Genomic DNA, 46097 nt, shown 5'->3' with positions numbered 1-46097 from the left:
GGCCCCTCCCCGGTGGAGGGGCCGCCCGCCTCGCAATATGCGTTGAAAGACTAGTCTGCAGGGTTCTCTGCGAGGAACTCGTCGAGGCCGATGCGGTAGCCGTCATCTTCGGCGCGTGCCTTGCGAAGAGCCTCAATGTCGAGGAGCTCTTCGTACTCTTCCAGCAGCTTCAAATCTTCGTAGGAGATGAGCGCGGCAACAGTCTTACCATTGCGGCTGATGAGGGGACGTTCGCCGGAGAACACGGCTTCGTTGACCTTGGTGCCGAGGTTGTCGCGGAGTTCTTTAAGAGTCGTGACATTGGAACGAGTCCGGTGAGTGGTGACAGTCATGACTGGTTCCTTTCTGGGGTTTGTCCGTTAGCTCCGAGGATAGTTCTTGTGCAGGTTCTATTCAAGGAGCTACAGAGTGAAGAAGGGTACAGGGCACGAGTAGGGAATTACCGCATTCTGTACACCATTGATAACGGTGCGGTTGTTGTTGAGGTCTTCCGAGTCGGTCATCGGCGAGAAGTCTATCGCGGCCTGTAGAGTGAACGCGGCGTGATGGACGGTAGCATCTACCCCTCCGCAGGCAAGCGCTAAACCTCGGTGGTTTTTAGGCAAGAATGAGGCGGGCGGCACCTCCCCAGTGGAGGTGTCGCCCGCCTCGTGCGTCCCGTGACCCGCCGCCCCTCGCGGCGACCGCACTGTTCGTTGAAGGAGAAGCAAGGAACCCCTACCCTGCGCCACCAACCCATAAGTGATACGGTCAAAGAATAAGTAATGGATTCACGTGCTGAAATGCACGCCCGACCCTGCCCACACGCATCGCCCGGACGCCCGCATCCAGCACGCCACAACTCTATAACGAACACGGGTGAACAATGACTGAGAACGTACACAACGACTGGGACCTCCGAAGCGAAGAGGTCCAGAAGAACCAGGTAGCTGCCTACGACGCAATGCGCCGCCGTTGCCCCGTCGCCCACGACGAATTCATGGGCTACTCTGTCTTCAAAAACGCCGACGTACAGCACGTACTCGACCACCCCGAAATCTACTCCAACGTCGTCTCCACCCGCCACATCGCCGTCCCCAACGGCATGGACGCACCCGAACACACCACCTTCCGCGCGGTCAACGACAAGTACTTCACCCCCGAACGCCTCGAAAAGTTCGCACCCGTCATCCGCGACGCCGTGAAGACCCTCATCGCAGAACTACCCCGCGGCGAAGAAGTAGACGTCATGCAGGGCTTCGGTCAGGCATACGCAATGCGTGTGCAGAACGCCTTCATGGGCTGGCCCGCATGCCTCGAACAGCCCCTCACCGAATGGATCGAAAAGAACCGCGTCGCCACCCTGCGCCGCGACCGCGAAGAAATCGCTAAGGTCGCCCTCGAATTCGACGGCTACATCCGCCAGCTGCTCGACGAACGCCGCGAGGATGCCGCAGCCGGCAACCCCAAGGACGTCACCGCCGAGCTGCTCACCGACACCGTGCAGCTGCCCGGCGAAGAACCCCGCACCATGACCGACGAAGAAATCGTCAGCCTCATCCGCAACTGGACCGTGGGCGAGCTGTCCACCGTCTCCGCAACTGTGGGCGTATTCGTCAACTTCCTGGCACGCAACCGCGCCGAACAGGACCGCCTGCGCGCATCCCTCGCCGACGGCAACGCACTCGACGACCGCAGCGAAATCGCCCTCGCCGTCGAAGAAATCATGCGACTTGAAGACACCCTCGTCACCAACCGCCGCATCACCACTCAGGACACCGAACTCGGCGGCCGCACCTTGCCCGCCGGCTCCCGCGTGACCATCAACTGGGCAAGCGCCAACCGCGACGAGGACGCCTTCGAAGACGCCCTCACCTACAACCCGCACCGCGACCAGTCCCGCAACCTCGTGTACGGCGACGGCATCCACGTCTGCCCCGGCGCGCCCCTGGCACGCCTGGAACTGCGCATCCTGCTCGAGGAGTTGCTGCGCGGCACCGAATCCATTGAGATCGCGGACGAGAGCGAGAAGCCCGCAACCGTGAACGCCGTGTACCCGGTCTCCGGCTACTCGGTCGTGCGCGCCATCTTCAACTAGGCACGCTCCAGCTCTAAAAAGTGCGAGGCGCCGAACCCCGAGAATGGGGGTCGGCGCCTCGCGCTGTTAAGAGTAAATATAAGAGTGAATAGTAGGGTAGTGGCGGCCGGTATCAGCCGCTCACTATAGATAAAGCGGAATATTCCCAGACGGCTATATAGCCTAGTGGAATACTCAATAAAGCTGAATCTAGCGGCCGGAACTCGTTGCCGAAGGCTTCACCGAAGAACCCGCAGAACCGCTCGCAGACGCACGAGTCGAAGCACTCGCAGAAGCAGAAGCCTCCGCCGCAGCTGATGCCGACTCCTCCGGGGACAGAGCCGTACCATCCGCATGAACACCAGCCATCGCCGGAGTCACACCATTAACGAAGCTCAACTTCGCCTGCTTGAACTGGTACTCGGGAGAGCAGGTCAGCTTATACTTCGAATTCGCCAGCTCGCGAATCGACTTCACATAATTCTGAGTCTCCTCATACGGGGGAACACCGCCGTACTTCTCCACAGAACCCGGACCCGCGTTATAACCGGCGAGAACCACATCCTGTAGCTCATCCTCATTGGAGGCGTACTTCGCCAAACGAGTACGCAACTCAGCCAAGTAGCGTGCCTGTGCCGCAATCGCATCGTGCGGGTTCAGAACATTACCGCCATTGCCGAAGCTGTAGTGGCCGCCGCTCCACGCATCATCAGTGAACTGTGCAATACCCTTAGCGCCCTGGTGGGACACAACGCCCACACGCCAGTGGCTCTCTGTCTCAATCTGCGCCGCCAGCACGCCGGGACGGAAACCCGACACCTTAGAGCCCTCCTCAAAATCGGAGCGGAGAGCCGCCGGAGCATACGATAGCTCCGTCATGCCGCAGTAATCGTCGTAGGTGGCTGCCAAGCCGGCAACACCGCCACCCAGAAGGACCGCAGAGGCAATAATCTGCCAATGCGCAAGAACCCCGGCGAGAAAGCGAAGCGGGAAAGCTTTACGCTGCCGAGGAGAAATTTGTTGATCCGCCGGAACGGAAATGTGGTTGGAGGCGCTCGTAGCGTTACGCTCGGAAGGGGCGCCCGAAGTGCTATCTGCCATTCCTATAGACTAGCGCACCATCGCCGTTTATGGTGAAAAAACTCCCCTCCGTTGAGGTGAAAACCATAGTCAGAGAGTTCTTGGCGCGTCTTTACCGGAGTCAACATCAAGTGCAGGTACAGACTCCGTGCACGTGAAGGATGACCCCACCCGGTACACCTTTGACAGGGAGCACCAGGCGGGGTCAATCCATGATGGGGAGCTTCAGGAGTCCCTAACGGTTCGTCACCACGATCTTGCCGGCGGCACCGCGCTCCATCTCCGAGAAGGAGTGATTCACGAACGTGTACGTGCCAGACTCTAGGAACTGCATCTCCACGAAGCCGCCCTGAGCGGGCGCCAAATCGAGTGCCTGGCTGTGGCCGTCACGGCTACCGAACGCATCTGCGCCGCGGCGCATCAGGTAGCCGCCCTCCTTGTAGACCGTGTCGAACTGCGAACCGACCACGTGGAAGCTCGTGCCGTGGTTCGGGCCCGCAGCCATTACCCAAACACGGATACGCTCGCCCTTCTTCACCTGCAGCGGCTTCGCCTTGTACTGGGTTGCGTGGCCGTTGAACATGGTCAGCGTGGGGGTGCCCGCCGCAATCAGCTCCGGCGAGTTCTCCGCCAGCTTGTTACCGTCGGAGGCGGTCTTGCCGGTGTCGTGCAGGTACGCCTCGCCCTGAACCATCACGTACTCGTGATCGACCGGGTCAAGGTCCGCCGGGTCAATGATGACCGCGCCGTACATGCCCTGGGTCATGTGCAGGCTCAGCGGGGCGGTGCCGCAGTGGTACAGCCAGATACCGGCACCCTTCGCCTCAAAACGGTAGACGAGACGCTCACCGGGGGCGATGGTCTTCATCGTGTTATCGGGGGACACCATGCCCGCGTGGAAGTCCAGCGAGTGGCCCATCGTGCCGTTATTGATGAGTGTAATTTCAAAAATATCGCCGACCTTGCCGCGCAGAATCGGTGCCATGTTCTGCCCGTTGAACGTCCACATGTGAACGGTCACGCCGGGCGCCACCTCGCGGTCGACTTCCTCAACTTCCAGGGTGACCTTGCGGACGGTCTTGCCGTTCACCTGCGTGGCGGTGTTCGGTGCCGGGATGTTCGGGTCGCGGTACTTGTAGCCGCTGCCGGGCGCTGCGGACATGTCAATCCTGCTGTTTGCAACGGTCATGAGGGTCGGGGTGCTACCCGACGCGGCGTGGTTGTGGGTGCCCGTAGAACCGTGGTTGTGGCCGCCCTGCGCCACCTGGTTTGCGGAGGCGCCGGTCGCCTTCACCTTGAACACCATGCCCAGGGAGCGGTGACCCGCCACGGAGCAGTAGCCTTCCTGGTCGGCGGTAATGACGCCGGCGTCAACGGTTTTCGTTTCGCCGGGGTTGATGGTGCCGGTGGTTGCGCCGTTGTCGAAGGTCAGGTCGTGGGTCATGCCCTCGTCGTCGTTGGTAACCTCGACGACCAGGCGGTTACCTGCGGGGACCTCTACCTCGGCGGGGGTGAAGCGGTAGTTGCTGGTCGCCTTCACCTGCACGGTGGTGGTCTGACCGGTCGCAGCCACGGAACCCGCCGAGGAGAACGACGGCAGGTTCAGCGCGGACGGGTTCACGGCGAAGCCCAGCAGGAACGCCATGGCAACCGCCAACGCCGCCTGGAAGCTCTGCTTGGCGTGCGGGACGGGCTCCGGGGTGAGCGCCTCCTGGTTGAAGACGGTCTGCTCGCCGCGGGCGCGTGCTGCCATCATTTCCTTGCGGGTATTCACGGACGCCTTCACGCCGCGCACCATGAGCGGAATGAACGCCATGAGCGCCAACGCACCCACGATAGCGACGGCAATCTTAATGGACTGGCCCACCATGGAGCTGGGCATCATGAAGATCAGCAGCGCCAGGTTCACGGCGGTTACGCGTGCCGCCGCGAAACGGCTGAACTCCTTGTTGGAGGCGCGAACCACCGCAGGGCCACCGCCCATACGCTGGGGGAGCAGGTAGCTCATCGCGCCGAGCAGCAGCTGCAGCAGGAAGCCAACCACGAAGATGGGGGTCACGGCGCGCATATCCAGCTGCGCGAAGGGGGTGGTCGCCACCATGTACGCGGTGGCCGCCACACCAACAATCAGCCAGAGGAAACCCATACCCACGCTCATGGGCGGGTACTCGTTCGGGCGCTTGGTGCGCAGGGTACGCACCATCACCCAGGCGACAATCAGCAGGGCAACCAGGTAGACGACCAGGCCGGCTGCGGCGAGCGGACGCATCCCTAAAATCGCGCCGACAACGGTCAACGCTAAGCCACCGCACATCAGGTACAGGGCGCGCAGACTGTGGGTGAGCGCCTTATCCACCATCTTGGTGCGCAGCATGGTCGGCCAGAACGTCACCAGCGTACCCACCGCGGTAATACCGACGAAGCCGAGCACGTTCACTGCCTCGTGCGCGAGCAGGAACTGCGAATGCAGGGTGCCGGACAGGTTCGGGTAGGCAATCATGCCGCCAAACGCCGCACCGAGGGGCAGCAGCAGCGCCGCAACAATGTAGAAGCGAATGGTCACACCGAACCGCGACGGCAGAGCCTGACGCACCTGCTTCAGCAGGTAGATACCGTGCCAGGCGACCATCGAACCGACAATGAGGGCGCCCACCACCGTGGCGGCGTAGAGGCCGGGCACGCTCAGCTGACCGACCATGCCGATCATGAGCACGAGAATACCGGCGTTCAGAATGAAGATGCGGCGCACCTGGGTGCCGCGGTGCTCGTCCGGGATTTTGATCTTCATGAGCGCTTCGGTGAAGTGCTGCGACCAAATCAGAATCGAGTTCGTAATCAGGCCGAGGGTGACAATGTGCACCATCAGCCAGCCGCTATTCGGGATGAACTTATGCAGCAGAAGCACGGCGATAAGGGTAAACATCCAGTGCGAGACCGGCTTGGAGGCGCGGCGGTGCCACGTGCCGCGACCGGATGCGCGGCGTGCAATCTCTTCGGGGGTGAGGTTCGCGCCGGGCGCCTCAGTGGGACGCGCGCCAATGCTCAGGCCGGAGGAGCCGCCTCCGGAGACGTTTGCGCCTGCGGGCTTGCCGCTCGTGTTCTCACCTTCGGGTGGGGTGCCGAGATGTTCACTCACGTGATCACTGCTTTCACTGCTGGTTGTTCGTGGACGTCGGTGTGCGGGTCGGCACCCGGTACCCCTGCGTTGGGGCGGGTGCCAATAAGCCCATTATATTGCCCGGATAGTACCAATTTTGAAGACATGACGTGCATATGAAGGCAGCTCATATCGTGATAGTTGTGCTTGTGTGCTCGAGCGGTTCTTCCCCTGCGAATCTTCTCCTGTGAATCTTCTCTCCAATGCACCCTTCACAGGTGCGCGCGATAAACTATTAGGATTCCAAAATCAGATGCCCGCCCACCCTACGCGCGCATCCGCCGGCACCAAGGTAAGGACAAGCACCTCGTGACAAGGACTGACTCCACCACCCCCATCTGGGGAAAAATCGCTATTGTGGCACTCATCCTCATTGTTGGCGGTGGATACGTCATCAAAATGCTCACCAACCCCTTCTCCGGTATGGACTTTTCCATCTACCGTCTGGGCGCAATGACCATTTTCGATAACGAGGGCTTTACCCAGGACCTATACTCCCCGACCCTGAACGATCACGGCGTCATCAAGCCGCCGTTCACGTACCCGCCGTTCGCGGCGATGCTGTTCTTGCCCTTCGCGTTTATGCCCCTGGAAGTCGGCATGGTCATTATGGTGGTCGGTTCGGCTGTGGTGGCGTGGTGGATTTCCACGATTATTTACAACTACGTGAATGCGCGCGGCCGCGAACTGCCCCTGCAGCAGTACTTTGGTCGTGCCGGCACGATTGCGGTGCTGACCATTCTGGTGGTGGCGGCGGGCCCGTGGCAGCGCACCCTGGACCTGATTCAGATTAACCCGTTCATTACGGCGCTGATTCTTGCCGATTTTGTGCGCCCGGCAACCCGCGTGCCGCGCGGCGTGCTGATTGGTATTGCGGGCGGCGTGAAGCTGACCCCGCTCGTGTTTGGTCTGATTCTGCTGGTCCGCCGCGACTGGAAGGGCATTGCGACCCTGGGTGCGACGTTCTTCGGCACCATTGCGCTGGGTTTCATTCTGATGCCTAAGGATGCGCCGGAGTTCTGGTTCTCTGCGCTGACGAACCCCTCGCGTGTGGGTGGCCTGAACTTTGTGGATAACGTCTCGATTCAGGGTTGGCTGCTGCACTTCGGTCTTTCTGAGAGCGCCGTGAAGCCGGTCTACTACGCCCTGGCGCTGGTCACGATCGTGCTGACCGCCGCACTGCTGTACCAGCTGGAACGCCGCGGTGCCGCGCTGGCGCAGGTGGCGGTGACCGCCTCCTTGATGGTGGCGCTGTCGCCGATTAGCTGGTCGCACCACAACGTGCTGCTGCCCCTGCTGGCTGCCGTGTTCATCATGGATGCGTTCCCGACCTATTTTGCGGTTCAGCCTGCGTGGCTGCGGGTGACGGCGACGGTGTTCGCGGTGGTTGCGGTGTTGGGCCTGTATATTTCGCCGATTAGGATTGCGTCCTGGTTCCACGGTAGCGCGGATGGTTTGGAGCAGCTGGCTCCGGGCGCGTTGGCGGTTTCGGCTATTCCCGCGTTCTGCCTGTGGGTGACGATGACGCTCTGGTCTGTTGCTGCCCTGAGCGCGCCGGTGCGTGGCGCAAAGGTTGAGCCCGTGCAGTACGGTTCCGTGCGTAGCGACGCGCCTCTGGGCTGGTGGGGCGCCCGTGCACTGGTGACCCAGAGTGCCCTGGTGACCGAGAGCGCCGAGTCTGTGCGTGCCGCTACCTCCCGTGAGGCAACCGCGTGAGCCGCGAGAAGAATCGTGAGAAGAACGCCGAGGCGGCTGCGCCTATAATCCCGTGGGCTTCGGCTGGCTCTACGGCTGAACCTGCACCGGTTGCGGAACCGGCTGTTGAAAGCGCTGTAGAAAGCGCGGAGCCTGCCGCAGAGCCCACAAAACCTGCGCGTCGCGGCTTCTTTGACCGCATCCCCGGTCTGCGTAGCGGCGCTCTCTGGGCGCACCTGCTGTTCATCCTGGTTGCCCTCTACGCCTTCGACTACGTGACGCACGCGGCGGCTGACGATATTTACGTGTACCGCCTGGGCGCTGTCTCCCTCGCGGACGGCCCGGACGGCTACCAGCTGTACACCTTCCACACGCGCGGCCTGCCGTTCACCTACCCGCCGTTTGCGGCGCTGCTCTTCTACCCGCTCGCGTTCCTCACCGAGCCGCAGAGCATGCTGCTGATTACCGCCATTATTTGTGCGCTCAGCTACTGGTGCGCGTACCTACTGTACTCCTACGCCCGTAGCCGCTCGTGGCGTCTGCCGTTGCAGAAGCACCTGGGTCACTGGGGCATGGTGTCGCTGATTGCGGCGCTGATTTGGATGTGCGGCCCGTGGCGTTTGACCACGCATTTTGGGCAGATTAACGCCATCATTCTGATGCTGATTCTCGCCGATTTTATGCGCCCGGCAACCCGCGTTCCGCGCGGTGTGCTGCTGGGTATTGCGGCGGGTATTAAGCTGACCCCGCTCGCGTTCGGTCTGCTGCTGCTCATGCGTAAGGACTGGAAGGGCATCGCGACCCTGGGTGCTAGCTTCGCCGCGACCGTGGGTATCGGCTTCCTGGTGATCCGTGAGGAGTCGCTGACGTTCTGGTTCCATGCGGTGCATGACACTTCGCGTGTGGGCTGGTTCAGCTACTTCGATAACGTGTCGATTATGGGTACGCTGACCCACGCGGGCCTGCAGCATCACCTGACGGCTACCGCCCTGTCGGTGGTGCAGGTGGCGTTGACTCTGCTGATTGTGCTGGTCACGGCGGTTCTGTTGGTTCCGCTGATTCGTGCCCGCGCACTCATGGCGCAGCTGGCGCTGACCGCGTTCATGATGCTACAGATTTCGCCGATTAGCTGGTCGCACCACAACACCTGGTACCCGCTGATGCTCGCCGCCGTGGTTATGGAGATCTTCCCGCTCATGTACCAGCGGGTCAGCTCCTTTGTTTTCACACTGGCTGTTGTTTTGGCGACCGCGGCGCTGGTGGGCATGTACATTTCGCCGTTCTGGATTGTGCTGGCGTTCTCCCCGCACTTCAGCTCGGATCAGATTCTGATGGTGCCCGAAGGCTCCCTGGGCCTGATGGCGGGCACCATGCCGTACCAGCTGATGTACCTGTTTATTCTGGTGACGTTCTTTGTGTACCTGGCGAATCGTCAGCTGGTGGAAAATGCGGCACGCGCCGCGGGCGCCGAGCTGGCGGAGGCGAGGTACTCCCGCTAAAGCGGCGGGCGCCTCCAGCAGGTGCACAGCTTTCACCGGGCATAAAAGTATCCCCCGCACCCATCACGGATGCGGGGGATATTTTTATACCCAGCCTGCTGACCTAGTCAGTCACGCTGTTAGTTAGTGCCGATGCTCCAAGTAATGTTGGAGTCGGTACGAACCTGCATGTAGCTCTTGTTGCTCTGAACCCACTGCATGCTGCTCTTCACGGTCGGGATGGTCGAGGAGAAGAACGGGTCGTTCTTGGTTGCGTTCAGAACGGTGAAGCCGCGGGTGGTCGGGCCGCTGGTCTGGAACTCCATGGTTGCCTCGGTGCCTTCGTAGGTGAAAGCGTAGAAGTTCATGGTGCTCTGGAACTTCTCACCCTTCTTGTAGTGGGGTGCGGAGTCTGCATCGTAGACGCGGATGGTCCATTCGCCCTTACCGGTCAGCTCCAGCTTGCGGGTGGGGGTGGAGTGGCCGCTCGCGTCAATCCACGCGGTGCCCTTGAGCTCCTTGTTGTCGCGGGTGGAGTCGATAACGCTCACACCCGAGGTGATGCCGCCCTTATCGTCACGGCTGGTGATGAAGGCGTTGACCACACCGTCTGCGGGCTTGAACTCGTAGTAGAGCAGGCCTGCGGACACATCGCCCTTGATCTTCTCAATGTCGATGGTGTCCTTGTTGTCGGCGACGGTCTTCTTGTATTCCTTGAACTCACCCTCGGGCATCTTCGCTTCAGCAGCAGCGATGGGCGCTGCGGAAGAAGCGGAAGCTGCCGCCGCGCTCTCAGATGCGGGAGCGGAAGAAGCCTCAGACGATGCTGCCGCGGAGGACGCCTCAGCGGAAGTAGCCGCCGCGCTCGATGCCGCCGCAGAATTGGAGGCGGGGTTCGAGCCGCCACGCGGAATCAGCATGACAATTGCCAGGATGATGACAATCAGCAGAGCCAGCGCACCACCGATAACACCCCAAATCTTGGTGCCGGAGAGCAGACCCTTCTTCTCGGAGCCGTCCTCGCCGTTGCCCTGGTTGCCGGGCTCGGTCATGTAGGGGTTGCTGAGCGCCACGGTTGCCTGGTCCTGATCGGAAACCTGACCCTGGTAGGGCTGCTGAGCGTTGTACGGCTGACCCTGGTAGGGGTTGCCCTGGAACTGGCCGCCCTGAGCGTTCTGACCCTGGAAACCCTGGTCCTGGTAGTTGCCACTCTGGAAGTTCTGGCCCTGGAAGCCCTCAGCCTGGTTCGGCTGGAAGCCGTTCGGTGCCTGACCCGCCGGGATGAACTGTGCGTTCTGGTCACCCTGCACGTTCTGGCCGGGCTGTTCCGAGAGGTTCACGGTACGCTCGGACAGGTTGACGGTGCGCTCGGTTTCGGGGGTGTGGAACTCAACGAGCGGGGAGCTCTCAATAGTGTGGGGCGCCTCAGCAGCGGGTGCCTCAGCCGCGGGAGCCTCAGCAACCGGCTCAACTGCCGGTTCCGCGGCAGCGGGTGCCTCGGGGGCAACCTCGGCGACCGGCTCAACAACAACGGGCTCTGCAACAGGTTCGGAAACGACCGGCTCAGAAGCGGCGGGCTCGGAAACAGCAGGCTCGGACAGTGCCGGCTCAGCAACCGGAGCCTCAACAACGTGCGCCTCAACGGGCTGCTCGGAAGCAACCTGCTCAGCTACGGGAGCCTCAGCAACCGGAGACTCAACAGCGGGCTCTTCAACTGCGGAAGACTGGGATGCGAGAACCTGCTCGGGCAGAGCGGTGCCGGTCAGCGGAACCTGAGTCAGGTGACGCATCGGCTTGGGCTCGGAGGACTCCTCAGCGGACTCAGCCTGGGACGCCTCAACGTGGGGCGCCTCTACCTGCTGTGCCTCAACGTGGGATGCCTCAGCCTGGGGTGCTGCCGCCTCCGGAACCTCGACGACCTGCTCACCTTCGAGCTCAGCGGCGAGCTGCTCCAGGTCAACGTCCTCAACGGTCAGCGGTGCCGCAACCTCGGCGGGCTGCTCAGCCTCAACAGCGGACTCAGCCGCGGGTGCCTCAACAACGTGCGCCTCAGCAGACTGCTCGGAAGCAACCTGCTCAGCGACTACGGGCTCAGCGGGAGCCGCCTCAGCAGCGGACTGCTCGGGAACCAGCGGCTCAATAGTAGCCTCTTCAACCTGAATGGGTTCGGGCTCGGGCTCGGGCTCTTCGACCCACAGCTGCCAACCTTCAGGAACGGGACCCCACGCGGGGTCGGGGCGCCACGTAGGAGTGGGGGCCCATCCAGCAGGAGGAGCGGGCCAGTTGGGCGGCGGATTGAAGACGAGTGCCATAAGAAAGCAGCCTTTCTGGTGCTGAAAAAACACCCCGGAAGAGCGGTCATCAGCGACTATGTATATGAGCGTATTATCGCTACAAATTATGGCATAGGTTCAGAAAATGAACCCCGTGAATGGTAGGTTTTTAGCCTTATTCACGGCTTTTTCAATGGTTTTGGAACATTCCGTATCAATCGGCACTTGAAGGTTTCCGTATGCCCGGTCACCATCGACCCCGCGGAGGCTAGGATTAAAGAATGAACACTACACCGCCTCCCGCACCCCCGCAGGTAGCCGCCGGAACCCCCGCTGCTCCTGCGCCTGTTGCAGGTCTTGCCTACCACCGTCTCTCCCACGCCGACCCGAAATCCCGCTGGTTCTCACCCCTGCTGGAAGGTCTGCTCGGTGTCGCCGTATTTATTGGCCTCAACCTGATCATTTCAGTTGCCCTGGCTGCGACGATTATGGGTTCGGGACTTTCCCTCCAGGATGTAGCTACGAACCGCGCCGTCATTATGGAACACCCGGCGCTGTTCGCGCTGACCTTCCTCTCCCTTATCGCGATTGTGCCTTCGCTCTTTTTGGCGCGCCTGGTCGTGGGCCCGAAGCCCTGGGGTCTGATCCATTCGGTGGCGGGCCGTCTGCGCCGCTCACTGCTGCTTCCGTACCTGGGTTTGAGCTTCGCGGTTTACGGCATCTACTACGCCGTGATGCTGGCGTTGAGCGGTGAGAGCCTGCCCGAATACCGCTATTTTCAACCTCCACAGGTTGAATTTTGGGTTTATGTGGCGATGATGCTGCTCCTGGTACCCGTGCAGTGCTACGCCGAAGAGCTCGCCTACCGCGGCTTCATGATGCAGATGCTGGGCCGCTGGCTCCGCACCCCCTGGCTACCGATTGTGCTGCCCGCCGTGCTGTTCATGCTCTCCCACGCCTACGACCCCTGGGGTCAGAGCACGATTCTCGCGATGGGTATTTACGCCGGTTTCCTCTGCTGGTACACCGGCGGCCTGGAAGCCTCCATCAGCCTGCACGTGGCAAATAACGTGATCCTGATGCTGCTGTCCATGGTGGCTGGTCTGGATCCGTTCGCCTCCGAGGGCGTGACCCCCGTGGATGCGCTGCAGGGTATTGCGCTGGAAGGCGTGTACGTGGTGCTCGCCTGCCTGATCTTCAACGCACGCGCTCGCCGCGGCGAGGTTTCACGTGAAACACAACCGCTCAAGGTTGATAAATAGGCTATTTGGCGGGTTGCTCTAGCTCAGCTACCCCAACCCGCCCACCCCGCTCCATTCGAGCCTCACCAGGGCTATTGCTCCACGCCGCGTGGATTATCGGCCCCGGTCACCCCGTCAACACCCAAGAAAAGGTAGGGTTAAACCATGACTGTTGATGCTGTAAAAAATATTGAAGACCTCGCCGCATTCGTGGCGGAGTCGCCGGTCTCTTACCTCGCCGCGCGCACGGTAGCGCGCCGCCTGCAAGCAGCGGGCTTCACCGAGCTTGTAGAGACCGAAGCATGGGACCCGCAGATCGCAACCGGCCGCCACTTCGTCGTCCGTGACGGCGCGATTATCGCCTGGGCTGGCGGCGCGAAGGCGCAGAAGGCAAGCGGTTACCGCGTGCTGGGTGCGCACACTGACTCGCCCTCTCTGAAGGTCAAGCCTTCCTCCTCCATCACCACGAAGGGCTGGCACCAGATTGCTGTTGAGAACTACGGCGGCGCACTGCTGAACTCCTTCCTCGATCGCGAGCTGTGCGTGGCGGGCCGCCTCACCGTCCTTGAGGGCGGGGAGCTGAAGGACCGCCTGGTGCGCACCGGCCCGATTGCGCGCATCCCGCAGCTGGCGCCGCACCTGGACCACAAGCGGAACGAACTGGTGCTGGACAAGCAGTTCAACATGTACCCCGTGTGGGGCGTGGACCCGGCGGAGAATGACGTGCTCGGCTACATGGCGAAGCACGTGATTGACGGCGAGCCGGTCGACCCAGAAAGCATTGTGGGTTACGACCTGCTGTTCGCTGATTCGCAGCCGCCGCGCCGCTTCGGTGCGGATCAGGAGCTGTTCGCTTCTGGCCGCCTGGATAACCTGTCTTCGGTGCATGCGGGTTTGACCGCCCTGGAGCGTTACGTTGCCGATAATGCGGATGAGCACGCTACCGAGACTGTGATGCTTGCGGCGTTTGACCATGAGGAGCTTGGTTCGGAGTCGCGTAGTGGTGCGGCTGGCCCGTTCCTGGAGGATATTTTGGTGCGTCTGTCCGCTGCGCGCGGTGAGAGCACGGAGGAGTACCGCCGTTCGGTGGCGGCGTCGTTCTGCCTGTCGGCTGATGCCGGTCACCTGGTGCACCCGAACTATCAGGGTCACCACGATCCGACCGTTCAGCCGCTGCCCGGTGGTGGTCCGTTGCTGAAGATTAACGCGAACCAGCGTTATGCGACGGATTCGGTGGGTGCTGGTGTGTTTGCTGCGGCGTGTGCGAAGGCTGGTGTGCCGTATCAGGAGTTTGTGTCGAATAACAATATGCCGTGTGGTTCGACGATTGGCCCGATTACGGCGACTCGCCTGGGCATGCGCACCGTGGATGTGGGTATTGGTTTGCTGTCGATGCATTCGATGCGCGAGATGTGCCATGTGGACGATATGGCGTACATGACCCGCGCGGTGGAGGGCTTCTTCCGCCTCTAAATTGAACCCCGCTGAGGTATGAACAGTGGGGGTGTGGGCGCCGGGAACGTATGGTTCCCGGCGCCCTTATTTTTTAAAAATTTTTCGGGGGGGGGGGGGTTTACCTCTTGAATAGGGTCTATGTGTACTGTAAAGTAACCCACAATACGTAATATACGTGTTGCACATTACTTGTTTTTGAGAAGTTTTCACCAATGATGGTGCGCCATCAGCTCGTAACCGGCGTAGCGAGCGAACCCCAATTTGAAAGGCGGTTCCCATGTTCTTCGATATTTCTCTGATTCCGCTGGCGGTTTTGATCCTTGTGGGTCAGCTGAAGAAAGCACCGCGAACGTCGCCAAACGACCCGGGCTATCGGGAGCAGAAGGAGCAGGCGCGAAAGCACCTGCGCATCCTGGATGTGCTCGGCGTGGGTTTTGCTCTTGCCCTGATGATTATTCAGTGGGGTAACGCCTCGTTCTCGCTTGCTTTTCATGCATGCGTTATTTGGGTGGTTCCTCGGCAGCTGTATGAGCTCTGGCAGAAGTTCAATGTGTCGCGTGGGGTACTCTTCGCGTGTGCTATTGCGCTAATCATTATTGAGTTTGGACTGGCGTTCCTGCCTTAGTCCGAGCGTGTAACAGTTGTGGCGGTGACCGAACAACGGTCACCGCCACAACTATTTTTAAGATGAGACAGACTCAGATTAGACGGGGTTCGATTAGACAGGGTTGTCGGGGCTGGGCAGGGTTACCACCTCAGACCAGCGCGTATCTTTAGCGGCCGCACGGTTCGCGTCGCTCTTCTGCTTCACATCGGCTGGTGCCTGCTGCGCCCACGCCTCAAAAGCAACAATGTAGTTCTCAGGGTAGTTTGCCGCGAGTAGCTCCTGGCGGGTCGGGAAGTACTCCTTACCCTCTCGAATATCGACGTAGTTGCTTGCCTTGTAGGGGTCTGCGCTCTGGATGTCAGTGCGCGGGCCGGAGGCTACCTTTCCGCTTGCCACGTTATTGTCATCGATAGCGCGCACCCACGCCGCGGCGTAGGCGTGATCGGCCTTGTTCTTCTCGTACAGTGCCAGGCACTCGGCTCCTGCTGATTCAGCTTCGGCGCGGGTGGGGAAGTTCGCCTGGTTGCGTACAACATGCCGTGCGGAGACATAGGAGGGGAGTGCCGTACCGCGGTCGGCGCTGAGGGCTTCCTGCTGCTTGAGGGTTTCAGCTTTCGCGGCTTCGTCAGGTTCAAGGCAGGGGGTGGAGGTCTTCTTCGCCGCGGAAGAGGAAGCGGACCCGGTGGCGCTTGAAGCTGACGGGGAGGAAGTCACAGTCGTGTTCGAGGGTGCGGGAGTGTTTGATGCCGTGCTGGTGGAGCTACCGCAGGAGGCAAGAAATAGGGGAAGAATCGCCAGTGCGGCACTGCGTCGTAGACCGCTGGAACGGAACGAAAGAAAAACAGGGGTGTGGGTCATGAGACCACCTCACAAGAGGGATGGAACGATATATTGCGTCTAAACATACCCGAATATTTGATAGATGGTCAATGGAAAATATCATCTTAGTTTAAAACCAACACTCTAGACGCAAGATGTGCAACCCAGTAGTCTTAAAGTTCTGACCTGCTTAAATATGTGGTAGATGGGGTAAGAGTGCGGAGGCTTTGCGGGTCGCCTACCTATCCCAGTATTGGCTTTGAGGCTTAATGGATACGAAAAACAACATTGAGGCTATGCGTTCGGTGTTCCGCTACTAGCTTTTTATGCTACTGAAAGGAAATGGCATCATGAATTCTACTTATAAGATGTTCGCCGTAAATGAGAAAATAATTTTGTATATCTTATTTCTCATTGTATTGCAATTTTTCTATATTTTCCCAACTGCCCTGTATGCAGATTTCTATAGATTTGTATCGCCATGTGATAGGTGGCAAAGTGCATATTTCGACTATATACCCTTCTTTGTGGTGGGAGTTGTATCAGCTAGCTTATGGCAGACTTTTAGTATGTGGCTGGGTGTAAAGCTTCGTATAGGAATTTTTTGGATCGCATCGCTATATTTAGTTTTTAAAATGTATGGGACTTATGAAATTTTAAAAGGCAATATCTTAAGTTCATGTAAAGTCCCTACAGAATATATGCATGGAATATTGTGGCCATATGATCTACAGGCATTCATTCTCTGGGGTCCCGATATTATCTCATGCGTTATTTTTATAGCAGTTTTTATTGCATGTTCTAAGCGTAGCTACTGGATACCAACCCTCGCAGCTATAGCCGCATTTGTTGTGCAGTGCGTCATCTTGGTACTGCTCTGGGAATACGTTAGGGGACTTATCTATTTCCTCCTGCAGTAGCGTTGGGCTGTTGAGGTTGCAGGCTTTGACGGAGCTGGAGGTTGCACCATCGGCACCCTAACCGTGCTCCTCCGGGCATGTTGGCTTCTGCTGATTATCGGGCAAATAGCAATACCTGACGCTGGTGTTTTAGTGACATGTTTACTTCAAGAGCCCGGTGGCTTCCGTATTTACGCAAGTCAAGGCGCTGAATAAACTTGTTTGTCGATTTTCCTCCGAGGTGTTGGATTTTAAAAAATAAACATATTTTTCTCTTGACCATGTATCAAAACCGCCCGTATAGTGAGGGTCAAATCGATATGTTCCAGCCCACAATGAGGTGACATTATGGCCCTGAAATCCAGGACCCCCAACCCCCGCTATAACGCACTGCGATACGGTGCCGCTCTCTCAATCCTGCCCCTGTTCCTTGCCGCCTGCGGTGGTGCAAACACCGCGGCAAGCAGCACCTCCTCACCCTCCACGGCGAGCACCTCAGCAACGGCAAGCACCACGCCCACCGTCAGCTGCTCCTCATACTCCGCCGAAGCTACCGCCTCAGCAGAAGCCGCCAAGCCCGTCCCGCGCACCGATGAACAGTACCCCGCGTACATCCAGTACCGGAACATCCTCGCAGACGGCGCCCACATCATTGAGCCCAGTGAAATCGACAGCAAGTGCCACGCCGCACTCAAAGCAGGGCGGAGCACCTTCCCCGAATACGTTCAAAACATCGATGCCTATAACGCCCACCCCAGCGTCGGACTCTCCGACCCCTTCGCCGGTAGCGAGTACCGAGACATCAAGAACCGCAACGAATTCATTCCCCACCGCGCAGACCTGGAAGAAGCCGCCTACCCCGAGATGATTATTCGTCTCTACGAAAAGTGGTACGAGGCAGCCCCCGCAGACATCAAGACGCTCAGCGACGGCAACCGTGCACGATTCCTCGCCACAAGCGCCTACCAGCAGTGGAAGGCCCAGCCCCAAACCCCCAGCAGCTCCCGCCCATAAGTCCACTCACGCATAAACCCGCGCAAAAACAGTTGTGGCGGTGACCGAACAACGGTCATCGCCACAACTCTTTAAACGGTCATTACTGGGCTTATTTTTGGGGAGGGGCTACTTGCCCTTCACCTCGCGTGCCAGAGCCAGCAGCTCCTCATGCACCGTCGTATCGCCCGTAACCTCCGGGTGGAAAGAAATACCAATCAGGTTGCCCGAACGCACACCCACAATCTTCCCCTCATGACGAGCCGTCACCTGCACACCCTCACCAGTGCCAGTCACAATCGGCGCACGAATAAACGCCGTATCAATAACCACCTCATCACCGGCAGGGGTCAGCCACGGCAGGCGCACCTCCGCAGAATCAACCTGCGAACCAAACGCGTTACGACCCACCGAAACATCCAAAACACCCAGCGACTGCTGACCCGGCGCCGGATCATCAATACGCTTCGACAGCATAATCAGGCCAGCACACGTACCCAGAGTCGGCATGCCCGAAGAAATCGCCTCAATCAGCGGCTCACGCACACCAAAAATACGGGTCAGGCGGTCAATCGTCGACGACTCACCACCCGGCAGAACCAGCGCATCCAGCCCTTCAAGCTGCTCACCGGTACGCACCCAACGCACCTGCGCGCCCAAGGACTCCAGCATCTCCGCGTGCTCACTCACGCCGCCCTGCAACGCCAAAACACCAACCGTCAAACCCTCACCCGGCAAAACACCGGTAGGCTGAACCTTCTCAACCATCACCGCTCCCTTCACAAAACAACAAACACAACAAACACAAGGAGGGTGGGACCCGCCTCAGCGAACCCCACCCCCTCATCAAACACTCACCCCGAATGCGGGGTGCGCGCACGAATTACCAGCCGCGCTCCGCCAGGCGGTGCGGTGCCGGAATGTCAGCAACGTTAATGCCGACCATAGCCTCACCCAGGCCGCGAGAAGCCTCAGCAACCTTCTCCGGGTCATTGTAGAAAGCAGTAGCCTTCACAATAGCCTTCGCACGAGCAACCGGGTCGCCCGACTTGAAAATACCGGAACCAACGAACACGCCGTCAGCACCCAGCTGCATCATCATTGCAGCGTCAGCGGGGGTAGCCACGCCACCAGCGGTGAACATCACCACGGGCAGCTTACCGGTCTGAGCAACCTCACGAACCAGCTCGTACGGTGCAGCCAGTTCCTTAGCCTTCACGTACAGCTCGTCGGGCATGGTGTTGTACAGGCCCTGCAGCTCAGCAATCTGACGCTTAATGGTGCGGATGTGCTTAGTCGCCTCAGAGACGTCACCGGTGCCAGCCTCGCCCTTCGAACGGATCATAGCGGCACCCTCGGTGATACGGCGCAGAGCCTCACCCAGGTTGGTAGCACCGCACACGAAAGGCACCTTGAACTGGTGCTTATCAATGTGGTTCACGTAGTCAGCGGGAGAAAGAACCTCAGACTCGTCAATGTAGTCGACCTTCAGGGTCTCCAGAATCTGAGCCTCAACGAAGTGGCCGATGCGTGCCTTCGCCATGACCGGAATCGAAACAGCATCAATGATGCCCTCAATCATGTCCGGGTCAGACATACGAGCCACGCCGCCCTGCGCACGAATATCCGCGGGAACGCGCTCGAGAGCCATGACGGCAACAGCGCCAGCATCTTCAGCGATCTTAGCCTGTTCGGGGGTGACGACGTCCATGATGACGCCGCCCTTGAGCATGTCGGCCAGGCCGCGCTTAACAAGCGGGCTGCCGGTTACGGTGTTGTTATCAGTCATGACCTTATCTTCTCACGTTCTGAGTGTTCGCGCGCACTCACAGGGGCGGATTTTCTGTTCTCTGACACAGTACGACCCCAAGTTCACGTCAGAACGACACAAAACGTCATGAAAAGCGGTTAGAGTAGGGCGGTTCATGGGCTGAGCAGGCCCGGCTGAGCAGACCCGCCGGATGCACGCAGGTCGCCTCCCATAAACTCACATCCCGAGCGGCCATAAGGCAAGGTTTTGCTCAGGGTAAACATCCACCCACCCGCACTGAACAACGGTAAAATACAGAAGCTACGCCCGCACTCGTCCCCACGCGGAAGCCTCACGGCCCAGGGAACGAGCAAAACATTTTGGGCACCCTGGCACCCGCACACTCGCGGACATCAGCCGTCTATCAGACGCACACCATGAACCAGCCGCCACATCCAAAAGGAACACACCAAATTGCTTGAAGTCATCATTGCCCTATCGCTGGCAATTCTTCTGGGTAATATCCTCGCCCATAAAATACGGATAACCCCCGCCATTCTGCTCATTTTCCTGGGGCTTGTGCTGGCGCTCATCCCCGTTCACGCCATGCACGAGGTGCGCGAGGTCGGGCTGCCACCGCACGTGATTCTCGAAATCTTCCTGCCCATCATGCTCTTCTGGGAGACCCGAAACACCTCCTGGCGTGAGGCGCGCGCTCGTCTGCGCGGCATTCTGCTCTCGGGCACGGTGCTCGTAATTTTCACGGCGTTCGTTATCGCCTGGGTGCTTCACACATTTATGGGCGTCTTCATCTGGCCTGTGGCGCTGATTATCGGTGTGGCGCTCGCCCCCACCGATGCTGTGGCCGTGGCAACGCTCAACGGCAAACTCCCCAAATCTTCCATCACCACCCTTAAAGCGGAAGCACTCATTAACGACGGCACCACCCTAGTTCTTTTCGCACTCGCCCTGCAGCTTGCGGGTGGTCATGAACTTACCCTGGGGACTGCATCCGGAATGTTCTTCTTCTCGTTCCTGATTGGAACTCTCGTTGGCCTGGCCGTCGGATGGGGTGTAGATAAGCTGCGTGCGCACATCGGCAACCCCATGAACTTCAGCGTGTTCATGTTTACCGTGCCGTTTATTGCTTTCTTCCTGGCTGAAGAGATCGAGCCTTTTGAGGGCATGAAAGGTTCCGGAGTGGTGGCTGTGGTGGTCGCCGCTTTCTACCTGACCTATCGCGGACCGGATACCATCAAACCCCAAAACCGTTTCTACGGTCTGCCCATCTGGTCGTTTGTCTCCTATGTCATGAACGGTGCGCTCTTCGTGCTCGTGGGTGTTCAGCTGCCCAGCGCCACAGCGCCTGTGGATGATGTTCTTCGTGAATACAACTATGCGTGGGCTTTGACGTTCGCCGTGATTGTGGTGGCATGGCTTGTTTCCATTGCGGCGCGTTTTATTTTCCTGCACGTCTCGATCGGTATTATTCGTGCCCTTGACCGTTCAGAAAAGCAGAAGCAGCTGCGCACAACTTTCCGTGGCCGTGTAGTGAGTACCTTTGCGGGACTGCGCGGCGGTGTTTCCCTCGCGGTGGCTCTCTCCGTGCCGACTGATGTTCCCGCGCGTGACTTTATTATCTTTGTTGTTGCGGGCGTGGTTCTGCTGTCGATGGTGGTTCAGGGGATGCTCCTGCCGCTCGTTATTAGGTGGGCGAAAATTCCGGTTGATACCACCGAAGAAGATGAGATTAATGAAGCAATCCGCACGATCATTGCCGAGTCCTTCGACTCTGTGGCTGAGATCGGCCAGGAAATTGGTGCACCACAGTGGATTATCGACCGCATTGCCGACGAACAGATGTACAACGCGAGTATACACCGCAACCTGCACGCCGTTCGTAAAGACGGTGCGAATGCGCCGGAAGAAGCCCGCCGCATTATTGAAGCGGGCGACCTTGAGAAAGAGCTGCGCCTGCGGCATTTGGAGAAGCAACGCAGCGTGCTCAAGCGCCTGCGTAATGAGCGCATAATCGACACGAATGTGCTCCACGCGATTCAGGAAATCCTGGATATTGAGGAGGTTCGCGTGCTTGGTCCGGTTGAACTCGAATAGCTCACACTCCTACATGCGATACGTATGAGGCGAGGCGCCCCACCCCTAAACGGGGAGGGGCGCCTCGTTACTTTTTTGTCTAAACCCCTAGCCCAACCACTACGTGGAAACGGTACAATACACTAGCCCGTTTTTTGTGCGGACCACGCTTCTTACCGCGCACCGGACACAACACAGACTAGAACCACAGGAACCTATGACGTCCCACCAGACTGAAAACAACGCGCCCAAAAATAGCGCAGCACCCAAAAATAGCGCCCCCGCCGCAGGACACCGCCCGCACGGCGCAAGCGAAGACCCGCAGAACATCTACCTGCTCAAAGACGCCCCCATCCTCAAGGCGCTCCTCTCCCTCGGCGTGCCCATGGCGCTCGGCCTCGCCATCACCAGCATCTACAACGTGGTGAACTCCTACTTCGTCGGCCACTACGGCGGCACCGAAGACCTCGCCGCCACCAGCTACGGCGTGCCCGTCTTCGGCGTCATCATGGCGATCGCAGGCCTGTTCGGCCTGGGCTCCTCAACCCTCGCCTCCCGCAAGCTCGGTGAAGGCCAGCCCGCCCACGAAATTCACCGCGTCACCTCCTTCGCCCTCTACTCGGCGCTCGGTGCCGGTATCGTCGCGGCGGCTATCGGCTTCATCCTCGCCGACCCGATCACCAGCATCATGGGTGCATCCGGCGGCTCCTACGAACCGACCCGCATCTACGTGCACCTCATGTTCCTCGGCGCGCCCCTCGCTATCGGCATGTTCACCCTCGAACAGCTCGTCCGATCCGAAGGCTACGCCAAGCAGTCCATGTACGGCATCATCGTTGGCACCGTCGTCACCTGCATCTTCGACGTGCTGTTCATCGCCATCATGGGCATGGGCGTCGCCGGTGCCGGTTGGGCGATGCTGCTGGCGAACGGCGCATCCATGCTGTACTACCTGCTGTTCCTGATGCGTCAGAGCGAGAACTTCTCCGCAAACATCCGCGACTTCTCCCTCGACCCCGCCATTATCAAGCCCGTGGTCGCGGTCGGTGCCGCCGAGCTCATTCAGAGCCTCAACCTGATCTTCGCCGCCCTGCTGCTGAACAACCTCGCCGCCTCCTACGGTGACGACACCGTCGCGGCGTTCGGCCTGGCAATGCGCCTGAACATGGTGCCCGAAATGCTCTGCATGGGCCTGTGCATGGGCGGTATCCCGCTGTACGCCTACGCGTACGGTGCCCGCAACGGCGCCCGCGTGAAGGAGGCGCTGCGCACCGCAACGATCCTGTCCGTGGCGACCTCCGCAATCATCACCATTCCGGTGCTGATCTTCCGCCGTGAACTGCTCGCCGTGGTTGGCGATGCAAGCCTCATCGACACTGGCGAGGAGATTATGGTTGCGCTGATGCTCGCCGCCGTGTTCAACGCGGTCAGCATCGTGTTTGTGTCTTGGTTCCAGGCGGCCGGTAAGGGCGGCCCGGCGATGCTGATGACCATCGGTATTGCGCTGCTGTTCTTCCCCGCCGTGTACTTCGGCAACATGTGGTTCGGATTTAAGGGCCTGACCTGGGCGTTCCCCTTCACCCAGGTGCTCGCCTGCGCGCTGGGCCTGGTGCTGTTCCTCGCCACGGGTGGCGCGAAGGTACCGCCCGCTGAAGCTGAGGTTAAGACTGAAGGTTCTGAGGACTCGGACGTTCAGGATGCTCAGGTTTCTGGCGCACAGCCCGAACAGAAGGCATAGTCCTCGGTCTGCAAAAGCATAGTAAAAGCCCCGAACTCCCACCAAGGGAGTTTGGGGCTTTTACGTTAGTTCTTACGCCGGTTGAGGCGCTAGTTCTTCCACCAGGAATCAAAAATCGTCACCGGAGTAGTGCGCTTATGGCGGCTACGCAGGTAAATCTGCTCCAGCTTCGCAGCTGCCGCCTCGTCGATTTCCTTACCCTCCAGGTAGTCATCAATCTGCGGGTAAGTCAGACCCAGCTCATCCTCATCGGTACGGCCGGGCACGCCGTCCAGCAGGTCAGCCGTCGGCGGCTTAGCCCACAGACGCTCAGACGCACCCAAAACACGCAGCAGCAGCTGGTTCTGGCGCTTATTCAGGCCGTACAGCGGCAGCAGGTCCGCGCCGCCGTCACCGAACTTCGTGAAGAAACCCGTAATGGACTCCGCCGCATGGTCGGTACCAACCACCAGGTAGCCGGGACCGCCAGCAACCGCGTACTGGGCGATCATGCGGGCGCGCGCCTTCACATTACCCTTGTTGAAGTCGCTGATCTGCTCGCCGGTCGCGGCAACGTAGGCGCTGTCGAAACCGTCGACAGCCTCCGCAATGTTGAAGGTCAGGGAGCGGGTGGGCTGGATGAAACGCAGCGCCTCCTGCGCGTCCTCTTCGTCGTGCTGCACACGGTAGGGCAGGCGCACCGCCACGAACTCGGTGGTGCGGCCACGCTCGTTGAGGCGGTCCACCGCCAGCTGGCAGAGGCGACCCGCCAGGGTGGAGTCGATACCGCCGCTGATGCCCAGTACCAGGCCGCGGCTTCCGGTGGCTTCCAGGTAGTCGCAGATGAACTGGATGCGGCGCTCCACTTCTTCGCGTGCCTGCTCTTCGGTCATGTTGGGCTTGACGCCCATTTCACGGATGATTTGTGCCTGTAATTCACGCATGACTTAAGTGTACGCTCCACCTTATAGCCAGCGCGGTGAACCGCCGAGGGAGGCGAGGTAGTGTTCCACACGGTGTGTTCAATGCGGCGTACGCGGCGGGTTCAGTATCGTTTCAGCCCTGAAAATACACAGCATACTCACCGGTAAAAACCCTGTGCGACAAGCTACGCGGCTGTTAGTATGAACATACGGTTCAAATACCGTTCAAAACAGCCGGTGATGAGGGAAAACGCCCCCACACCCGCTACGCCACAGAACACGTCAACCAAGGACGGTGAAGACAGCACCATGGCAAAAACAAAAACTGAACTCTACGACGAGCTCGTAGACATCGAAACCAGCCTCGAAAACCACCCGCTCACCTCCGGGAAAATAGCGGAGGCGAACATCCTCGTCGAGCAGATGAAGGAGCAGGGCGCCACCCAGGAAGAAATCAATGAGGCACTCATCCGGCAGGGGCTGCCTTCCCTCGTGGAGATAGGCAAGAGTACCTTGACGCAGTCTTTTAGCCTCTGGAAGCTCAATCACCGCAAGTTAAAGGTGGAAGCCGCCATTGAGAAGCTCAACCGTAAAGAAGCTCGCCAGCGCTAACTAGCTCGCCTCGGGCAGAGTGAGGCAAGCAAATACCCCCGGCAGATGCGTACGGCATCCACCGGGGGTATTTAGCGCTCAAATATAACGCTCCGACTAGCGGTTATTCAGCACACGCACGTTGTAGCGGTGCAAGAACGCCGCCATCGCGCCACGCTCAATCGGCTGAACCGGACGGAACGAACCATCCGGCCAACCCGTCGTAATCCGCTGATCGGCCAACCACGCAATCTCGCGGTAGAACTGGCTGCCGGTCGACACGTCGCTAAACGGCGACACCGCAGGAGCCGAATATGCCGGCGAACCCGCGTAACGGTAGAAGAACGCCGCCATCGCGTCACGGTTCACCGCATCATTCGGGCGGAACGTACCGTCAGACCAGCCGGTCGTAATGCCGCGGGCGCGCATCCACTCAATCTCCTTGTAGAACGGGTGGTAGCGCGGCACATCCTTGAAGCTCGGGGTGCTCGGCGCGGTGAACTGCGGCGAACCCGCCATGCGGTAGAAGAACGCCGCCATCGCGCCGCGCTCCACCGAACCGTTCGGGCGGAACGTACCATCCGGGTAGCCGGTCGTAATGCGACGCTGAGCCAGCCAGTTAATGTCGTTCACGAACGGGTAATCCGCCGGAACATCCTTGAAATGCGCACTCTCGGCGGGAGCCTCGGAAGACGACGACACGCGCAGAACCTGCGCACGCTCACCGGCCGCACCGTTCACGCCCGACAGGTCGCCGGTCGCGTTGTGCATGTGCAGGAACAGGGCAGAGCCCTTTGCCTCACCGCTGCGGTGCGCCACCAGGTTCGTGCCCGGTGCGTCCACGAACAGGTTCGGAACGCCCGCCGAATCGCCGCTGAACCACAGCGCCGGGGTGGCGTAGTTGAACGACACCGACTCGGTCGTATCCACCACGGTCGTAGCGGAGAACGCGCTCGCGGTGGTCACCGAGTACGAAATCTCGGTTGACTCAGCCTCGGGGTCCAGGCCCAGAACGCTCAGCGGAACACTCATCACCAGGGTGTTCGAATCCATGATGTTCGTATCGGTATCGCCCCAGGTGCCGTTCAGCGGGTACAGGGCGTTGGCGATTGCGTGCCACTTGCCGTCCAGGCCGCGCTGCGAAACCTTCACGAGCGGGTAGTCCAGGCCCTTCTCGCGCACCGTCTGCAGGCGGTAATCGGTCGTGCCGTCCTTATCGGTGTCGATGAAGACGTAGTAGGTGCCGCGCGGGGTCACCTCCGACCAGTTACCCCAGGTCGAAATACCGAAGGACAGCTGCGCCTGCGAGGTGTCCTCGCCGGCAGCCTTCAACGCCGCCACGTTCGAGGTGGCACCCACGTACTGCAGGTCCATGCGGGAATCCGAACCCACACCCAGCTTCGCGGTCGGGATGCGCGGGCTCGAAGCACCCAGCTCAAACGCACCCAGCAGGGAGCGGTAACCGCCCTGGTTCACGGCGGTGCCCTCAACGGACAGGCGCTGCTCCAGCGCACCGGCGCCGTTCGAATCGAAGTGGATATCCGCACCGGCCACGCGCAGCGCGCTCACCGGCTTCGGGGCCACGTGCAGGGGCATACGCAGGGTCTTCACCGCGGCCGAGGAATCAGCATCGGTCAGGATCAGGCGGCCCGAAGCGCTCGCAATGTACTGGCGGGCACCCGAAATGGTCACCATGCCGGTCGAGTAGTTCAGCGAATCCTGGGTCGGGTACATCGAGGGGTCGATGGTCTTCTCAAGCTTCGACGGGTCGATGCGCACCGTCACGGTGAACGTGGCGGTCTGGCCGGCACCCACAGACACCGACTGCGGGTAGGAGAACTCCACACCCGGGATGCTCGTGCTGCCGTCGTAAGATACGGCGTAGGTGTGCGCCACCGAATCGGTGTTCTCAACGCTCACGCGGTGCTGCAGGGTCTGCACGCCGGCGTTCGGGGTGTACTCAACCACGCCGAAGGTATCCGAAACCTGCTCGGGGCGGGCGGCGTTGAACAGCATGACGCGGTCGGCCACCGCCGCACGCGTGTTGATGCGGCCGGTACCCACACGGTCCACCGCGTAGGGGTTGCCCCAGGCGTCCTGCATGTGGTGGTCGGCGGTGTTCATGATGACGGTCTTAAGCATGCGCGGACCGTACTCCGGGTGCGCCTGCATGATCAGCGCCGCAACACCGGCAACAAACGGCGTGGACATGGACGTACCGGTCTTCACGCTCGAACCGGTGCCGCTACCAACCTCGATAGAGGAAATGTTCGTGCCCGGTGCCGCAACGTCCGGCTTGGTGATGCCGTGCGAACCGTGCATGCCGCGCGCGGTGGAGGTGTTCGCCTGATCCAGCTTGCCGTTGGGCACGCGGATCGAGTCGCGCAGGTTCTCGCCGAGCTGCAGGGTCATCTCACCCGAATCAATCTGCGCGGAAAGGCGCTCCACCTGGCTCTTTGCCAGGCGCACGCCCGGAATGGAGGAGTTACCGCCGATAGCGGTATCACCAACCTCAGTGTTCGAGGTGAGCACCACGCCGGTTGCGCCAGCCGCCTGCAGGTTGTCGAAGCGTACCTTCGAACCGCAGGGTGCGGTGCCGTCAGCGTCCGCCCAGTCGATGAGAGCCCACTTGCCCTTCAGCGCTGCGGCTTCCTCTTCGGTGAATGCTTCGCAGGCGTAGCGGTTGCGGGAGGCGGCACGCACCACGGTACCGCGCAGCTGCTCCTCGGTCGCCTTCGAGTAGTCGAAGCTCACCGAGTAGTCACCGTAGGTGTCCGCCTCGTTCGCGGGGGCGAGAATCTTCACGCGGTCTACCAGCTGGGTCGAGCCGATGGAGTTCGCCACGGTCAGGCCGTAGGCGCTGGTGCCGGGGCCGCCCGAGTTGGAGTAGGTGTCGCCCACGGCGTTGTAGTTGTTGGCGTTACCCGCCGCGACCACGGAGAGGATGCCCTCGCGGTAGAGGGAACCGACCGCGTAGTTCACGGTCTCATCGAACACGCCGAACTCGTTGCCGAGCGACAGGTTCGCGATGTCGGCGCGGTCGGAGAAGTCGCCGTCGTCGTTGGGGTCGAGCACACGGTCCAGGCCCTTGGGGACGAACGCGGTGGTGCCCTTACAACCGAAAATGCGCAGGCCAATCAGCTGGGCGTCCGGCGCGGAGCCGGGGCCGATCTTCATGTCCTTGAGCTGCTCTTCGGTGAGCTTGGAGTAGTCGCCGTGGAAGGTGCTGCCGTCCGCGTTCACACCGTAACCTGCCGCGGTGCCCGCCACGTGGCTACCGTGGCCGCCGCAGTCGAGCGGGTTGTTATCCGGGTGGGGAGTGGAGGTTTCCTTCTTACCGGAGTTGTAATCGTCACCGACCAGGTCGTAGCCGCCAAGGAACTTCTTCGGATCGTAGGTGCCCTCGGGAATCGTGTCGGAAGCCTTCGCCTTATCGAAGGCTTCCTGCGTGCCGGGGCCACCCAAATCGGCGTGCGTGTAGTCGATACCGGTATCGAGCACGACAATCTTCACGCCCTTGCCGGTGTAGCCGGTGGAGGCGGGGTTCGCCGGGCTCTTCGCCCACACGGAGAGCGTGTCCGTATCAATGAGGGTGCCGCTGTTCTGCGGTGCCATGTCCTCAATGATGCTGATGCGTTCCACATCGTCGCGGTTCGCGAGCGCACGAATCTGCTCGACGTTACCGTAGAGCGCCACGCCGCGCATCGTGTTGTGGGTGGTGTACAGGACCTGCGCGCCGGATTCCTTCGCCGCGGAGGCGCCCTGCTGCTGCACGCTGGCGCGGATTGCCTGCACCTGTGCTTGCGCGTTGACGGGTGCCTGCGCGCGGGAGCGGACCGCGTCCGGCTGGGTCTGGGCGTACGCACCTTGACCCTTGAATCGGACGAACACGGCGCGTTCGCCGGTGGCGCCGTCCAGGCTGGGGGAGAGAACTTCGTTGTTGTTCTCGCCGGTGCCGGTGTTCTGGTGGGGTGCGTCCCGGTCTGCGCCGCGTACTACGCCCGGTGCCGCGTAGGCAGCGGTACCGAACGGCAGGGCGGTCAGCCCGAGGGTGAGCCCCAGGGTGAGTGCGCCGCAGCTGCGTGCCAGCTGCTTGAGGCGGCCCGGCTGTGTGTGCCGGGCGGCTCGCGCGGGGGTAGCTTCAGGGAAGGTTGCCACTGAATGCTCCTTTTTAGTGATGGTGCGTTTCTTAGCGGTTTCTGCACCGAGAGTTCTACTCGGAGAGCTGTACGGCAAGGGTTCTGCACCGAGAGTGCTACGGTGCGTCTGCACTGTGTTTCCAGTGCGCCTCCAGTGCGTCTGTGCGGCGTAAACGTCAAGGTTCATGCCGATGGTGAAGAAACCTTCACTTATTGTCTCAACGATTCTTTATATAACCTAGTCAAACTCGTATTACGGAACATTACGCGTAAATAACAAAGCACCCAACCACAGAAAAAGGGAGCCGCACCGCCGCAGATAAACTGCAACGGTACGGCTCCCTCGGTAGAACCTATAGGTTCTTAGATTCCGGAACCCTAGATTTCAGGGCTTTCCTTCAGCACACCCGTGCTGTAGCGGTACACGAACGCCGCCATAGCGTCGCGGTGCACCGGCTCCACGGGGCGGAACGAACCATCGGGCCAGCCGGTGGTCACGCCCTGCTCAGCCAGCCACGAGATCTCGCGGTAGAACTGCTTGTCGGTCGGAACGTCCGTGAAACGAGCCTGCGCGGGGGCAGTGTACTCGGGCGAACCTGCGTAACGGTAGAAGAACGCAGCCATCGCGTCACGGTTCACCGAACCCTCCGGGCGGTAGGTGCCATCGGGCCAGCCGGTCGTGATGCCCTGAGCCTTCATCCACTCAATCTCCTTGTAGTAGGGGTGGTTGAGCGGAACATCCGAGAAGCTCGGGGTGGACGGTGCGGTGTACTGCGGCGAGCCGCTCATACGGTAGAAGTACGCAGCCATGGTTGCGCGGTCCATGTTGTTCAGCGGGCGGAAGGTGCCGTCCTGGTAGCCACGGTCAATCTGACGGGCAGCAATCCACGTGATTTCACGGTAGAACTGGTTATCCGCCGGAACGTCGGTGAAGCGCGCATCGTGGATGGTACGAGCCACCTTCACGACCTGCGCACGGTCGCCAGCGGCAACACCGTTAGCGGTCTTACGGCCGCTCAGGTCACCGGTCGCGTTGTGCATGTGCAGGAACAGAGCCTGACGCTCCTTGTTGTTGTTCTTGCGGTGAACGGTCAGCTGACCGCCGTCACGGTCCACGAACAGGCCGGGCACGCCCGACTCCTCACCGGTGAACCAAACACCGGGGTTGAAGGGGGAGTACTCGATAGCCGAGGTGGTGTCCACGTAGGAGTTACCCTCGTTGTGCCAGGTGTCAGTCTGCACCGTGTACTTGATGCTCTGAGCCTTCTCAGCGGTCAGACCCAGGTCCTTCAGCGGCACACCCAGAATCATGGTGTTGGTGTCCATGATGTTGGTGTCGGTGTCGCCCCAGGCGTTGTTCAGCGGGTAGCGAGCCACCACGGTGGATGCGTTACCGGAGATGGACCAGACCTTCACCAGCGGGTAGTCCAGACCCTTCTCGCGGGTCACCTCCAGAACGTAATCTGCGGCGGAGTCGTTGTTCGTATCAATCTGAACCTGTACCTGACGGCCCCAGTGCATAGTGTCCCAGGTGCCCCAGGTCGAAATGCCGAAGAACAGAGAACCATCGTTCGGGTTCTTACCGGCAGCCTTCAAAGCCGGAGCGTCCGAGGCGGCACCCACATACTGCAGGTCAACAGCCTGGTTCGACGGCAGCTTCAACTGACCGGACGGAATACGGTCACTGACCGCACCCAGCTCAAATGCACCCAGCAGCGAACGGTAACCACCCTGGTTCAGGGTCGTACCGCGCAGAGTCACCGTGGACTCCTTATCGGCAATGCCCTTGTAATCAATACGGGAGGCATCAACACGCATCTTCGAGACGGGCTTCGGTGCCACGTGAATCGACTGGCGGATCGCCTCGCGACCATTCTCAGAGAAAATCAGGCGACCAGAAGCGCTCGCAATGTACTGGCGCTTACCGGCAGCCAGAGTCTTACCGTTCGTCCAGTCCTGAGCGACCTGGTCGGCGCTCATTGCCGGGTCCATGGTCTTCTCCAGCTTGGACGGGTCAATACGCACGGTCACGGTCACGTTCTTACGCTCACCGGCACCCACGCTCACCTGCTGCGGGTAGGAGTACTCCACACCCGGGATGGTCGTGCTTGCCTCGTAGCTCAGAGTGTAGGTGTGAGCCTGCGAATCGGTGTTGTCCAGCACGATTTCACGCTGAACAGTCTGAATACCCGAATCGGGGGTATACTCCAGCACACCAAACGCGGTCGAAACACGCTCGGGGGTCTTCGCATCGTATGCGATAACCTTCGCGTCCACGGCGGCGCGAGCATTCACCATGCCCGTACCCACACGATCCACCGCGTACTGCGCACCCTGCTCATTCTTGATCGGGGTGGACGCGCCGTTCATCAGCGCAGCCTTAATCATCTGCGGGTTGTAATCCTGATGCGCCTGCATCACCAGAGCGGCAACACCGGCAACATGCGGGGTCGCCATGGAGGTACCGGTGAAGGAAACACCCTTATTACCCATACCCACAGCGGCAGACACAATCTCAGTACCCGGTGCCGCAAGGTCAGGCTTAATGAAGCCGTCAGAACCGTGCTGACCGCGAGCACTCGAGGAATTCAAATCAAAAGCGTGCGAGTGAGGACCGCGGCCCGAAGCCTTGTAGTCCAGGTTCATCTCAACGGTCACCGGACCGGCAGCCAGAGCCTTCTCCAGGTCCTTCGTCGAAGAAGCAGTCAGACGCAGACCCGGAATGGTCGCATTACCACCAATGCCGATCGTGTAGCGCTCAGCCTTACCGGCCATCACCACGCCAACACCGCCGGCAGCCTGAACGTTATCGAAACGCACCTTCGAACCGCACGGGAACGTCAAATCGTCCTGATCCCACTCGAAGTAAACCCACTTACCCTTCAAAGCCTTCGCCTCTTCAGCGGTGAAAGCCTCGCAAGCGTAACGGTTACGCTTCGGTGCGGCAACAACCTCGCCGCGCAGCTGATCAGCGGATGCCTTCGAATAATCGAAGTTCACCGAATAATCACCCTGCAACCACTCCAAACCAGTCTTTGTGGTCGCGCGGACACGGTCAATCGGCTGAGTGGAGCCGTAGGCGTTCGCCACCGACAGCGCCGCAGCCGCATTCGCCGGGCTACCCGAATCGGAGTAGGTGTCACCCACACCGTTGTAGTTATTGGCGTTACCGGCAGCAGCCACAGTGAACACACCCTGGCGCGCCATCGTATTAATCATGTACGACTCAGGATCGTCAGCCGGGGCGAACTCGCCACCGAGCGACAGGTTCACAATATCGGCGCGGTCAGAGAAATCACCGTCACCATTCGGGTCCATCACGGTATCAAGCGCCTTCATCACAACACTCGAATTGCCGTAGCAGCCGAACACACGAATCGCCAAAATCTGAGCATCAGGAGCAGTACCGGGGCCAATGGACATGCCCTTCAGCTGCTCCTCCGTCAGGTTCTTGTAATCGCCACGGTAAGTCGTACCGTTCGCCGTCACACCATAACCGGCGGCAGTACCCGCCACGTGCGTGCCGTGACCGCCAGAACCGAAACCATCCGGGCGGCAATCCAGCGGGTTATTATCCGGCTGCGGAGTCGACTTCTCAGCCACCGACGCATTGTAGTCATCACCGACCAAATCAATGCCGCCAATGAACTTATTACGATCAATCAGACCCGAATCAGCGGACGGAAGCTCCGTCATCGCCTTAGCCTTCAGGTACGAATCCACCGTACCGGGGCCACCAAAATCAGCGTGCGTATAGTCAACACCAGAGTCAACAACCGCAATCTTCACGCCCTTACCCGTGTACCCCGTATTCTCACGAGTCCACGTGGCAAGAGTCTTCGTATCAATCTCGCTACCGGAGTTCATACGCTCCTTCGCGATAATCGGCGAAATACGCTCCACATCCGGGCGCTCCGCCAACGCACGAATCTGCGCAGCATCACCAGTAATCGCCGCACCACGCATCGCATTATGCGTGGTGTACATCAGCTTCGCGCCAGAAGCAGCCGCCACAGACTGAGCCTGCGACTGCACCTGAGCTGCAATAGCCTGCACCTGCGCCTGACGGTTCGCCGGCGCCTCCTTACGTGCCAGAACAGCCGCGGACTGGGTCTGCTCATACGCGCCCTTGCCCTTGAACTGCACATACACGGTGATTTGGCCTTCAGCCTTCTGCAGACCCGGGCTGATACGCGAGGCCGCGTTACCGGATGCGCTCGCAGTGCTTCCTTCGACCTGCTGGGGGCTCTGAGCGTGAGCTGCAGAGAAAGTGGCGGGAACGCCGAGAGTAAGGGCAAGAGCCGCACTCAAACCGGTCGCACCGACAGCCTTCATTCTGCGGCGTGGCGCATGAGGCGTTGTCATGGAATCCTCCTTCGGATTTTCTATTTTTCGGTAATGCTGTGTGCTCTGTGGTTGTGTATCGGTGATACGCGGAGGCGGCCCCACCGGCAGACGACGAGTGAGTGCATCCGCCGGTGAAACCGCCACCAAAACTTGAGAGGTTCCGGGATTTTCAGGCCCCGGATCCTGCCGGTTCCGGGTGCCCCTCCCACCTCCATGTAGGGGTAGGAGGGGGCAGGAGGTGGGAGGGGATCCGAACCGTTTGCTACCGGTTAGCTACCGTCTAGCGGCCGGCCTGGTTAGCAACCTTCTCGGTGTAGCGGTAGATGAATGCCGCCATTGCGTCGCGGGCAATGGGGGTCACCGGGCGGTAGGTGCCGTCCGGCCAGCCGGTGCTGATGCCCTTCGAAGCCAGCCACGTGATTTCACGGTAGAACTGGTTATCGGTGGAAACATCGCTGAAGTGGCTGGTCGCGGGCAGATCCACGTGCGGGGAACCCGCTGCACGGTAGAAGAACGCAGCCATGGCGTCACGGTTCACCGGTGCGGAGGGGCGGAACGTGCCGTCCGAGTAGCCGGTGGTGATGCCCTGAGCCTTCATCCACTCAATCTCCTTGTAGAAGGGGTGCGTGGTGGGCACGTCCTTGAAGCTCGGGGTGGAGGGGGCAGTGAACTGCGGGGAACCCTGCATGCGGTAGAAGAACGCCGCCATTGCGCCACGTTCCACGGACTCCAGCGGGCGGTAGGTGCCGTCCGGGTAGCCGGTGGTGATGCCGCGCTGAGCCAACCAAGAAATCTCGGTGTAGAACTGGTCGCCGTTCTTCACATCGCTAAAGCGGGACGGAGTGATGTACTCGGTCTGCTGCTCCTTGATGTTCAGCACCTCGGCGCGGTTGCCCTTGGCGCCGTTGGTGCCGGAGAGGTCGCCGGTGCCGTTGTGCAGGTGTAGCAGCAGCGCCTTGGCGGGGGTACCGGATTCGCCGAGCGCGGGGATTGCGTCAGCGGAGCGGTGCGCCGTCAGGGTGGTGGTGGGGGCATCCGGGTGGAGGCCAGCCACGGCGGAGGAATCGCCGCTGAACCACAGCTTGGGGCTGAAGGGGCGGTACTTGATCCAGCCGGTTTCGCTGACGTTACCCCACTCGTACTGGGTGGTTGCGCTGACTCGGTACTGGATGTCCGGGTTGTTTGCGCTGGTCAGGCCCAGGTCCTTGAGGGGCGCACTCATGATGAGGGTGTTGGTGTCCATCATGTTGGTGTCCACGTCACCCCAGGCGCCATTGAGCGGGTAGTAGCCGAGCTCGACGAGGTTGCCGTTCTTGTAGCCGTAGAGGCGAACCAGCGGGTAGTCCAGGCCCTTAGCGCGGTCGGTGACCAGCTTGTAGTCGGCGCGGTTGTTGCCGTCAGTATCGATTTCTACGGTGAAGGTGTTCTCGTAGGAGACAACATCCCAGCTCGCCCAGGTGGAGATACCGAAGCGCAGGGTGCCGTCATCAGCGTTGCCGCCGGCTGCCTTCAGCGCGGGCGCATCCGAGGAAGCACCGACGTACTGCAGGTTCGCCTTAACGTTGCTGTTCAGCGACAGGGAGGTGGGAGCCACACGGTCCACGCTCGCACCGTACTCGAACGCGCCGAGCAGGGAGCGGTAGCCGCCCTGGTTGACCTCGGTGCCGCGCAGCGAGATCTGGGACTTGGTCCAGCCGGTGTCTGCCTTCTGAGCCTCATCGCTGGAGGGCTTCTGGGTGAAGGTGACGGTGTCTTCGGCAGCGTGCATGGTGCTCACGGGCTTGGGTGCCACGTGAACGGGCAGGCGCAGTGCCTTGGTGCCGTCTTCGGTGAGGACGAGTCGGCCGGATGCGCTGGCAATGTACTGACGGTACTGTTCGGGAACGGTTTCGTTGCCGGTGTAGTAATCAGTTGCGTTCTGGGTGGTGTCCATTGCTGCGTCGCGGGTCTTCTCCAGCTTGGACGGGTCGATGCGCACGGTGACTTCGAACTTCTTAGTTTCACCGGGTGCGAGGGTGACCGCGGAGGGGAAGGAGTATTCCACGCCGGGAATATTAGTGCTTTCAGCGTAGGACAGGGCGTAGGTGTGCGCCACGGAGTCGGTGTTCTCGACCGTCACCTCGCGGGTGAGGGTCTGAACGCCAGCATCCGGTGCGTACTCGAGCACGCCGAAGCTCAGAGACACGGTACCGCTCTTGTCAGTGTTGTAGACGAGGGACTTCGACTGCACGGCAGCGAGGGTATCGACTCGTCCGGCGCCCACACGGTCCACCGCGTATGCGGCACCGGATTCAGTGCGCACATCGTGGGTCGCGGTGTTCATGAGGGCGGACTTGACCTGTGCGGGGGTGTAGGTCGGGTGGCTCTGCATGACCAGGGCGGCGGAGCCGGTCACGTAGGGTGCCGCCATAGAGGTGCCGCTGAAGGTCACGGAGTTGTTACCGGTTGCCACCGCCGCGGAGGTGATGTACGAGCCGGGTGCCGCAATGTCGGGCTTGGTGTAGCCGTAGCTGCCGTGGAAGCCGCGGGCACTCATGGGGTTCAGCTGATCCAGCTTGTCGGTGTCCACGCGCAGGGAGGACTTCAGCTCGTTGCCGAGGCGCACGGTCAGGGGCTTACCTGCCGCTTCTGCTGCGGTGATCTGTGCACGCAGGTCCTTAGCGGCGGATGCTGCCAGGCGGAAACCGGGCAGGGTGTCGTTACCGGCAATACCCAGGCCGGGCTCTTCGTCATGGCCTGCAAGCAGTACGCCCTTGGCGCCTGCCGCCTCCAGGTTGTCGAAGCGCACCTTGGAGCCGCAGGCGAGTTCACCGTCATCTTTAGCCCAGTCGATGAGCACCCACTTGCCCTTTACAGCTACCGCTTCGTCGGCGCTGAGGGCGTTGCAGGCGTAGCGGTTGTTCTCGGAGATTGCGGTGAGTTCACCGGTGAATTCCTTGGTGCCCGCCTGTGCCCAGGGGTAGGAGACGCTGTAGTCGCCGCGTACCTTGCGGGTGGTGCCGGTGGCGGGGTCGGTCAGCTCTGCCGCATCGACGGCGCGGGTGGAGCCGTAGGCGTTCGCTACGGTGATTGCGCTGGCTGCGGTGGCGGGGTGACCGGAGTTGGAGTAGGTGTCGCCGCGCAGGCTGTAGTCGTTGGCGTTACCCGCGGAGATCACGGAGAGCACGCCGGCGCGGGTGAGCGCGTCAACGGCGTAGGCTTCGGGGTCGTCCTGCGGGGAGAATTCGCCGCCGAGGGACATGTTGACCACGTTCACGCGGTCGGAGAAGTCGCCGTCACCGTTGGGGTCAAGAGTGCGGTCGAGCGCCTCGATAACGACGTTGGTGCTACCGCTGCAGCCGAAGACGCGGAAGGCGTAGATTTCAGCGTCGGGGGCGACGCCGGGGCCAATCTTCATGGTCTTGAGCTGCTCTGCGGTGAGCTTGCTGTAGTCGCCGGTGAAGGTGGTGCCATCGGCGTTCACGCCGTAGCCTGCCGCGGTGCCCGCCACGTGGGTGCCGTGGCCGCCGGTGGTGCAGTCGAGCGGGTTGCCGTCGGGAACAGCGGTGTTGCTGCCGTCGTAGGCGTCACCAACGAGGTCGTAGCCGCCAGCAACCTTGGTGCGGTTGATGAGCCCGGAGTCTGCGGAGGGCAGCTCGGTGAGTTTGGATGCCTTCTCGTAGTCTTCGAGCTTGCCGCTACCGCCGAAGTCGGTGTGGGTGTAGTCGATGCCGGAGTCGATGACGGCGATCTTCACGCCCTTGCCGGTGTATCCGCCCGCGCCGGCGGGGTTGGTGGTGCCGGTCCAGGTGGCGAGGGAGCCTGCGTCAATGGCGGCGCCCGCGTTCTGGCGGTACTTGGGCAGGATGGGCGAGATCTTCTCTACGTCGGGGCGGTTGGCGAGTGCCTTGATGGAATCTGCGTCACCGCGCACTGCCACGCCGCGTACTGCGTTGTGGGTGGTGTAGAGGACCTGCGCGCCGGACTGGCTGCTGACCTGCTGTGCCTGGCTCTGCACCTGGGAGGCGATTGCCTGCACCTGTGAGCTGGTATTGACGGGTGCCTGCACGCCGGCGCGTACGCCTGCGGGCTGGGTCTGTTCAAAGGCGCCCTTACCCTTGAAGCGGACGAAGGCGGTGACGGTGCCGCTGGCGTTCTTCATGCTTTCGCTGAGTACCTGCTTGACGGCGTCGGGGTCTTCCGCGGCGTGGGCGGTGGTGCCCAGGGCTGCGAGGGGGCTCAGCGCCATGCTGAGGGTGAGTAGCCCGCTGCCGATTCGGCGTCGATGCGACCGGCCGCGGGGGTTTGGGGAGGCGGTGTGTGTCACGGTGCTCCTTTGCTTGGCTCCCGGGGTGTTTCTGGGAGGCTTGTGGTGTTGTTCTGGTGGGTTCCAGCTGAACTTGAACACACTAGATGTGAACTAGGATACACCTCAAAATGGCTTGTGAAGCGTTTATTACTCCTAAATGCATCAAATTGTGGACATGTTCGACCCTTTTCTTTTGCATGTTTTTCATTTGCATTCGGGTTCAGGTTCTTTTCAGGTTCGATTGTTACTGTAAAACCATCTATTGAACATCTATCAAAAATGATGGGATAGGGAGGGTCGAACCATGGTCAAGCGACGCGTTTCCCCGAAAGAGTCTGTCATGCACAGCTCCCACCTGCTGGCAGCCGGCAGCGCGCTGGAGGTCGAACCGGTCCCGCAGTACGGTCGACCGGGCCCCCTCCTAATTCCCATGAAACTGCTCAACGACCCCTCCGGTCATCAGGGGCAGATGAGCGCGGTCGCCATTCAGCAGCACCTCCCCGACGGGATAGGCCCGCAACGGAAAATCGTCGAGAAAATCTTGGCTGGCCCGGAACACCCGGTGGGCTATGTTCCGCTGAGTGAACAGCTGAAAAACGTGCGGTACACCAGGGCGATTTGGCCTTGTCTGGAGTCCTTGGTTGTGGTTCTCCTGGTGATTCTGCTGAACCCGTTTACGCTCGCTTCTTTGCTCTTTAATTCCCGTGCTACAGACACTGAATTCCTCGAAACAATCGTTCTCTTCCTGGTATTTTCTGGGGGCGTTATAGTTCTCTGGCTTATCCCTATTCTTTGGGCGGGTTTGCTGATCTCTGTGGTGAGTAAAGCAGTACGAAAGATTAGTGCTGCGTTGCGTGAGGGTACGACCTATGAGGATTTCTGGTTTTTCCTCGTGTATAACCGCCCTGTCGACAAGGGCTCCATGTACCGGTACGAGCTGGATGAAGAACCCAATCAGAAAATTATTGGCCCAAAAACACATGCCGCATTGAGCTCTCAGGAGTCGTCATGACCACTAATAACAACCAGCCCATCGAGGACCAGCTGGAGTTCTCGGATGAGCCGGTTCTGCTGATGTCACCGAAGGTCATCCACGGTCGCCCCCGCCCGAGGCTGCGGTGCATCGACAGGGGAGAGGTGCAGGGCATCCTGACCGAGGGCACGTCATCTGCCTGGAAAGTTGGCAAGGTGGTGGGCTATGTTCCCATCGAGAAGTCGCGCGAAACCTTCGACGCGAAGGGCTTCTTCACCGATTGGGACGGCTTCACCTTGTATGTGCTGGGACCGGTACTGCGGATGGCGTTCTGGTCGTCTCTTTTTATCGCGCTGGTGAGTCCGGTGCTCCTCTCCCAGAGCCATATAGAAATCAGTGAAGGCATGGAGCTGGCGCTGATAAATATCTTCGCGCCGTTCTTTTACTTTCCGCCGCTGATTCTGGTTGGGGTCGTTGTAGGAATCTGGTTGCTGTTTCTCAGTGCAGGAAAGTTTCTGAAGGCCGTTGAGGATGCCGTCGAGTCGATGCGCCTGTTCATTGGGCAGCACAAGATTCAGCAGGATTTTCAATTCCGGCTGGTGTACGAGTGCACCCCGCTTGACGGTGGTTCAGCCACGGCGTTGCTGCACCGCATCCTTGAATCGCGCGATGAGGAGGAATCATGACCGCCGATAGTAGCTGGGGGATAGCCCCCGCGCACTGAACACACAGTGTAGATAACACAACAGACACATAACAGCAGACAAGCATTGGAGGAGACCACCGTGGCGGAGCATAGCGAAGCACCGAAAAACCCTCAGAACCCAACCGAGAAGAGCGATAGCAGGTATCAGCCCCTGTGGGATACGGATCAGCCCGCCCCCGATTACTCGGCTTTGCTGCTTCATGGAACGCTGGTTGCCGCGCCGACCGGGGAGATTCCCGAGCCGGTGAAGGAGGTCCTGGCGATACAGAAGGCTCGTTCTGCATCCGCGCCTGCCGATACGGTTACACCCGCCCTGACAGCGCCCAGTCCCGCTGTGCCCGATTCTGCAGCGCCCGCTCTGTCGGTTTCTGCTCCCGCACCCTCTGCGCAGGCTGCAAACTTTTTCCCGTCGGCGACAGGGCACCCGGTGCTGAACCGGCCGCTGTATGGCCGCCCGGGCCCCACAATGCGCCGAATGTCCCCGATGGGCACGGATACTGGTGCATCTGCATACCAGCAGGTGCCAAGTGTGTTTCCCACCTGGCAGGAGGGGAAAGTAGTGGGTACACCGCGACCCATCGGGTATATCTCAGCGACCCCACTTGCGGGCAAGGTGCGTGTATCAGACTTATGGTGGAAAGCCTGGCCTGAGCTCATTGCCCTCTTCTTCGTGGGTGTGGTGTTTAATCCCCTGACTTATCTTCTGTTGGCTACCGTTACAGGGGACCCTCAGATCGGTGGGTATGTCTTCTACTACTTCTTGATGCTTTCTCTGCTGACGATGGGTCTTCCCATGTTCTTGTGGGCTGGTGCGCTGATTTTTGCGCTACTCCGAGTGAGCCGAAAGTATCGGGCGCTGAAATGGAAGGCCATGCCTCTCGGGTCGTTCTGGTTCTACCTGGTGTATGACCGCCTGCCTAGGGATGCCGAGGAGATGCAGGGAATCCTGGGCGCGGCGTCTTCGATGTCTTCCGTGGTGCCAGCCCCTCAGCCGCCGAGTGCCCCGAGCCCTACCTCAAGCCCTGTTCCAAACTCAGCGGATGCATCGTAGCCGACTTTCCGTGGGTCCCTGGGCTCCAGTGGTGCTGAACCCCCGGCAGTGTTAACACGTGCATGTTTGCGCTTGTCGGGGGCTTTTTCTCAGCTTTTATCAGGCAGGTTTCAAGGGACTGCCCAGCGCACGCTGGTACGGTGGTGCCACTAGGAGTATGTCTGGTAAACAAAGGAGATGACCATGGCAGACCGCCCCGCTGTAAAGAATGAAGCCGCAAAGAGGAAAACTGCAAAGAAGGACGAGGCATACCAGCCCCTCTGGGACACCGACCAGTCCGTCCCGGAATACATGACGCTACTCATGGGCGAGCAGACGCAGAAAAATGAAGACGTTGAGCTGCACGAAGCCTCCGACAGCGAAGACTCCGACGGTAGCAACGAACCGGAAGACACCTCAGAAGACACCCCGGAAGATACTCACGAATCTCGCAAGGACGACGAGGCGAACCACCCGGTAGCGCTCGCCTCCACTGAACAGGCTCAGCAAGAGCAGGCTCAGGCAACGCACGCCTACGGCGAGTACGTTCGGCTGGAACACCTCGGTCTGCAACCGGGCGCTATTCTGCCGGTTATTCCTGAGCCGTTCTTCGGCATCCCCGACTCGGAACTTATCGAAATGCGCCTGCTGGACCGCTCGCTTGAATCCTCCGCACCCATGCAGGCGTGCGCCGCCCACCTGAACCCGGTCAAGGCTGAGGAGAACCCCATATCGCGGGCGGCCGAGCTGCAACCGGTGGGCTACGTTCCCATCAATAATCCGTTGGCTGGCTCCAACATTGAAGAGATCGAGGGTCAGCGCACCTTCTGGAAAGCCGTGCTTATTGTCCTACTGATACTGAACCCGTTTGTGCTGGTTCCTTTGGTGAGCATGTTCGATAATAATGCCGGCATGTCGATGCTGTTCTTCTTCATCATTATCGGTCTGGGATCATTTTTTGTGGTGCCGATCCTGTGGATTGTGGGTATTGTTCAGGCTGTGAAGCATAAGAACCGGCTGAGGGAACTCATCCAGAAAACAAAGACGGTACATGCCGAGTTCTGGTACTACCTGGTGTACAACCGCCTGCCGGACGACTACACGGGCATCAACGGATACACGAAGAAACATGGTTTTTTCGATGAGTATGAGGCGCTGAAAAGGCGGGAACGTGTAAAGCTACGCGAGTCTGCGGCACCGCGCGAGGCCGCCGCACAGCGCGAGCCTGCCGCACTACATAAGCCCGCCGCGCATCCTGGCTCACCCGATGTAGAGATACAAGACTAACCTCAAGCCAATCCACACCGTATAACGACCTGCCCCTCCACGTACGTAACACCGCGTGGAGGGGCAGAGGCGTCTTTTTTATGTCATATTCGGGTTTCTTCGTCTGTTGTCCGGCGAGGGTTAATATTCCATTTACTTTGCCTTGATAGGGTGAAACCATCACGAGCGTTGCGACCAAGCCGAGCGAGGCGGGCACCCGCCGAAAACGGCGAGTTAGCCTGCCGCCGCGCCTCAATGATTAGCCGCGCCTCAACGATTAGCTGTATCCACTCATCGATAGATTAAGGAAAAGAACGATGTCCCAGAACCCGAACCCTGAACAGTACAACCAGTACTCCCAGCAGGCACCCTCCTACTCGCAGGCGCCGGGTCAGCAGCCCAACGGTTACGTAGTCTCCTCCAAGGACGACCAGAACATGGCGATGCTCGCGCACCTGGCTTCTGCAATTCTGTCTCTGCTGTCCTTCGCATCCGCAAGTATTCTCGCGCCGCTGGTCATGTGGTTCATCTACAAGGACAAGCCCGGTTACTCCTTCACTAAGGAAGCATCCCGCCGCGCGTTCAACTTCAACTTCTCCCTGTGGGTCATCAGCATGGCTTCCTGGCTGCTGATTATTCTGACCTTCGGCATCCTGGGCATCATCCTGTGGGTTGTCCCGCTGGTTGTGGCTATCCTGATGGTTATCTTCCACAGCCTGGCTGCTATGGCCGCAAACCGCGGTGAGCAGTACACCTACCCGATGACCTTCATCGAGATCATCAAGTAGTCTTCATAAGCTCATGCCGGTAGCGCCCCCGTCCGAATATCGGATGGGGGCGTTGCCGTGCCCGGTGAGGCTCACCGGCACCGGATCTGGCACGCCTACCGCCCCGTCACACGGGACTTAAAGGGACGGGCACGGTATCATTAGAAGAGGTGTGCCTACCCGGATCATGAGGCGGTAGGTCGCCGCCGCGCCGTGAAATCCGGTGCGTATCTTCAAGGCTTTCAAGGAGCACAAAATGTCAGCTGTCGTGATTGTGGGCGCCCAGTGGGGCGATGAGGGTAAGGGTAAGGCAACCGACCTGCTCGGCCCCCGCGTAGACTACGTGGTCAAGCCCAACGGCGGTAACAACGCCGGTCACACCGTGGTGGTGAACGGCCAGAAGTTTGAGCTGAAGCTGCTGCCCGCGGGTATTCTGAGTGATAACGCCGTCCCCGTGATTGGTAACGGCGTGGTTGTTAACCCCGAGGCTCTTTTCGCTGAGATTGACGGCCTTGAGGCCCGCGGTGCTGACACCTCCCGCCTGAAGATTTCCGCTAACGCACACCTGGTCGCACCCTACCACCAGACCATGGACAAGGTGACCGAGCGTTTCCTCGGCAAGCGCGCTATCGGCACCACCGGCCGCGGTATCGGCCCCGCCTACATGGATAAGGTTGGCCGCCTCGGCGTGCGTGTTCAGGACATCCTGGACGAGTCGATCCTGCGTCAGAAGGTTGAAGGCGCACTGCGTCAGAAGAACGAACTGCTGGTGAAGGTCTACAACCGCCGCCACGTTGAGGTTGACGAGATTGTCGAGTACTTCATGTCTTACGCCGAGCGTCTGAAGCCGATGATTGTGGACACCACCCAGCTGCTGAACAAGGCACTGGACGAGGGTAAGACCCTGCTGATGGAGGGCGGCCAGGCAACCTTCCTGGACGTTGACCACGGCACCTACCCGTTCGTGACCTCTTCCAACCCGACCTCCGGCGGTGCGTGCGTCGGTTCGGGTGTGGGCCCGACCCGCATCTCCCGCGTAATCGGTATTCAGAAGGCGTACACCACCCGCGTGGGTGCTGGCCCCTTCCCGACCGAGCTGTTCGATGAGATGGGCGAGTTCCTGCGCACTACCGGCGGCGAGTTCGGCGTGAACACCGGCCGCCCGCGTCGTTGCGGCTGGTACGACGCCGTGCTGGCGCGTCAGGCTGTGCGCATCAACGGTTTCACCGACCTGTTCATCACCAAGCTGGACGTGCTGACCGGCCTGGATAAGATCCCGGTCTGCGTGGCTTACGATGTTGACGGTGTGCGCCACGACGAGATGCCGATGACTCAGACCGAGTTCCACCACGCTAAGCCGATTTTCGAGTACTACGACGGCTGGACCGAGAACATTTCGGATGCGAAGAGCCTGGATGAGCTGCCCGAGAATGCCCGCAAGTACGTGCTGAAGCTGGAAGAGATTTCTGGCTGCCGTATCTCTGCGATTGGTGTGGGCCCGGACCGTGACCAGACCATCGTGGTCCGCGACCTCATCAACGAAGACTAAGCGCAAAAGCTCAAGACGCGAAAGCCCCCGGAAGGTACCTGCACGGTACCTGCTGGGGGCTTTGTGCAGTCTGTGGTGATGTTTACGACGAGTATCGCAGAGAAAATCCAGAGAATTACCCATGGAAAGTTCACTTTGGCCCGTGGCGCGCAGGATACATGGATATCACCATTAATGAATTTGTCATGCGGTACGGAATGCATGACATCGAAGAAGAAGTGAAAAAGACCCCAAAGAAGTACACCGATATGCCAAAGTATAAACAGGATGAATATCTGGGTACAAAAGTTGAATTTTAATATATAAAAGATAGGCTCTGAAATTATTAATATTCAGAGCCTATCTTTATCGCCTTATAATTTATAAAATTCCGCGCTGGTCAAGATCTCGCAATACAGATAGAAATGTCATGAACTCAACATCACTGTCATATCCGCATCGAGGTGTCCAACCCAGCCAGCTATATGCTTTATGCATATCTCCGCCCTCTTTCACACAACGCTTGAAATCCTCGGGGACGGGGGTAAGACCCACCTGAGGTTTGCCGTACATCCGGTAAAGGAAGAGAGCCTCAGTCGCCTCATAAGCTACCTCGTTGTAGTGGAACTTTCCATCCCCCCACCCGGCAGTGATACCTTCACGAGTAGCCCAGATAGCAATAGGGTAGTGCGGGTCATTGACCGAAATATCGCTATATGGCGAAGTAGCAGGAAGATCCTTAACCACGGGCCTACCCTTCACATGGTACAGAAACTCAAGAAGCTGCCCACGAGTCATCGCAGGCTGGGGAGCATTCTTATTCTTCTGAAGATAAAGACGGCGGCCGTGAGTAATAAGCCCAGTGCACTCCGCCCAAGCAATCACCTTATCCTGGTAATCACCCGGGGTATTGTATTCAGACTCATTAATGCAGGTAACTTCCAGTTCATCACCCGGAAAAGGAGAAAAAGTCTTAGGGTGCAATTGCGCTGCAGAAGCAGGTACCACCGCAGACAACAACAGAGAGGCGGCAGCAAAAGTACATGCCGCACCCTTCACAAATGGTTTCAACAGCATCGTTGGTTCCTTAAAAGAAAATAGTGGTTGGTTCTAAGACAATCTCAGTCTTATTAACTAGAAGTTTAGACTTTCTTAGCTTTCAAGGGAAGGTTGAAACTCTATAACCCCCAGATATCTTAAAAAGAAAATCCAAGACTCACCTCAACACCCCAGCCCTCAACGCCTCTGAACCTGCATAAGTGACCGGGCGGGGCGCATACCGTATGCTGGAAGGAGCGCCTCGCACACGTGGCGCCAAAGCGTTCAGAGGAGGAGAACGATGACCTACATTACCGGAGCCATCTACCCCAGCGGCGACCGCATCCGCATAGGCGCACCCGAAGAAGAAACCCTCAACGCCTACCAGCAGCCCAACACCGCCGTAGCCCTCGGATACGCCAACCCCGACATCCACGAACTACACGCCCTGCAAAAAACCTTCAACCTGCACGAACTCGCCATCGAAGACGCCGGACGAGGCCACCAGCGCGCCAAACTAGAACGATACGGCGACTCCCTCTTCACCGTCATCCGCCCCGCCATCTACCTCGACAAAGAAGAAGAAGTGCGCCTCAGCGAACTGCACCTCTTCACCGGCCCCCGCTACACCCTCGCACTCGTTCGCGACGAACAACGCAGCAACCAGCGCATCAACGACCAGTTCAACCTGCTCTACGCCACCCCCGATGCATCCCCCGCCCGACTGCTGCACCGCATCCTCGACAGCACCGTCGACGGGTACGCACCCGTGCTCGATGGCCTCGAAAACGACAGCGACGAAATCGAAGACATCCTCTTCTCCCACAGCGAGCGGCGCGACGCCAACTCCCTCGCACGGCGCATCTACGAACTGCTCAACCAGGTCATCGACTTCCAGCGTGCCTGCCGACCCCTCGAATCCATGATCGGCCGCATCATCGAAGGGATGCGCACCGGCGCGCTCGACCCCTCACCCTACCCGGGCGTATCCGACGAAGAAAAGAACGAAGAAGCGGTCGAGCTCGCCCGGCAGTTCCGCAACGTGCTCGACCACGTAACCCAAACAAAAGAACGCCTCGAAGACCTTCGCAGCTCCCTCGAAAACGCACTGCGCGTGCACGACACCCTGCTCGGTCAGCAGCAGAACGACGACACCAAGAGAATCTCCGCCTACGCGGCGCTACTCA

Annotated in this window: 32 protein-coding genes (1 of these 32 cut by a window edge); 20 read left to right on the top strand and 12 right to left on the bottom strand. The window is 59.9% G+C overall.

Going from position 1 to position 46097, the window contains the following annotated elements:
* Nucleotides 1-50: 50 nt before the first annotated feature.
* Nucleotides 51-332: a type II toxin-antitoxin system prevent-host-death family antitoxin gene (locus tag HMPREF2980_RS02470; RefSeq protein WP_005509047.1), complete on the bottom strand. Its 282-nt coding sequence runs from the start codon at nucleotides 330-332 to the stop codon at nucleotides 51-53.
* Here HMPREF2980_RS02470 and HMPREF2980_RS09685 point away from each other — a divergent pair.
* Complete coding sequence (locus tag HMPREF2980_RS09685; RefSeq protein ID WP_314849295.1) at nucleotides 315-530, top strand: type II toxin-antitoxin system RelE family toxin; 216 nt, start codon at nucleotides 315-317, stop codon at nucleotides 528-530. The genes HMPREF2980_RS02470 and HMPREF2980_RS09685 overlap by 18 nt on opposite strands.
* A 335-nt stretch (nucleotides 531-865) precedes the next feature.
* Nucleotides 866-2077, top strand: coding sequence for a cytochrome P450 (locus HMPREF2980_RS02465; protein ID WP_070642193.1), 1212 nt, complete (start codon nucleotides 866-868; stop codon nucleotides 2075-2077).
* Nucleotides 2078-2266: 189 nt separating this feature from the next.
* Here HMPREF2980_RS02465 and HMPREF2980_RS09700 read toward each other — a convergent pair whose 3' ends face one another.
* On the bottom strand, nucleotides 2267-3157 hold the full coding sequence (locus HMPREF2980_RS09700; protein ID WP_080974198.1) for a lytic transglycosylase domain-containing protein: 891 nt from the start codon (nucleotides 3155-3157) through the stop codon (nucleotides 2267-2269).
* A gap of 214 nt (nucleotides 3158-3371) precedes the next feature.
* Nucleotides 3372-6272 carry a multicopper oxidase domain-containing protein gene (locus HMPREF2980_RS02455; protein ID WP_070690008.1) on the bottom strand — a complete coding sequence of 967 codons (2901 nt, stop codon included), beginning with the start codon at nucleotides 6270-6272 and terminating at the stop codon, nucleotides 3372-3374.
* Nucleotides 6273-6602: 330 nt separating this feature from the next.
* Between HMPREF2980_RS02455 and HMPREF2980_RS02450 the strand changes: the two genes are divergently transcribed.
* Nucleotides 6603-8009 carry a glycosyltransferase family 87 protein gene (locus tag HMPREF2980_RS02450; RefSeq protein ID WP_070688032.1) on the top strand — a complete coding sequence of 469 codons (1407 nt, stop codon included), beginning with the start codon at nucleotides 6603-6605 and terminating at the stop codon, nucleotides 8007-8009.
* Nucleotides 8006-9487, top strand: coding sequence for a glycosyltransferase 87 family protein (locus HMPREF2980_RS02445; protein WP_049346501.1), 1482 nt, complete (start codon nucleotides 8006-8008; stop codon nucleotides 9485-9487). The genes HMPREF2980_RS02450 and HMPREF2980_RS02445 overlap by 4 nt, the downstream gene beginning before the upstream one ends.
* A 119-nt stretch (nucleotides 9488-9606) precedes the next feature.
* Here the strand turns inward: HMPREF2980_RS02445 and HMPREF2980_RS02440 are convergent, their stop codons facing one another.
* Nucleotides 9607-11778: a hypothetical protein gene (locus HMPREF2980_RS02440; protein ID WP_070690006.1), complete on the bottom strand. Its 2172-nt coding sequence runs from the start codon at nucleotides 11776-11778 to the stop codon at nucleotides 9607-9609.
* A 242-nt stretch (nucleotides 11779-12020) separates the two neighbouring features.
* Here HMPREF2980_RS02440 and HMPREF2980_RS02435 point away from each other — a divergent pair, with 242 nt between their 5' ends.
* The 3 genes from HMPREF2980_RS02435 to HMPREF2980_RS02425 all read left to right on the top strand — a co-directional run bounded on the left by HMPREF2980_RS02435 (nucleotide 12021) and on the right by HMPREF2980_RS02425 (nucleotide 15060).
* The gene (locus HMPREF2980_RS02435; RefSeq protein WP_012904303.1) at nucleotides 12021-13001 is read left to right on the top strand and encodes a CPBP family intramembrane glutamic endopeptidase; all 981 of its coding nucleotides are present in this window, start codon (nucleotides 12021-12023) and stop codon (nucleotides 12999-13001) included.
* A gap of 144 nt (nucleotides 13002-13145) precedes the next feature.
* Nucleotides 13146-14453 carry a M18 family aminopeptidase gene (locus HMPREF2980_RS02430; protein WP_049346505.1) on the top strand — a complete coding sequence of 436 codons (1308 nt, stop codon included), beginning with the start codon at nucleotides 13146-13148 and terminating at the stop codon, nucleotides 14451-14453.
* A gap of 259 nt (nucleotides 14454-14712) precedes the next feature.
* On the top strand, nucleotides 14713-15060 hold the full coding sequence (locus HMPREF2980_RS02425) for a hypothetical protein (RefSeq protein WP_049358827.1): 348 nt from the start codon (nucleotides 14713-14715) through the stop codon (nucleotides 15058-15060).
* A 93-nt stretch (nucleotides 15061-15153) separates the two neighbouring features.
* On the opposite strand, the gene HMPREF2980_RS02420 is transcribed toward HMPREF2980_RS02425, so the two are convergent.
* On the bottom strand, nucleotides 15154-15900 hold the full coding sequence (locus HMPREF2980_RS02420; RefSeq protein ID WP_070690004.1) for a hypothetical protein: 747 nt from the start codon (nucleotides 15898-15900) through the stop codon (nucleotides 15154-15156).
* 311 nt (nucleotides 15901-16211) lie between these two features.
* Here HMPREF2980_RS02420 and HMPREF2980_RS09495 point away from each other — a divergent pair, with 311 nt between their 5' ends.
* Together HMPREF2980_RS09495 and HMPREF2980_RS02410 are read left to right on the top strand one after the other, a co-directional pair.
* On the top strand, nucleotides 16212-16781 hold the full coding sequence (locus tag HMPREF2980_RS09495; protein ID WP_049361897.1) for a hypothetical protein: 570 nt from the start codon (nucleotides 16212-16214) through the stop codon (nucleotides 16779-16781).
* Between the two features lie 327 nt (nucleotides 16782-17108).
* On the top strand, nucleotides 17109-17774 hold the full coding sequence (locus HMPREF2980_RS02410; RefSeq protein ID WP_070688034.1) for a hypothetical protein: 666 nt from the start codon (nucleotides 17109-17111) through the stop codon (nucleotides 17772-17774).
* A 108-nt stretch (nucleotides 17775-17882) separates the two neighbouring features.
* Here HMPREF2980_RS02410 and pdxT read toward each other — a convergent pair whose 3' ends face one another.
* Both pdxT and pdxS read right to left on the bottom strand, forming a co-directional pair.
* Complete coding sequence (pdxT, locus tag HMPREF2980_RS02405) at nucleotides 17883-18521, bottom strand: pyridoxal 5'-phosphate synthase glutaminase subunit PdxT (RefSeq protein ID WP_070689997.1); 639 nt, start codon at nucleotides 18519-18521, stop codon at nucleotides 17883-17885.
* Nucleotides 18522-18636: 115 nt separating this feature from the next.
* On the bottom strand, nucleotides 18637-19542 hold the full coding sequence (gene pdxS / locus HMPREF2980_RS02400) for a pyridoxal 5'-phosphate synthase lyase subunit PdxS (RefSeq protein ID WP_005507298.1): 906 nt from the start codon (nucleotides 19540-19542) through the stop codon (nucleotides 18637-18639).
* A 435-nt stretch (nucleotides 19543-19977) separates the two neighbouring features.
* Between pdxS and HMPREF2980_RS02395 the strand changes: the two genes are divergently transcribed.
* Nucleotides 19978-21618 carry a Na+/H+ antiporter gene (locus HMPREF2980_RS02395; protein WP_049341158.1) on the top strand — a complete coding sequence of 547 codons (1641 nt, stop codon included), beginning with the start codon at nucleotides 19978-19980 and terminating at the stop codon, nucleotides 21616-21618.
* A gap of 196 nt (nucleotides 21619-21814) precedes the next feature.
* Entirely contained in the window at nucleotides 21815-23335 is a 1521-nt protein-coding gene (locus HMPREF2980_RS02390; RefSeq protein WP_070689994.1) for an MATE family efflux transporter, read from the top strand.
* 89 nt (nucleotides 23336-23424) lie between these two features.
* Here the strand turns inward: HMPREF2980_RS02390 and nadE are convergent, their stop codons facing one another.
* The gene (nadE, locus tag HMPREF2980_RS02385) at nucleotides 23425-24258 is read right to left on the bottom strand and encodes an ammonia-dependent NAD(+) synthetase (protein ID WP_049333870.1); all 834 of its coding nucleotides are present in this window, start codon (nucleotides 24256-24258) and stop codon (nucleotides 23425-23427) included.
* A gap of 288 nt (nucleotides 24259-24546) precedes the next feature.
* On the opposite strand from nadE, the gene HMPREF2980_RS02380 reads away from it, so the two are divergent.
* Nucleotides 24547-24849 (top strand): recombinase, encoded by a 303-nt coding sequence (locus tag HMPREF2980_RS02380; protein WP_070690013.1) that lies wholly within the window; start codon nucleotides 24547-24549, stop codon nucleotides 24847-24849.
* 96 nt (nucleotides 24850-24945) lie between these two features.
* Here the strand turns inward: HMPREF2980_RS02380 and HMPREF2980_RS02375 are convergent, their stop codons facing one another.
* From HMPREF2980_RS02375 to HMPREF2980_RS02365, 3 genes are all read right to left on the bottom strand, one after another.
* Entirely contained in the window at nucleotides 24946-28986 is a 4041-nt protein-coding gene (locus HMPREF2980_RS02375) for a S8 family serine peptidase (RefSeq protein ID WP_070689992.1), read from the bottom strand.
* 359 nt (nucleotides 28987-29345) lie between these two features.
* The gene (locus HMPREF2980_RS02370; protein ID WP_070689990.1) at nucleotides 29346-33332 is read right to left on the bottom strand and encodes a S8 family serine peptidase; all 3987 of its coding nucleotides are present in this window, start codon (nucleotides 33330-33332) and stop codon (nucleotides 29346-29348) included.
* A 262-nt stretch (nucleotides 33333-33594) separates the two neighbouring features.
* Nucleotides 33595-37542: a S8 family serine peptidase gene (locus tag HMPREF2980_RS02365; RefSeq protein WP_371440386.1), complete on the bottom strand. Its 3948-nt coding sequence runs from the start codon at nucleotides 37540-37542 to the stop codon at nucleotides 33595-33597.
* A gap of 400 nt (nucleotides 37543-37942) precedes the next feature.
* Between HMPREF2980_RS02365 and HMPREF2980_RS02360 the strand changes: the two genes are divergently transcribed.
* From HMPREF2980_RS02360 to HMPREF2980_RS09490, 7 genes are all read left to right on the top strand, one after another.
* Complete coding sequence (locus HMPREF2980_RS02360) at nucleotides 37943-38614, top strand: hypothetical protein (protein WP_049340154.1); 672 nt, start codon at nucleotides 37943-37945, stop codon at nucleotides 38612-38614.
* Nucleotides 38611-39261, top strand: coding sequence for a hypothetical protein (locus HMPREF2980_RS02355; protein WP_070689986.1), 651 nt, complete (start codon nucleotides 38611-38613; stop codon nucleotides 39259-39261). The genes HMPREF2980_RS02360 and HMPREF2980_RS02355 overlap by 4 nt, the downstream gene beginning before the upstream one ends.
* A 699-nt stretch (nucleotides 39262-39960) precedes the next feature.
* The gene (locus HMPREF2980_RS09585; protein WP_246823642.1) at nucleotides 39961-40332 is read left to right on the top strand and encodes a hypothetical protein; all 372 of its coding nucleotides are present in this window, start codon (nucleotides 39961-39963) and stop codon (nucleotides 40330-40332) included.
* 183 nt (nucleotides 40333-40515) lie between these two features.
* Nucleotides 40516-41598 carry a pyruvate ferredoxin oxidoreductase gene (locus HMPREF2980_RS02345; RefSeq protein WP_070689981.1) on the top strand — a complete coding sequence of 361 codons (1083 nt, stop codon included), beginning with the start codon at nucleotides 40516-40518 and terminating at the stop codon, nucleotides 41596-41598.
* Nucleotides 41599-41894: 296 nt separating this feature from the next.
* A complete protein-coding gene (locus HMPREF2980_RS02340; protein WP_070688052.1) occupies nucleotides 41895-42365 on the top strand; it encodes a DUF4870 domain-containing protein in 471 nt (156 codons plus the stop codon).
* 235 nt (nucleotides 42366-42600) lie between these two features.
* Nucleotides 42601-43893, top strand: coding sequence for an adenylosuccinate synthase (locus HMPREF2980_RS02335; protein WP_049338292.1), 1293 nt, complete (start codon nucleotides 42601-42603; stop codon nucleotides 43891-43893).
* Between the two features lie 158 nt (nucleotides 43894-44051).
* The gene (locus HMPREF2980_RS09490) at nucleotides 44052-44192 is read left to right on the top strand and encodes a hypothetical protein (RefSeq protein ID WP_168165471.1); all 141 of its coding nucleotides are present in this window, start codon (nucleotides 44052-44054) and stop codon (nucleotides 44190-44192) included.
* A gap of 61 nt (nucleotides 44193-44253) precedes the next feature.
* Here the strand turns inward: HMPREF2980_RS09490 and HMPREF2980_RS02330 are convergent, their stop codons facing one another.
* On the bottom strand, nucleotides 44254-44949 hold the full coding sequence (locus HMPREF2980_RS02330; protein WP_070677786.1) for an S-layer homology domain-containing protein: 696 nt from the start codon (nucleotides 44947-44949) through the stop codon (nucleotides 44254-44256).
* Nucleotides 44950-45211: 262 nt separating this feature from the next.
* Here HMPREF2980_RS02330 and HMPREF2980_RS02325 point away from each other — a divergent pair, with 262 nt between their 5' ends.
* Nucleotides 45212-46097, top strand: the 5' portion of a protein-coding gene (locus HMPREF2980_RS02325; protein WP_005507281.1) for a magnesium and cobalt transport protein CorA. 152 nt of this gene lie beyond the right edge of the window; the window shows 886 of its 1038 coding nt (coding positions 1-886); the start codon lies at nucleotides 45212-45214; its stop codon lies off the right edge, out of view.

The sequence above is a fragment of the Rothia sp. HMSC076D04 genome (assembly GCF_001814645.1).
GTDB classification, from domain to species: domain Bacteria; phylum Actinomycetota; class Actinomycetes; order Actinomycetales; family Micrococcaceae; genus Rothia; species Rothia mucilaginosa.
Note: the sequence above shows the minus strand (reverse complement) of the source record. Positions and strands in the feature narration are given on the sequence as shown.

Coding starts and splice junctions, on each gene's coding strand:
- HMPREF2980_RS02470 (WP_005509047.1), bottom strand. CDS start 332: ATGACTGTCACCACTCACCGGACTCGTTCCAATGTCACGACTCTTAAA.
- HMPREF2980_RS02465 (WP_070642193.1), top strand. CDS start 866: ATGACTGAGAACGTACACAACGACTGGGACCTCCGAAGCGAAGAGGTC.
- HMPREF2980_RS09700 (WP_080974198.1), bottom strand. CDS start 3,157: ATGGCAGATAGCACTTCGGGCGCCCCTTCCGAGCGTAACGCTACGAGC.
- HMPREF2980_RS02440 (WP_070690006.1), bottom strand. CDS start 11,778: ATGGCACTCGTCTTCAATCCGCCGCCCAACTGGCCCGCTCCTCCTGCT.
- HMPREF2980_RS02435 (WP_012904303.1), top strand. CDS start 12,021: ATGAACACTACACCGCCTCCCGCACCCCCGCAGGTAGCCGCCGGAACC.
- HMPREF2980_RS02430 (WP_049346505.1), top strand. CDS start 13,146: ATGACTGTTGATGCTGTAAAAAATATTGAAGACCTCGCCGCATTCGTG.
- HMPREF2980_RS02425 (WP_049358827.1), top strand. CDS start 14,713: ATGTTCTTCGATATTTCTCTGATTCCGCTGGCGGTTTTGATCCTTGTG.
- HMPREF2980_RS02420 (WP_070690004.1), bottom strand. CDS start 15,900: ATGACCCACACCCCTGTTTTTCTTTCGTTCCGTTCCAGCGGTCTACGA.
- HMPREF2980_RS09495 (WP_049361897.1), top strand. CDS start 16,212: ATGAATTCTACTTATAAGATGTTCGCCGTAAATGAGAAAATAATTTTG.
- HMPREF2980_RS02410 (WP_070688034.1), top strand. CDS start 17,109: ATGGCCCTGAAATCCAGGACCCCCAACCCCCGCTATAACGCACTGCGA.
- pdxT (WP_070689997.1), bottom strand. CDS start 18,521: ATGGTTGAGAAGGTTCAGCCTACCGGTGTTTTGCCGGGTGAGGGTTTG.
- pdxS (WP_005507298.1), bottom strand. CDS start 19,542: ATGACTGATAACAACACCGTAACCGGCAGCCCGCTTGTTAAGCGCGGC.
- HMPREF2980_RS02390 (WP_070689994.1), top strand. CDS start 21,815: ATGACGTCCCACCAGACTGAAAACAACGCGCCCAAAAATAGCGCAGCA.
- nadE (WP_049333870.1), bottom strand. CDS start 24,258: ATGCGTGAATTACAGGCACAAATCATCCGTGAAATGGGCGTCAAGCCC.
- HMPREF2980_RS02380 (WP_070690013.1), top strand. CDS start 24,547: ATGGCAAAAACAAAAACTGAACTCTACGACGAGCTCGTAGACATCGAA.
- HMPREF2980_RS02370 (WP_070689990.1), bottom strand. CDS start 33,332: ATGACAACGCCTCATGCGCCACGCCGCAGAATGAAGGCTGTCGGTGCG.
- HMPREF2980_RS02365 (WP_371440386.1), bottom strand. CDS start 37,542: ATGGCGCTGAGCCCCCTCGCAGCCCTGGGCACCACCGCCCACGCCGCG.
- HMPREF2980_RS02360 (WP_049340154.1), top strand. CDS start 37,943: ATGCACAGCTCCCACCTGCTGGCAGCCGGCAGCGCGCTGGAGGTCGAA.
- HMPREF2980_RS02355 (WP_070689986.1), top strand. CDS start 38,611: ATGACCACTAATAACAACCAGCCCATCGAGGACCAGCTGGAGTTCTCG.
- HMPREF2980_RS02345 (WP_070689981.1), top strand. CDS start 40,516: ATGGCAGACCGCCCCGCTGTAAAGAATGAAGCCGCAAAGAGGAAAACT.
- HMPREF2980_RS02340 (WP_070688052.1), top strand. CDS start 41,895: ATGTCCCAGAACCCGAACCCTGAACAGTACAACCAGTACTCCCAGCAG.
- HMPREF2980_RS02335 (WP_049338292.1), top strand. CDS start 42,601: ATGTCAGCTGTCGTGATTGTGGGCGCCCAGTGGGGCGATGAGGGTAAG.
- HMPREF2980_RS09490 (WP_168165471.1), top strand. CDS start 44,052: ATGGATATCACCATTAATGAATTTGTCATGCGGTACGGAATGCATGAC.
- HMPREF2980_RS02330 (WP_070677786.1), bottom strand. CDS start 44,949: ATGCTGTTGAAACCATTTGTGAAGGGTGCGGCATGTACTTTTGCTGCC.